Here is a 56,431-nt window from a genome sequence, read left to right as displayed (position 1 = left end):
CGGGCCGCAAGTACAAGGTGTGCCATCTCGGCAAGTCCGACAGCACCCTCGACGACCGCGCCGACTGGCTGTACGAGAAGGCCACCCTGTACGCGCAGTCGACGGTGCTGTTCGACCAGGTCTACGGGCTGGCACAGCGCCTGGCCGGCGTGTGGGACGACGACACCGCGGTCGCGGAGGCGTACGAGGAGCCGATCGTCATGGACACCGCACTGTTCGAGGGTGGCCTGTTCACGTTGTTCGTCGCCCGCCGTGGTGCCCTGCTGCCCGCCGACGAGTTCGATCTCGCCGGACGCTGGCTGCAGACACGCCGGTCGCTGCACGAGGTGACCGCCGTCGACGGCGCGGCGGTGACGCTGCGGAACCTGGGGACCGGGGAGAGCGCCGATGTCGAGCACGACGGCGACTGGTATGTCGGCGACCTGCTGTGCGCGCGTGTCGTCCCGACCGGGGAGCGGATGCGGATCCTCGGCGGCGCCCAGCCGGTGGCCCCGGACCGGCGGGACGAGGTGCTCGCGGTGCTGGCGGCGGAAGACCTCTCCCCGGAGGGCGTCATCGACGTACTGGCGTGAGACGCCGATGGACGACCTGCTGATCGCCCGTAACCCCGAACCGGGATCGACACTGCCGTACCTGGTGCGGATTCCGTTGGGCCCGAACGGGATCGTGGTGAAAGCGAAGCAGGCGTGGCCACGGGAATCGAAGGTGTACTGTCACCGGGCCGACAGCTGGCCCGACGACGCCGAGATCCTCGAACGACACGAGGTGCGGTCGTGTGCCCGGCGCGGTCCGGCGATCGACCTGGTGCTGACCCGTGGGCGGGAGAACCGGTCGCAACTGGTGTTCACGCGCGCCCGCGGCCGGGAGATGATCTTCTGGCAGTCGCCGCGCACCACCAAGCAGGCGCGGCCCGCGGTGGCGTTGCCGACGGCCCGCGCACACGGTCGGGTACTCGAGATCGTCGTCGACAGCGGCGAGAAGTACGCGTACCGGTTCGGTCGCCAGCAGGCCACGACCGTGCGACGACGCCTCCCGGCCGGGGACTACGCCGTCGAACACGACGGGTCGGTGGTGGCCGCGGTGGAACGCAAGTCGCTCGAGGATCTGGTGTCGAGTCTGCTGTCCGGGAAGCTGACGTATGCGGCGGCGGAGCTGTCGGCGCTGCCGCGGGCCGCGATCGTCGTCGAGGACCGCTACAGCCGGCTGTTCAAGCTCGAACACGCCCCCGGGGCGCGGGCCGCGGAAGCACTCGCGGAACTGCAGGCCCGGTTCCCGTCCGTGCCGGTGGTGTTCTGCGAGACCCGGCCGCTCGCGCAGGAATGGACGTACCGGTGGTTGGGGGCGTGCCTCGCGGAACTCGAGGCGGCATCGGCGACCGCGCGGGTGGAGGACACGTTCGCGGCTGGCGGGCCGGTACCGGCGGCCCCACCCACACCGGGGGCCGTCCGCGAGTGGGCGCGCGCCCGCGGCATCGAGGTCTCCGATCGGGGCCGGATCCCGGCTGCGGTGATGCGGGCGTACCTCTCGGAGAATCTCCAGAAAATTGATGGAACCGATCGGGACCCAGCCGCGTCGAAGTAAGTGTGAGGCCGAGAAGGCCCGGTAGGGGAGGACCGGAACTTCGGAATGCCACACAGGGGGGAACACACGAATCCCGGTCCGGGTGGGGAGGCTCGGGCCGGGATTCGTCGTGGCACTTCGGGCTTCCTGCTGCTCGCCCCTACGATTGCCGTATGGCAGACCTCGACGACGTTGCAATGAGTATCCTGCGCGACCGTGGACCGATGATCGACGACGAGTTGGCGCGTGCACTGCACGAGTCCGGGTACGGCCCGCTGGACGACATGCTCGATGCCGTCGAATACCTCGAGCACCCAGCCCACGGGTATCTCCAGGATATTCGACACGTCGCACTCGATGCACTGCTCGAGGGTCGGGTGCTCACCCACCGGGTCACTATGGAGGACGTGGAGGCCGGCACCTTGAACGCCGAAACCGACCTCACACCACTGCTCGACATGGAGCCGTCCGATCGGGTGCGCCCACTGTCGGACCTCCGTCTGGGTGTCGACGTCGAACTTACCGAGGGCACGCTCATCGGTGTCACCGTCCGCGGTGGCGTGCTGCATCTCGCACCGGTGGACGTGCTCGCGGAGGCACAGTTGCAGGAGATACTCGACGCGATCGTGCCCGACGGTGATGTGATCGAGTTCGATCAACTGGTCTGGCAGATGATGCACGACCACCCCGACCTGTTCACCGCGCCGACCGCACCGCTCGGGGATCTACTCGACACCGCCGGCTACGACCGATCCGTCGACATGGTCGCGCGACGGGGATTCGATTTCGCCGCCCATCGGGCCGACATGTTCACCGCATTCGTCGCCCGCACCTACGGCCTGCCCTACGACGCGGCGTGCGCCGTCGGTGCCTTCTTCGAGCTGACCACATCGGTCGGGGGCGGTCCGGATGCCGTCACCGCACGGATCGTCGCCGACCCGGACGTCTATGCGGGCTTCGAGGAACCACTCGCCGCGGCCTCGGCCGAACGGATAGCGGTGGCCGGTGCCGGTGTCGGACGGGATCTCGACGAGGCGCTCACTGCCGCGATCGCACTCAGCCGGCGCGGCCCGCGGAGGGTTCGGGCCGGAGCCTGCTGGTTGGCCGGGCGCCTGTCCGACCGCCAGGGCAGCCCAGTTGCCGCCGAGCAGTACTTCCACGATGCGCTGCTGGCCGAACCCGGGTGGGAACTGGCGTTGTACGATCTCGCGGCGTGCGCTGCGGACCGTGGTGATGCCGTCGGTGGGCTGGCGCTCCTCGACCGACTCGAGGGCGGCGACACCCACCCGCTGTACGCGGTACTGGAGGAGTTCCGGCCGCAGGATCGCCCCGATCTGGGCCGCAACGACCGCTGCTGGTGCGGATCGGGCCGCAAATACAAGTCGTGCCACCTCGGTAAAGCCGGCATCGGACTCGACGAGCGTGCCTGGGGGCTCTACCAGAAGGCAGTCAGGTTCGCGGAGTACAACGAGTTCGCCGTCGACCTCTCTCGCCTCGCCGAGATCCGCGCCGACTACCTCGACGGCGACACCGACAAGGCCCTCGACGGGGGACTCGTCGAGGACGTCGTCCTGTTCGAAGGCGGAGGCTTCGTCGACTACCTGCGTCGCCGCGGCGCGCTCCTCCCCGACGACGAACGTGCGCTCGCCGAACAGTGGCTACAGATCGAGCGATCCGTGTTCGACGTCGAACAGGTACGGCCCGGGGAGGGCCTGACCCTGCGGGATCTGCGCACCGGAGACCGGCACGAGGTGCGGGAGCGCACCGCGAGCACACAACTCCACGAAGGTGAACTGCTGTGCACGCGGGTGGTTCCCGCCGGGGAGGTCATGCGTATCTTCGGCGGAATCGAACCCGTGTCACTGCCGCAGAGAGCACCGTTGATCGACATGCTCGACGCCGGTGCCGACCCCGAGGAACTCGTCGACTTCCTCAGCCGCCGACTCGCGCCGCCGCGACTGGTCACCCGAGGCGGTGAGCCGATGATGCTGTGCATCGCCCGGTTCAGCGTCTCCGACGCCACCGCGGTCCGGCGTAAACTGTCCCGACGGTACGGCAAGGCCGTCGACGGTCAGTGGGTGCTCACCGAGGAAGGTGTCGGTTCTTCCGTGACCGGCAGCTTCCGCGTCCACGACGGGGAACTGGCTGTTGAGGCGATGGTCGAATCGCGGTTCGACGACATGCTCGCCGTCGCCCGGGAGATCGCGCCCGATGCAGTGCTCCTCGACCAGTCGCGGACGCCGGCTGCGGAGGTCCTCGACCAGCTTCGTCAGGTAGCCGCCGGATCACCGTCGGCACCCGACGGAAACCACGAGATCGCAGCGCTGCTCGACGACCACGTCCGCGAGTACGAACGGAAATGGATCGACGACACCATTCCCGCTCTCGACGGGCTCACCCCGCGGCAGGCCGCCGCCGATCCCACCCGACGCGGCGACCTGATCCGTCTGTTGAACTCGTTCCCACAGGAAGAGCGGCCCGGCACCATGAGTGTGGCCCGGCTACGGGAGATGCTGGGTCTCTGAAACCGGGAGTGTCGTGACGAACGGGCGGTTATTCGAGCAAATAGCGAGAACGGATCAGGAAAACCGCCCGTTCGGCGGGTTCCACCCGCACCTCTCGCCCGGCACACACGAACGAACCCCGGTCCGAGCAGTAGCTCGGGCCGGGGTTCGTTGCTGTTCGGGGCTGTGATCAGCCGCGGTACGGCTCTGCGCTGACGAGGGTGACCTTCATGTGGCTGCCGTTGGGCAGCACGTATTCGCGGGTCTCGCCGACCTTGGCGTCGAGGAGGGCGCCGCCGAGCGGCGAGTTCGGGGAGTACACCTCGAGCTTGTCGTTGCGGGCGCCTTCTTCGCGGGTGGCGATGAGGAACGTTTCGGTGTCGGACTCGTCGCCGTCGTAGTAGACCTTCACGACGGAGCCGGGCAGGGCGACACCGGACTGGGTGGGGGCCTCGCCGACCTTCGCGCTGTTCAGCAGTTCCTGCAGCTGGCGGATACGCGCCTCCTGCTGGCCCTGCTCCTCGCGGGCAGCGTGGTAGCCGCCGTTCTCCTTGAGGTCGCCCTCTTCGCGGCGCTCGTTGATCTCGGCGGCAATGACCGGACGATTGGCGATGAGCTGGTCGAGCTCAGCCTTGAGCCTGTCGTGAGACTCCTGAGTAAGCCAGGTCACCTGGGTCTCGGTCATTGTCGATCACTCCCTTGTTGTCGAAGTCCTTGCGGACTCCCTCGGCAGACCGCTGCGAACCGCAGCGATCAACGGGCAGGCCAGCTCGAGTCCGTGACGCATCCACTGTGTGAGCATTCACCGTGTGAGCAGACTCGTCCTGCCGTCAATGCAGCAATACACGGCTCCGACGGGAACCGTGTATCGACCAATTTTAGCACGGGGAACGGTTGTTGCCGGGTGGATCACAGACCCGCCGGTCGGGCCGTCAGCCTGCGCGCAGGTACTCCGGGACGTGGGAACTGCACCCGTACAGATCGCCCATCGCGGGCGGCTGGGAGGCGCGGACGGGGGCGGTGATCTCGACTGTCTGCGACTCCGACGGCGCCACGTACACCTCGCGCCGGCCGGTTTCGGAGCCGTCCTTCGAGCGGGTGCGGATGATGCACACGGCGGCCTGATCGGGGTTTTCCCGGGTGACCGTGAACTGGATGCTCATGGTCCGGTCGTCGACGATGTCGAACGAGATCTGCTTGCCTTCGACGTCCTTGACCGCGAACTTCGTGTAGCCGATGTAGGCGATGCCGAGACCTGCGACGATCACGACGCCCGTGAGAACCCACGCCACCCAGCGCGTCGACCGGGGTGCCCGGGGTGCGGAGCCGTAGCGGTCGGCGGGAGATGTGTTGCTCATCAACTTCGCTCTCGAGCGGGGGTACGACAGACCGTCGTATGTGTCAGGTGGAACTATAGGGGACGGGTGACGGCACACTGGTAGGGGTGCGGTCACCACTCCAGGTGACACTCCACGACGGTGACACGCGAAGCTGAGGTGAAGACACACGTGAGCGGATTCCGACTCATGGCCGTTCATGCCCATCCCGACGACGAGTCGAGCAAGGGCGCCGCGACGATGGCTCGTTACGCCGCGGAGGGCAACGAGGTGCTCGTCGTGACGCTCACCGGTGGTGAACGCGGCGACATTCTGAACCCTGCGATGGACGTGCCGGGCATCCGGGACCGGATGCAGGACGTGCGCCGCGACGAGATGGCCGAGGCCGCCCGCATCCTCGGGGTGCGGCAGACGTGGCTCGGGTTCGTCGACTCGGGCCTGCCCGAGGGTGACCCGCTGCCGCCGCTGCCGGAGGGGTGTTTCGCGCTCGAACCGCTCGAGGTGCCGACCGAGGCGCTGGTGAAGGTGGTCCGAGAGTTCCGTCCGCACGTGATGATCACGTACGACGAGAACGGCGGCTATCCGCACCCCGATCACATCAAGTGCCACGAGGTGTCGATGGCGGCGTACGAGGCGGCCGGCGATCCCGCACGGTTCCCCGACGCGGGCGCGCCGTGGGACGTGCAGAAGGTGTACTACTCGCACGGCTTCATCCGGAAGCGTCTCGTCCAGTTCAAGGACGAGTACGAGCGGCGCGGCGAGGTGTTCCCGATGGCGGACTGGCTCGCGAAGTGGAAGACCGAGCAGGGCGACATGATGGCGCGGGTGACCACCCAGATCCAGTGCGGTGACCACTTCCCGCAGCGGGACGACGCGTTGCGGGCCCATGCCACGCAGATCGACCCGAACGGCTCGTTCTTCGCGGTGCCGCTCGACATTCAGCAGAAGATCTGGCCGACCGAAGAGTTCGAGTTGGCCAAGACCCGTGTACAGACCGCGATCCCGGAGAACGACCTCTTCGCGGGCATTTCGGAGGACGAGAAGCAGTGATGACGACGGTGGCGTGGGAGTTGCTCGCGCAGGGAGTCGGCAATCCGTCCGGCCCGGAGTTCGGTAAGGCGTCCCCGCTCGGCCTGGTGTTGATCATCGGCCTGCTGGCGGGCACGGTCCTGCTGGTCCGGTCGATGAACAGGCAGCTCAAGAAGCTGCCCGACACGTTCCAGCCGGAGCACCCGGAGGCCGATCAGGCGGCCGATGAGGGCACCGACCGCGGAGCGGCCGGCAATCGCCAGGACCCGCCGGCGAAGCCCACGAACTAGGAGGATCGGTCGTGTCGCTCGAACGAAACATGCTGGGCGACGCGACCAGCCCGTATCTGCGGCAGCATGCCGACAATCCGGTGCACTGGCAGCAGTGGGGTCCGGACGCGCTCGCGTGGGCACGCGAGCGGGACGTCCCGATCCTGCTGTCGATCGGGTACGCGGCCTGCCACTGGTGTCACGTCATGGCGCACGAGTCGTTCGAGGACGACGCGACCGCCGCGGTGATGAACGAGCACTTCGTGTGCATCAAGGTCGACCGTGAGGAGCGCCCCGATCTCGACGCCGTCTACATGAATGCGACCGTCGCGATGGCCGGTCAGGGCGGCTGGCCCATGACGTGTTTCCTCACCCCGGACGGGGCCCCGTTCTACTGCGGCACCTACTACCCGACGCAGCCGCGTGGCGGGATGCCGTCGTTCACGCAGTTGCTGCACGCGATCACCGACACGTGGCGGTCCCGTCGCGGCGACGTCGACGATGCGGCCGCGTCGGTGGTGGCGGAACTGCGTCGTGCTGCAGGGGCGTTGCCCGCGGGGGGTCCGCCCGTCGAGGTGCCGCTGCTGTCGGGTGCCGCGGCGAGTGTGCTGCGCGACGAGGACCGCGACCGCGGCGGATTCGGTGGGGCACCGAAGTTCCCGCCGTCGATGCTGCTCGAGGGCCTGCTGCGGGCGTACGAGCGCAGCTGCGCCGAACCGGTGCTGCGGACCGTCGACCGGGCCGCCGACGCGATGGCCCGCGGCGGCATCCACGACCAGCTCGGCGGCGGCTTCGCCCGGTACGCGGTGGATGCGGGCTGGGTGGTGCCGCACTTCGAGAAGATGCTCTACGACAACGCGCTGCTGTTGCGGTTCTACGCGCACCTGGCCCGGCGCACCGGTTCGGATCTCGCACATCGGGTGACCGGCGGGATCGTGGAGTTCCTGCTGCGGGATCTGCGCACCGACGCGGGCGCGTTCGCGTCGGCCCTCGACGCCGACACCGACGGCGAGGAAGGCCTCACGTACGCGTGGACGCCGCAGCAACTGCGGGACGTGCTCGACGACGACGACGGCGTGTGGGCGGCCGAGACGTTCACGGTGACGGCCGACGGCACGTTCGAACACGGCAGCTCGGTGCTGCAGTTGCTCGCGGACCCGTCCGACGACACGCGGTTCTCGGACGTGCGCACCCGGCTGTTCGCCGCGCGGCAGCGGCGTCCCCAGCCGGCCCGCGACGACAAGGTGGTCACCGCATGGAACGGGCTGGCGATCACGGCGCTGGCGGAGGCCGGCGCCGGACTCGACCGACCCGACTGGGTGGCCGCGGCTGCGGATTGCGCGCGGGTGCTGCTGGCGACGCACGTCGTGGACGGGCGTCTGCGCCGCGCGTCGCTCGCCGGGGTCGTCGGTGCGCCCGTGGGGATCCTCGACGACCACGGCGCGTTGGCGACGGGACTGCTGACCCTGCATCAGGTGACGGGTGATGTTGCCTGGCTGGACGCGGCAGTGAGGTTGCTGGACACCGCGATCGAGCGTTTCGCGGACCCGGACCGGCCGGGGATCTGGTTCGACACCGCCGACGACGCCGAGACCCTGGTGACCCGGCCACGTGATCCGCTGGACGGGGCCACCCCGTCGGGGGCGTCGAGCATCACCGAGGCGCTGCTGACGGCGTCGTCGCTGGTCGATGTGGAGCGGTCCGCGAAATACGCGGCGGCGGCAGCGGAGTCGCTGGCGTGTGCGTCCGTCGTGCTGCAGCGTGCGCCTCGATCGGCCGGCCACTGGCTCGCGGTGGCCGAGGCGTCGGTGCGTGGGCCGCTGCAGATCGCGGTCTCCGAGGACGGGCCGTCCGAACTGGCGCGGCAGGCGCGCCGACTCGCACCCGGCGGCACGATCGTCGTTGCGGGACCGACCGATTCGATGCCGCTGCTCGCGGATCGTCCGCTCGTCGACGGTACGGCGACCGCCTACGTGTGCCGCGGCACCGTGTGCGACCGGCCCGTCACCGACATCGAGGGGTTGCGCGAGCAGTTGTCACGGTGAGGTCGGTCGTCAACGGAGCGCGGCGTCGATCACCGGCCAGGAGCGCGCCAACTCGTCCTTCCAGTACGGCCACGCGTGGACGCCGACCGGTTGCGCGCTGCGGGTCACGTCGGCGCCGGCGTTCCGCAGTGTCTGCGTCAGCTGATCGGTGCAGGCGTTCGCCGCGGCCTCGAGGACACCGCCGACCACCACGGTGTTCGCGAGTCCGGGGGAGTCGAGGGTCTCGTGCGGTCCGGGCAGTCCGGTCCCCGACGACAGATAGACCGTCTTGCCGGCCAGGCGGGAGGCGTTGCGCAGCAGGTCGTGTCCGGCCCACTCCGGGGTGCCCTGCGGGCCCCACATCATCTCGGAATTCGCCATCCCGTTGACGACGACCAGATCGGTGATCGCCTTCCCGACCGGACCCTCGGTGAGATAGCAGCCGCTGTAGCCGACGACGCCGTCGTACAGGTCGGGTGTGCGCTGCGCCAGCATCAGCGCGCCCTGCGCGCCGGAGGAGATACCGCCGATCACGTTGCGACCGTTGGTGCCGAAGCGGGCATCGATCAACGGCGGAAGTTCCTCGGTCAGGAACGTCTCCCACCGGACGGTGCCGAACTTCGGGTGCTCCTGCGCCCAGTCGGTGTACAGCGTGCCGGTACCGCCGACCGGCATCACGACCGTGACGTCCTTGTCGGCGAAGAAGTTCCGGGCATCACCCTTGTCGGGGTCGAGCCAGTTGGTGTTCGACACCTGACCTGAATTGCCGTCGAGCAGGTAGTACACGCCGTGCGCCCGGCCGCGGTCATGCGGAAGCAGCACGTTGACGGGGATCTCACGACCCATCGCCGGAGAGAAGACGTCGAGCATCAGCAGCCGATCGTCGACGGACTGCATACCGACGATCGTGGCGGCCGACGGCAGGTCCTGCGCGGACGCACGGGCCGGGGCCGTGGCAATCGCTGCCACGGACAGTGCCACGGCGAGGGAGTGGAAGAGCTTGTGCCGCATGCGTTGCCGATCTCCTCGTGGAACGGGGCCCGCACCGGTGCGGTGCGGGCCCCATCGAACGTCGGTGGCTACTTGCCGGCGCCCGGCTCGCCGCCGCTCAGCGTGATCAGCGCGTCGACGAGACGACCACCGAGCTGGTTGACGCCGCCGCTGATTGCTTCCACGATGCCCATGACGGAACCCATGTCACTCCTTGTGTGTCGGAACGGGATCGGATGTTCCGGTCCCGTGAAGTAGAAAAGTTGAGAACTCGGTGTGGATCAGGCCGGCGGGGGCGCGATGAGGCTGCCCTCGACCGAGCCGAGGAAAGTCTTCATCAGCCCGTCGGCTCCGGCCATCGAGCCGAGTCCACCGACGAATGCCTGCATGATTCCAGCGAGTGAGCCCACTGACGTCTCCTTGTTCGTCATTGCCGCGGCATCGGACCCGCCGGGAAGCGCAGTGCTCCGGCCGTTGCGACGGTGCCGCGCACCGAGGCGGCGCCTCGGGCGAAACGGACATTAACAACAGATTGTTAGCCGCGTCACGGAAACGGGAAAAAATTATTCGTCGGCTCGAGTGCGGGCGGCGGTGACCAGGGCGTCGAACGACTGCCGGAGCAGGATTCGGTACCGCTCGGTGTCGGGCATCATCGCCGTATCGGTGCAGAACGACAGTTCTACGGCACCGTCCCCGGAGGAGGCGACGAGATGTCGCAAGCCCATGCGGTCGACGATCCCGAGGATGCCGACGACCTTGGTACACGGTGCATCACGGAACACCAGATCGCTTCCGGCCCAAGGCACATTGCTGACCATGACGTTGGCGCCGTCCACGGTCGGCCCCGGGCGATCGGTGAAGCGACGTGCCCGGTTCGCCAGTGCCAGCAGCCAGGGCGGTGACGACGACATCCGGCTCGATGCGGCCTGTACGTCCGGATGCCGGTGTCGTTTCTTCTCGTCGTGACCGGACGTGTGCACCGCCTGTAGACGGTCGGCCGGATCGCCGACATCGGTGTGGAGGTCCACGGTCATCAACGCGAGATGATTTCCACGCGACGGTGCCGGATCGTCGGCGACCCCGGGGGTCGTGCCACGCATCGACATCGGGACCATCGCGGACAGCGACCCGGCAGGCGTCTCACCGCGCTCGTCGAGGTAGGCGGCGAGCGCTCCACCGACAGTCGTCAGGACCACGTCGTTGAACGTGACGCCGGGGAATGCCGCACGCACGACAGCGATGCCGGCCGCGGACAGGTCGACCATGTCGAAGGCGAGGTCGGGTGTGATCGTGCCGTTGAAGACCACCGACGGCCACTCTTTCGGCGGTTCGACGATCTCGCCCCGCGCCACCGCATCGGCTACCCGACGACCGGCGTCCGTGGTTGCGGTGATGCCGTCCCGGAACTCGAGCCACTGGGACGGCAGTCGCATCGCTGCGCGGGCCAGCTGCGTGAGCGGCGAGAATTCTTCGGTCGACGTCGGTGTCGGCGGGTGTGCCGCCGACCGCCCGAACAGGCGGGTGCCGAGTTCACGGACCGCCATGCCGTCGCCGGCACTGTGGTGGCATTTGACGATCGCCACCGTCATCCGGTCCGGCATGGTGCCCAGGCCCGAGGCGCCGGTCACGAAGTGCAGTTCCCACGGTGGCCGGGACAGATCGAGTGGCGATCCCGCGATGCGGGAGATCTGCCGGCGCAGTGCATCCCAGCCGGAGCCGTCGGCCCGTTCCACGAATACGTGCCGACGGAGGTCGAGGCCGCGGTCGGGGACCCAGTACGGGTAGTCCAGCTCGAACGGCACCCGACGGAGTCGCCGGGTGAACACGGCGCCGTGCCCGAGTCGTTCGCGCATCCACTCGATCACGTCGTCGAGTTCGACGGTCGCGGACTCGTTCGTCGTATCGAACATGTACATCGCCGCCGTGTTCGAGAGGTGGCGTTCGTGCTCGCTGTAGACGAAGTCGGCATCCTGCGGGGCCAGTTGTGTGATCGCGCCGAGTCGGTCGCCGGTGGTGCTCACCCAAGTCTCCTCCTGCGGCGGCAGTCGCCGCGTCGACGGCCCGCGGCGTAGTCTTTGTTCCCGTGGTGATGTCCAGGTGAAGGTGCGCGGTCTGCTGTACAGCATCTACGAACGACGACTTCTGCGCAGTCTCGACGGTTTACAGCATCCGCGCCATGTGGCGGTGATGTGCGACGGCAATCGGCGCTGGGCGCGGGAGAACGGGTTCACCGACGTCAGTCACGGGCACCGGATGGGTGCCCGCAAGATCGCGGAACTGCTGCACTGGTGTGATGCTGCCGGCATCGAGATGGCCACGATCTATCTGCTGTCGACGGAGAACCTGCGGCGCGAACCCGAGGAACTCGACACGCTCCTCGACATCATCACCGAGGTCGTCGAGGAGATCTCCGGCCCCGGGAAGAACTGGAGCGTGAAGATCGTCGGCACCCTCGACCTGCTGCCCGACGCGCAGGCCCGCCGGCTGCGGGACGCGGCCGAGAGCACACTGGGCCGCACCGGCACCCACGTCAACGTCGCCGTCGGCTACGGCGGACGCCAGGAGATCGCCGACGCCGTGCAGGCCCTGCTGCGCGACAAGCTGCGCGACGGCCTGGCCGGGGACGACCTCGTCAAGGCTGTCACCGTCGAGGGCATCGACGGCCACCTGTACACGTCCGGGCAGCCGGACCCCGACCTCGTCATCCGGACGTCGGGGGAGCAGCGGCTGTCCGGATTCCTGTTGTGGCAGAGCGCCTACTCGGAGATCTGGTTCACCGAGGCGTACTGGCCGGAGTTCCGCCGCATCGACTTCCTGCGGGCACTGCGCGACTATGCGGCCCGGCACCGCCGGTTCGGGGCCTGAGGCGTCACACCGCTTCCGCGGTCTCGTCGTCGAGTGCGGCGAACACCGCGTCGAGGTAGGCGGTCGCGTTGGGGGCGCCGACGAGTTGCGCGTCCATCTTGTTCATGACGTACGCGACGGTGACGCCCCGGTCCAGGTCGTTCACCACGACGGACCCGCCGAAACCCGTCCACCAGCAGACCCGTCCGTCCGGGATCGACGGCACGGCCGGACTCGGGAGGGTGTAGCCGAGCCCGAACCGCAGGTGTGCGCCGAGGACCCGGTCCCGGCCGTCGGCCTGGACGTCGAAGATCTTCTCGATCACGGCGGGGGACAGGTAGCGTCGCCCGTCGAGCACGCCCCCGTTCGAGACGATCGACTGCAGCCGGGCCACCGACCGGGCGTTGCCCTGACCGTTCGCGGCACCGAGTTCCGCGGACAGATAGCCCGGATCGGTGGTGACGGCCGGGGAGATCCGCGGATTGGTCATGGTGCGCACGAACACGCTGTCCGCGGGCAGGGCCGAATAGTCGATGCCCGACGGCGGCGGCGGAACCAGTGCCGCCACTCGATGATGCTCGGATTCCGGTGTGCCGATGAAGAAGTCGGCGCCGGACGGGGCCGCGAACTCGTGGTCGAAGAACGCGCCGAGACGCTCGCCGGTGATGCGGTGGACGAGTTCGCCGACGATATGACCGTGACTCATCGCCTGGTAGCCGGAGCCGTCGCCGGGTGTCCACCACGGTGGCTGGGCCGCCAGCAGCGCGGCCGCGGCACGGGTGTCGTACAGGTCCTCGAGTGTCACCGGACGCTCCCACCCGGACACCCCGGACGTGTGCCCCAGGACGTGCCGGACGAGCACCGATCCCTTACCGGCCGAGGCGAACTCGGGCCAGTAGTCGGCCACCGGGGCGTCCGGATCGAGCAGGCCGTGGTCGATCAGGGCCAGCGCCGCGAGCGCCGTCATCGTCTTCGTCAGCGAGAACGTGTTGACGATGGTGTCCCGGGTCCACGGCCGCCCGGACTCCACGTCCGCGACACCACCCCACAGGTCGACGGTGACCTCGCCGTCCTCGACCACGCACAGCGACGCACCGGCCTCGTCGCCGTCGGCGAGCCTGCGCACCAGCAGATCCCGGACACCGGTGAACCGCGGGTCGCACGTGCCGTGGACAGCGGTCACCGGGCGGCCGCCGCGGGTGCGATGCGGCGCGGGGCCGGAGACTGCTCGCCGGCCCGCTTCTCGCCGGCCGCGATCTCCTTGTTCAGATCCCGCACGTACCGGCCGAAGTCGACCTGGATGGTGTGTCGGGGCGCGGTGTAGTACTGGCCCAAGTGCATTCGCTCGTCCGCGGCGATGACGTCGCCCATCTCCGCGGTCGTCGGCAGCACGTACGCGCCGGTGAGGTGGCGGGCCACCAGTTTGCTCTGCTGCTCGGCGAGGTTGACGATCGTCGGCGACGCCTGCGCGAGACCCATGTAGTACAGGTTGTCGATGCCCGGCTTCATCATCCGCTTGAACAGCGGCAGTTGATGATCCGCATTCGGTTGCAGTGCGGGATCGTCGAAGAACGGGAACTTCATCTCGTAGCCGGTGGCGTACACGATGACGTCCGCCTCGATGCGCTGACCGTCCGTGCACACGATCGCATCCCCGTCGAGGCGGGCGATCCCCGGCACACACGTGAGATCGCCGGACGCCGACTTCGCGAGGAAGTCGATGCTCACCGACGGGTGCGCGGACAGTGGTTCGTGGTCCGGCTTGGGCAGGCCGTAGTCCTCCATGTTGCCGATCGACTTCTTGATCGCCTTGCGGGACAAGCTCAACCCGAGTTTCTTCGGCATCCACGGGGGACGCATCATCTTGTCGGCGGGCTTGCCGTTGCGGTACTTGCTCAGCACCCACACGCCGCGCCGCGCCGACACCCACACGTGTTCGGCGATCGACCGGTGCGACAACTCGGATGCGATGTCGAGAGCCGAGTTGCCCATGCCGACGACGACGATCTTCTTGCCGCGCATGTCGACCGGCTCGAACGGGCTCAGATACTCGTGACTGTGCAGCGTGATGCCGTCGAAATGCCCGGGATATTCGGGCAGACGCGGGCTCCAGTGGTGCCCGTTGGCGACGACGAGCGCGTCGTAGTCCCGGGTCTCCCCGGTGTCCAGGGTGACCTGCCAGCGTCCGGTGGCATCGCGTTCGGCATGCTCGACCGAGGTGCCGAACGTGATGGCGTCCCGCAACCCGAAACGCTCGACGTAGTCCCGGAAGTACTGGTGGATCAACGTGTGGTGCGGGAAGTGCGGCCAGTCGTCGCCGGCCGGGAAATCCTCGAACTGCAGACGCGTCGTCGACGTGTCGATGTGCAGCGACTCGTAGCACGACGAATGACCGTTCGGATTCCGGAAGTACCAGTTACCGCCGACATCATCCGACGACTCGAAGCAGTCGAAACGAATCCCGTAGTCCTGCAAGCGTTTCGCAGTGGTGAATCCGGAGCAGCCGGCGCCGATGATGCAGACCGTGGGGCGTGTGTTCACGAGCGACTCCCAACCTCGACTGTGATCAGGACCACAGGTTAGCATTCGCTGACGCAGTGTCCAGTGAGTTTGGGGGAATCGGCATGATCACGCAACGGGATCGGCAGAAGCAGCAGACCCGCCGCAATCTGCTCGGGTCGGCGCGGAAACTGTTCGTGGACCGGGGGTATGCGGCGGTGACGATCGACGACATCGTCGCGGATGTCGGTTGCAGCCGTGCCACGTTCTATCTGCATTTCGGCGGCAAGACGGAGGTGCTCGAGAAGATCAGCGCGGAGACGATGCGGCAGCGTCCGAGGGTGATCTACGGGGAACTCGACGAGGTTCTCGCGTCCGGGTCGCGGGCGGAGTTCACGGACTGGGTGCGGCGGGCGCTCGCATGGTTCGAGGAGAACCAGGAGATCCTGCCGGCGTGGGACGAGGCGGTGGCGCTGGAGCCGGAGTTCAAGCAGGTGGCGCGGCGGGCGATCGACGATCTGGCCGATGCGATGCCCCGCTACCTCGACCGGTGGGGCACCGGTCGGCGCGACGAGGCCCGGTTGCGGATCGAACTACTGGTCAGCCAGCTCGAACGGTTCTTCACACGTTGGGCGGTGCAGGGCACGATCGACCTGCCCGCCGACACGGCCGCCGCGGTCCTGGCCGACATCTGGTTCCCCGCGCTGACGCCGTGACGTGGGCGCCCGGCACGCCGGGCGCCCACCCGGTCACAGTTTGCGCAGCCGTAGCCGGTTGATGGTGTGGTCGGAGTCCTTGCGCAGCACCAGCGTGGCGCGGGGACGCGTGGGCAGGATGTTCTCCACCAGGTTCGGCCGGTTGATGGAGTTCCAGATGTCCTCGGCCGCGAGGGCGGCGTGCTCGTCGGACAGTGCCGCGTAGTGGTGGAAGTGTGCGTCGGGGTCGGTGAACGATGTCTTGCGCAGCGCCAGGAAACGTTTGATGTACCAGCGTTCGATGTCCTCGATGCGGGCGTCGACGTAGATCGAGAAGTCGAACAGGTCCGACACCATCAGCCGCGGCCCGGTCTGCAGCACGTTGAGGCCCTCGATGATGAGGATGTCGGGCTGCCGGATCAGGTGATGCTGGCCGGGGATCACGTCGTACGAGACATGCGAATACACCGGGGCGGCAACCTCTTCGGCGCCGGATTTGACCTCGGTGACGAACCGCAGCAGCTTGCGTCGGTCGTAACTCTCCGGAAAACCCTTGCGGTGCATGATGCCGCGCCGGGTCAGTTCGGTGGTGGAGTAGAGGAACCCGTCGGTGGTGACGAGATCGACCCGAGGATGATGCTCCCACCGCGCCAGCAACGCCTGCAGGACACGCGCGGTGGTGGACTTGCCGACCGCGACGCTGCCGGCCACGCCGATGACGAACGGCACCTGCCGGTCGGGGTGCTTGTCCCCGAGGAACGTCGCGGTCGCCGCGAACAGTCGCTGGCGGGCGGCGACCTGCAGATGGATCAGTCGCGAGAGCGGCAGATAGACCTCGGCGACCTCGTCCAGGTCGATCTGTTCACCGAGACCGCGGAGACCGACGAGTTCCTGCTCGGTGAGCACCTGCGGCGTCGACTTGCGCAGTTTGCGCCACTGCTTGCGATCGAACTCGACGTACGGGCTGGATTCGCTCACCCGCGCCATTGCCGCACCTCTCGGGTGCGCGGCGTCGCGGGTGATCGGTGCATGCGCGTGCGGGTGCGTGGCAGGTGCATGCAGCAAATTGTGCTGGTTCCCACGGCCGCTCGCTGCGCCGGGTCCGCCTCCCGGCCGAAACCACAGGTGAGCGGCTAGGGTCGCCGACATGGAATCGGACTTGCTGGTGCGTGACTACCTGCTGCTGGGCCTGCGCTTCGACCGCCTCGAGGAAGGCTTCGTCGACGCCTACACCGGTGATCCCGCGCTGCGCCGCCAGGTCGAGAACGAACCCCGTCCGGACCCGCGGACGCTCGCGGCGGATGCGCGGGCACTGCGCGCCGACCTGCCGTCGGCGGGGCTGTCCGGCGAGCGGACCCGCTTCCTCGACGCCCACCTGGCCGCCCTCGAATGCTCCGCCCGCACGTTCGCCGGGGAACCCGTCGGATTCGTCGACGAGGTCGCCGCCTACTTCGACGTCCGCATCGAGGCCGGCGACGAGGACGTGTACCGGGACGCGCACCGCCGCATGGACGCCGTCCTGCCCGGACCCGGCACCCTCGTCGAACGGATGGCCGCGCACCGGGCCGCCGACCGCATCCCCCCGGCGAAACTGCGGGAGTGCGTCGACGCGTTCGACAGCGCACTGCGTGATCGCGTCCGCGCCGAGTACCCGCTGCCCGAGCACGAACGCGTCGACTACGAGGTGGTCGGCGACAAGCCGTGGTCCGGGTTCAACTACTACCTCGGCGGCTACCGCTCCACCGTCGCGATCAACTCCGACCTCGATCAGCACATGGCACATCTGCCGCGGCTGATCGCCCACGAGTCGTATCCCGGCCACCACACCGAACACTGCCGCAAGGAGGCCGGACTCGTCGGTGCCGGACAACTCGAGCAGACGCTGTTCGTCGTCAACACCCCGCAGTGCCTCATGGCGGAGGGCCTCGCCGACCTCGCCCTCGAATCCGTCGTCGGCGCCGGGTGGGGACGCTGGGCGCAGGAGATCTACGCGGACCTGGGGCTGCGGTTCGACGGAGACCGGGCCGAGGAACTGTCCGCGGCGTCGGCCGGGCTGCTGTCGGTGCGTCAGGACGCCGCCCTGCTGCTCCACGACCGGGGTGCCGACGCCGACACCGTGACCGCGTTCCTGCAGCGCTGGACGCTGTCGAGTCCCGAGCGGGCCGCGCAGAGCCTGCGGTTCCTGTCGTCGCCGCTGTGGCGCGCCTACATCAGTACCTACGTCGAGGGCTACCGCCTGCTCGGGTCCTGGCTCGCTCAGGCCCCCGTCGGCCCGCAGCGTTCCGCACGATTCCGTCGCCTGCTCGACGAACCGCTCACCCCAGGCGTGTTGCGCGACGACCTCGTTCCCTAGACTGGGAGGGATACTTCCGCAATCCAGCCTGGAGATTTCGCGATGACTGCTGCCCCTTCCGCCGACGTGAACACCGCGTCGCTCGCCGAACTGGACCCCGAGGTCGCCACCGCGATGGCGGGCGAGCTGTCCCGTCAGCGCGACACCCTCGAGATGATCGCGTCGGAGAACTTCGTTCCCCGCGCGGTCCTGGAGGCCCAGGGCAGCGTCCTGACCAACAAGTACGCCGAGGGCTACCCGGGTCGCCGCTACTACGGCGGCTGCGAATACGTCGACGTCGTCGAGGATCTGGCCCGCAACCGCGCCAAGGAGGTCTTCGGCGCCGAGTTCGCGAACGTCCAGCCGCACGCCGGTGCGCAGGCCAACGCCGCCGTGCTGATGACGCTGATGAACCCGGGCGAGAAGCTGCTCGGCATGGACCTCGCCCACGGCGGTCACCTCACGCACGGCATGAAGCTGAACTTCTCCGGCAAGCTGTACCAGGTCGCCTCCTACGGTGTCCGCGAGGACACCCACGTCGTCGACATGGACCAGGTCCGTGAGATCGCGCTGCGCGAGCGCCCGCAGGTCCTCATCGGCGGCTGGTCGGCGTACCCGCGTCAGCTCGACTTCGCGGCGTTCCGGTCCATCGCCGACGAGGTCGGCGCCAAGCTGTGGGTCGACATGGCGCACTTCGCCGGTCTCGTCGCCGCGGGCCTGCACCCGTCGCCGGTCCCGCACGCCGACGTCGTCTCCACCACCGTCCACAAGACCCTCGGCGGCCCCCGCTCCGGCATGATCCTGGCGAAGAAGGAGTGGGCCAAGAAGCTCAACTCGTCGGTGTTCCCCGGCCAGCAGGGCGGCCCGCTCATGCACGCGATCGCCGCGAAGGCCGTCGCCATGAAGATCGCCGGCACCCCCGAGTTCAAGGCCCGCCAGGAACGCACCCTCGCCGGCGCGAAGATCCTCGCCGAGCGTCTCGGTGGCGCCGACGTCGCCGGCAACGGCATCTCCGTCCTCACCGGCGGCACCGACGTCCACCTGGTTCTCGTCGACCTGCGTCACTCGCAGCTCGACGGCCAGCAGGGCGAGGATCTGCTCCACGAGATCGGCATCACCGTCAACCGCAACGCCGTGCCGTTCGACCCGCGCCCGCCGATGAACCCGTCCGGCCTGCGCATCGGCACCCCCGCGCTGGCCACCCGCGGCTTCGGTGACGCCGAGTTCACCGAGGTCGCCGACATCATCGCCACCGCCCTCGCCAACGGCACCGACGCCGACGTCCCGGCCCTGCGCGCCCGCGTCTCCACGCTGGCCCAGGACTTCCCGCTGTACGACGGCCTCGAAGGCTGGGGACTGCTCTCCAAGTAAGGGCATCCCGCACGTTTCGTGACGGCCTGCACCCGATCGGGTGCAGGCCGTCACGCTATCTGCCCCCGATGTCCTCCGACCACACCTCGGGTCGCGCGTCCGTCATCGTGCGCATCAGGTCGATGGCCCGCGGATCGGACAGCACGACCACCTCGACGCCGCGGTCCCGCAGCAGATCGAGGTCTCCGGGGAACGTCGTGTCCTCGCCGACGACGACGCGCGGCACCCGGAACAGCAGCGTCGCGCCCGCGCACATCGAGCACGGCGCCAACGTGGTGAACAGGGTCATGTCGGTGTAGTCGGTGCGGCGTCCCGCATTCCGGAAACAACTCATCTCGCCGTGCAGGATCGGATCCCCGTCCTGGATCCGGCGGTTACGTCCCTGCGCGATCAGTTCGTCACCGCGGAACAGGGCGGCCCCGATCGGGATGCCCCCTTCCCGGAATCCGGCCTCCGCTTCCGCGAGGGCCACGGCGTACCGGTGCTCGATCTGCGACATCTACGACTCCCTCCGATATGGGTACCGTCAGTACACCGCACCGCGCCGCCGAGCGCTGTTCACGAGGCGTTCATCGTGTCGAATGTGGGATCTTCCCGACCCCGGTCGTAGCGTCGGGGCAGGGGCGACATGCAGTCGCCGCCCTGACACGAGGAGCCTCACGTGACCGCATCCAGCTCCGTCCGCACCTACGTTCTCGACACCTCGGTCCTGTTGTCCGATCCGTGGGCCGTCACCCGGTTCGCCGAACACGAGGTGGTGCTGCCGCTCGTCGTGATCGGGGAACTCGAGGACAAACGCCACCACCACGAGCTGGGCTGGTTCGCTCGGGAAGCGTTGCGGATGCTCGACGAGCTCCGGCTCGCGCACGGTCGCCTCGACCGGCCGGTACCGATCGGTGACGACACCGGCACCCTCCACGTGGAACTCAACCACACCGATCCCGCCGTACTGCCGGTCGGATTCCGCACGGACAGCAACGATTCCAGGATCCTTGCGTGCGCCCTCAATCTGGCTGCCGAGGGCCGCGACGTGGTCCTCGTCAGCAAGGACATTCCGCTGCGGGTCAAGGCCGGCGCGGTGGGACTGCCCGCCGACGAGTTCCGTGCCCACGACGTGATCCCGTCCGGGTGGACCGGCATGACCGAACTCGACGTCGCCCCCGGCGTCGTCGACCGGTTGTTCTCGGACGGTGTCGTCGACATCGACGAGGCGCGGGAGTTGCCGTGCCACACCGGTATTCGGCTGCTCGGTGGTGCATCGAGCGCGCTCGGTCGGGTGACGCCGGACAAGCGTGTCCAGGTGGTGCGCGGGGATCGGGAGGCGTTCGGGTTGCACGGCCGCTCCGCCGAACAGCGTGTGGCCCTCGACCTGCTGCTCGACGAGAGTGTCGGCATCGTGTCCCTCGGCGGCAAGGCGGGCACCGGAAAATCGGCGCTGGCCCTGACCGCCGGACTCGAGGCGGTCCTCGAACGGCGCAGCCACCGCAAGGTCGTCGTGTTCCGCCCGCTGTACGCCGTCGGCGGTCAGGAACTCGGCTACCTACCGGGCAGCGAGAGCGAGAAGATGGAACCGTGGGCGCAGGCCGTCTTCGACACCCTCGACGGGCTGGCCGGCTCCGACGTCATGGAAGAGGTCCTACGGCGCGGCATGCTGGAGGTGTTGCCGCTCACGCACATTCGTGGGCGCTCCCTGCACGACTCGTTCGTGATCGTCGACGAGGCGCAGTCCCTCGAGCGTGGCGTCCTGCTCACCGTGCTGTCCCGAATCGGGACCGGATCCCGCGTCGTCCTCACCCACGACGTCGCCCAGCGCGACAACCTGCGGGTCGGACGGCACGACGGCGTCGCCGCGGTGATCGAGAAGCTCGCGGGACATCCGCTGTTCGCGCACATCACCCTCACCCGCAGCGAACGCTCGCCGATCGCGGCGCTCGTGACGGAGATGCTCGAGGAATTCGGTCCCGCCAGGTGAACGAGGGGCCGTCCGGGTGGTGGGTTCAACCTGCGTGACCGAATCCACCACCCGACGGCAGGGCGCTCGCCCCCGTCGGGGTGCGGGCGAGCGTCCGCGCTGCTTCGACAGAGGATGAAGCAGTGTGTCCGACGCTAACCCCGCGGCGGGGTATCCACAATCCGAAGCGGGATGTAATGGGACATTTCACACGCACTTTCACCCTCGGGTCGAACGTGCTACTCGCCCCGGTCGACCCGGGTCATCGCGAGCACGTCGAGGCGTCGGTCCAACTCGTCCTCGCTCAACCCGTCACCGATCAGCCCGCGATCGATCACCGTCTGCCGGATCGTCTTCTTCTCCCGCAACGCCTGCTTCGCGACGGCCGCGGCCTCCTCGTAGCCGATCGCCGAGTTCAGCGGCGTCACGATCGACGGCGACGACTCGGCGAGCGTCCGCAGATGCTCCTCGTTCGCCGCGAGGCCCGCGATGCAGCGGTCCGCGAACAGCCGGGACACGTTGGCCAGCAGCCGGATCGACTCGAGCACGTTGCGGGCCATCACCGGGATGTACACGTTCAACTCGAACGCGCCGGCCGCACCGCCCCAGGCGACCGTCGCATCGTTGCCCACGACCTGCGCGGCGACCTGCGTGACCGCCTCCGGCAGTACCGGATTGACCTTGCCCGGCATGATCGAACTACCCGGCTGCAGGTCCGGTAGCCGGATCTCCCCGAGACCGGTCAGCGGCCCCGACCCCATCCACCGGACGTCGTTCGCGATCTTCGTGAGCGACACCGCGATCGTGCGCAGCGCCCCCGACAACTCGACCAGCCCGTCCCGGGCGGCCTGCGCCTCGAACGCGTTGCGGGCCGGAGTCAGCGCGTCGACGCCCGTCGCCCGCACCAACTCCGCCACCACCCGGGGACCGAACCCGTCCGGGGCGTTGAGACCCGTACCCACCGCGGTACCCCCGATCGGCAACTCGCCGAGCCGGGGGAGTGTCCCGAGGATCCGCTCCATCCCGGCCTCGACCTGGCGGGCGTACCCCCCAAACTCCTGACCGAGCGTCACCGGCACCGCATCCATCAGATGCGTGCGCCCCGACTTGACCACCGTCCGCCACGCGACGGACTTGTCCAGCAGTGCCAACCGCAGACGATCCAGCGCCGGCACCAGATCCGTGACAGCCGCCTCCGTCGCCGCCACATGCGTCGCCGTGGGAAACGTGTCGTTCGACGACTGCGACATGTTCACGTCGTCGTTCGGGTGCACCGCCACCCCGGCCCGCGCCGCGAGGCCCGCGATCACCTCGTTGGCATTCATGTTCGAACTCGTCCCCGACCCGGTCTGGAACACGTCGATCGGGAACTGGTCGTCGTGCCGGCCGTCGGCGATCTCGTTCGCGGCCGCGACGATCGCATCGGCCTTCTCCGGCGCCAGGAGACCGAGATCCTTGTTGACCTGCGCGCAGGCGGCTTTCAGGAGCCCCATGGCGCGGATCTGCGCCCGCTCGAGACCACGCCCGGAGATCGGGAAGTTCTCCACGGCCCGCTGCGTCTGCGCCCGCCACAGGGCGTCGACCGGAACCCGGACCTCACCCATCGTGTCGTGTTCGATACGGAACTGCGACTCGCTGCTGTCAGTCATGGCCCTCAGCTTGCCACCGTGAAACAGCTGAAGGGACCCTTCGTGCGCTGGGAGCGTACGAAGGGTCCCTTCAGCTGTTCGGGCTAGGAGCCCACGATCACGGCAGCGGCGGCTGGGCGCCGTCGACGCCGTCGAAGTTGATCGACGAGAACTCGTGCAGCTTCTCGAGGCGGTGGTAGGCCTCGATCATGCGGACGGTGCCGGACTTGCTGCGCATGACGATGGACTGCGTGGTGGCGCCGCCGCCGTAGTAGCGGACGCCCTTGAGCAGGTCGCCGTCGGTGACGCCGGTGGCGCAGAAGAAGATGTTCTCGCCGGTGACGAGTTCTTCGGTGCGCAGGACGCGGTCGAGGTCGTGGCCGGCGTCGAGGGCCTTCTGGCGTTCGGCGTCGTCCGTGGGGGCGAGCTTGCCCTGCAGGGCGCCACCCATGCAGCGGAGGGCGGCCGCGGCGATGATGCCTTCGGGGGTGCCGCCGGTGCCGAGGAGCATGTCGACCCCGGACTCGGGGCGGGCCGTCGCGATGGCGCCGGCGACGTCGCCGTCGGAGATGAGGCGGATGCGGGCGCCGGTGTCCCGGATCTCGCGGATGATCCCGGCGTGGCGTGGACGGTCCAGGATCGTCACGGTCGTGTCGGAGACGGCGCGGTTCTTGGCCTTCGCGACGCGGCGGATGTTCTCGGCGACGCCCGCGGACAGGTCGATGACGTCGGCGGCCTCGGGGCCGACGGCGATCTTCTCCATGTAGAACACGGCAGACGGGTCGAACATGGCGCCGCGCTCGGACACCGCGAGGACCGCGATGGAGCCCGGTGCGCCCTTGCTCATCAGGGTGGTGCCGTCGATCGGGTCGACCGCGACGTCGCACAGTGGGCCGTCGCCGTTGCCGACTTCCTCACCGTTGTAGAGCATCGGGGCTTCGTCCTTCTCGCCCTCGCCGATGACGACGACGCCCTGCATGGAGACGGAGCTCACCATGTGGCGCATGGCGTCGACGGCGGCGCCGTCGCCGCCCTCCTTGTCGCCCCGTCCGACCCAGCGGCCGGCGGCCATCGCCGCAGCTTCGGTCACGCGGACCAACTCGAGCGCGAGGTTGCGGTCCGGGGCCTCGCGGCGACTCGATGGGGTGCTGGCCGTCATGGGCGGTGCCTCCTGCGTTGGTAGACGATTCTCGCCGATGATTCTCGCAGAACGTCCACGAAGAGTGGGCTGCTGGGCCACAATCTCGGCGGAACAGGAATACTGGACCTCGTGCCCGACAAGAAGCCCCGCATCCTGCAGAACGGCCAAGACATGGCCTGGTCGCTCATCCCGCTGGTGATCGCGTGCCTGTTGATTGCGGCGGTCGCCCAGTCCTGCTCGTTCAGCCCGGGTGGTCCCCAGCAGGGGCCCGTCCCCAGTTTCGATGCCGACGCGGCATTCAAGTACGACTCCCGTGAGCTCGGGTTCCCGATCCGCAAGCCGGAGGTTCCTGCAGGTTGGACCCCCAATTCGGGGAGCCGCAGCATCGTCGCCGGTGACGGTGGCGGCGACTCGAGCAACATCGGTTTCATCACCGACGGCGGACGCTACCTCCAGCTCACCCAGAGCAACGCGACCGCGGGCACGCTGGTGCCGTTCATCGCCGGTGAACCCCGCTACGCGACCGGCACCGAGCAGATCGGCGACCGCACGTGGGACGTGTTCGGTGGCGACGGTGTCGAGGCGATCTGGGTCAGCGACTTCGGTGACACCCGCATCCTGCTGACAGGGCCGGCGCCCGCTGAGGCGTTCACCACACTGGCGACCGCGGTCGGTGCGGTGGAGCCGTTGCAGCGTTAGTCGGACTCGTCGGACGCGTCGGACAGGGCCTGTTCGACGCGTCGACGCGCCCCCGCCAGATGCTCCTCGCAGCGCTTGGCGAGGGCCTCGCCGCGCTCCCACATCGCGAGGGACGCGTCCAGGTCGAGGCCGCCCTGCTCGAGGGTCTTCACGACGTCGACCAGTTCGTCCCGGGCCGCCTCGTAGCCGAGGTCGGCGACATCTGCGTTAGTCATTGCTGCTCATTTTTCTCTTCCCATCACGGCGGCGCGCACCGCGCCGTCGGCCAATCGGACCCGGATCTGGGTGCCGGGCGGTGCGTCGTCGATCGACCGCAGCACCTCCGGCTCGTCCGCACCGAGCACCTTCTGCACGACGGCGTAGCCGCGCGCGAGGGTCGCGGCCGGACCGAGTGTCGTCAGCCGCGCCCGCAGATGGTCGACGCCGGTCGACTCGGACCCGATCGCCCGCTGCACGTCGCGGCGGGCGGCGTCGCGCAGCCGCTCCACCTCGTCGGCGCGGCGGTCGATCACCTGCAGCGGATCCGCGAGGACCGGTCGGCTGCGCAACTGCTCGACGCGATGTTCCTCGCGCTGCACCCAGTTCCGCAGGGCCGCGGCGCTACGGCCCCGCAGTTCGGTGACCAGGGCCTGCTCGGCGACGGCGTCCGGCACCACCCGTTTGGCGGCGTCGGTGGGGGTCGCGGCCCGCACATCGGCGACGTGGTCGCTGAGTGGGCTGTCCGGTTCGTGGCCGATCGCGCTCACGACCGGGGTGGTGCACGCGACGATCGCACGGCACAGGGCCTCGTCGGAGAACGGCAGCAGATCCTCGACGCTGCCGCCGCCGCGGGCCAGGACGATCACGTCGACGGTCGGGTCCCGGTCGAGTTCCTCGAGGGCCGCGATGATCTGCGGGACCGCGGTCGGACCCTGCACGGTCGCGTGCCGCACCTCGAACCGGACCGCCGGCCACCGTCTCTGTGCGACGCTGAGCACGTCCCGTTCGGCGGCACTCGCGCGCGCGGTCACCAGCCCGACGGTGCCGGGCAGGAACGGCAGCGGACGCTTGAGCCGCGGATCGAACAGGCCCTCGGCGGCCAGCAGTGCGCGCAACCGCTCGATGCGGGCCAGGAGTTCCCCGATGCCGACCGCACGGATCTCGGTGACCCGCAGCGATACCGAGCCGCGGCCGGTGTAGAACGACAGCTTCCCGAACATGACGACCCGGCTGCCCTCGGTGAGCGGGACGGGCGCATCGCGCAGCAGCTGCGGCGAACACGTCACCGACAGCGACATGTCCACCGACGGATCCCGCAGCACGAGAAACGCGGTCCGGGTGCCGGGGCGCGCATTGATCTGGGTGATCTGCCCCTCGACCCACACGCTGCCGAGCCGGTCGATCCACTGCGACACCTTGGTCGAGACCGTCCGCACCGGCCACGGCTGCTCCGCGGAACTGGGGGCCGTCACTTGGCGGTGGCGGCGGTGATGCGGTTGGCGAGCATCGTCTGGAACGGGGCGCGGGCCGTGGTGCGCTCCTCGTACGCGAGCAGCGCCGCCAGGTCGTCGACCGACAGTGCCCGCAGTCGCGACCGCAACTGGGCGAGGGTGAGCGCCGCGTAGTCGAGTTCCTCGGCGATGTCCGGGACCGGGACGTCCCGGGGCGTCGGGGTGTCGGTCTGCTCGCCGTCGTCGGACGGGGACTCGGTGGGGGACATCGAGTACAGCGCGAAGCGTCCCGGTGTGGCCGGACGATCGCCGGTCTCCCGGTCGGTGCCGGCCACCGGCGACTCCGCGACTGCCTCGCCGTCGGTGCGGTCCTCGTCGAACACCGCCCACTGCGGGGTCTCCTCGGCCCGGTCGAACAGGCAGAATGCCTGATCGCCCTTGATGGCGAGCGCCGTCATCGACTGCTGCACCCGCATCGTGGTCTGCAGCACCTGACTGATCGCGGTCATCGGGAACGTCACCGCGGTCGACGGCAGCTTGAGCGCCTCTTCATAGGCAGTGATGGCCATGCCGGCCGCGACACGCGCCATGAACGGGGGACGGATCATGCTCAGCAGGGTACGCGACGGACGTGCACCGTAGGCTGGAGTCATGTCTTCGGCAGTTCCCCTCAATCTGGGTATCGCGCGTTCGGCCGGTACCGACACCGTCGGCGAGGGCCGGCGCGTCCTACTCGCCGAGCCCCGCGGCTACTGCGCCGGCGTGGACCGTGCGGTCGAAACCGTCGAGAAGGCTCTCGAGAAGCACGGCGCACCCATCTACGTGCGCAAGGAGATCGTCCACAACCGGCATGTCGTGGACACGCTCGCCGAGCGGGGCGTCGTCTTCGTCGACGAGACCGACGAGGTCCCCGAGAGTTCGGTGCTGGTGTTCTCCGCGCACGGCGTGTCCCCGGCCGTCCACGCGGCCGCCGAGGAACGCAACCTGCACACCATCGACGCCACCTGCCCGCTGGTGACGAAGGTGCACCAGGAGGCCAAACGATTCGCGCGCGACGACTACGACATCCTGCTCATCGGCCACGAGGGCCACGAGGAGGTCGAGGGCACCGCCGGTGAGGCGCCCGACCACGTGCAGCTCGTCGACGGACCCGACGCCGTCGAGAAGATCAGCGTGCGGGACGGTGCCCGGGTGGTGTGGCTGTCGCAGACGACGCTGTCGGTCGACGAGACGATGGAGACCGTGCAGCGGTTGCGTCAGAAGTTCCCGCAGCTCGAGGATCCGCCGAGCGACGACATCTGTTACGCCACCCAGAACCGTCAGGTCGCGGTCAAGGCGATGGCGCCCGAATGCGATCTCGTCATCGTCGTCGGCTCCCGGAACTCGTCGAACTCGGTCCGCCTCGTCGAGGTCGCGCTCGGTGCCGGTGCCCGGGCCTCGTACCTCGTCGACTTCGCACGCGAGGTCGACCTCGCGTGGCTCGACGGGGTCCGGACGGTCGGCATCACCTCCGGCGCCTCGGTGCCCGAGATCCTGGTGCGCGGCGTGATCGACCTGCTCGCCGAACAGGGATTCGCGGACGTCCAGTCGGTGACCACCGCCAACGAGACCCTCGTCTTCGCGTTGCCGCGGGAGTTGCGCGACGCCCGCGCCTGACGGGTCCGGAACACGACACCATTCCGATACGACTCCGCCCCGGGACGCATTCGTCCCGGGGCGGAGTCGTCGGTTGTGGTCAGTGGTTGCGCGGCGGTTCCCGGCGGTCGCGGTAACGCACCCGCGGCATCGGCTGCGCGGACGCCTCGACGGTCGGGGCAGCGGTGCGCACCCGCACGGGATCGCGGTCGTGGGCGACGGGTTCCCGATGGCCGGGCTCCCGGTACTCGGTGTCCCGGTAGCCGCGATCGGACCGGACGGCCTCGCGGCGCACCGGTTCCCGGTAGGTGGACGGCTCCCGGTAGGCCGCAGGCTCCCTGCGCAGCGGCTCCCGATTCTCCCGGTCCCGGTAGGTGCCACCGGGCGGCGGCGTGCGCCGGGGACCGGACCGGACGTCCGCCGGGGCGTCGGAGCGGGGACTGCGGGCGTCGGAGCGGGGGCTGCGGGCCGACGCACGGCGGGCCTGCGACCGGGCCGGGGCACCCTTGCCCTGCGAGGCGAGGAACACGCGGGCGCCGGCGATCAACGCCACCACGACGGTGGCCGCCAGCATCAGGGGGAAACGGTTGACGAGCGGGTACGCGACGGTGAGCGCGAGATCCTTGAGGCTGGTCCCGGCGCCGTCGGAGATCAACTGCTGGCCGAGTGGGACCGCGACGAACAGCAGCAGCGGCGGCTGCACGACCGCGGTGAACAGTCCCCGGTAGCGGACCGCGAGGACCGCCAGCACACAGCCGAGGAAGTACAGCATCGAGAACGTCGCCGTCAGTTCGCTTCCCGAGACGGCGTCGAGCGCGAAGCCGACGAACGTCAACCCAGCGGCGACGGCGACGGCGCTCCACGCGGGTATGCCGGGGACGGTGGGGACGGCCGATCGCAGGTCGAGCGGCACCCCGGAACGAGCACGTTGGGTTGCGGACACATCTCGAGGGTAGTCGCTGACCGTCCCATTGCCGGGTTCGACGGACCGGTGCGCCCTCCGAAACTGTCGGACGGGTGCTCTACCGTCGTTCGTCATGCGGATCCTGCACACCTCCGACTGGCACATCGGGCGCACGTTCCACGGCGTCGACCTCCTCGCCGACCAGGCGCGGGTCCTCGGCGCTGTCGCCGACCTGGTCGCCGCGCATTCCGTGGACGTGGTGGTGGTGCCGGGCGACGTGTACGACCGGTCCGTCCCGAGTGCCGACGCGGTCGCGGTGTGCAACAGGGGGTTCGAGGCGATCCGGGCCGCGGGTGCCGTGATCGTCGCCACGTCCGGCAACCACGACTCGCCGGTGCGACTCGGGGCGGGTGCCGCGTTCACGGCGGCCGGCGGGCTGCACCTGCTCACCCGGGTCGACGCGCTCGCGGCGCCCGTCGTCCTCGACGACACGCACGGCCCGGTCGCGTTCTACGGCATCCCGTACCTCGAACCGGAGATCACCCGGGGTCCGTTGGGGGCGCCGGACGCCCGATCGCACGCCGACATCCTCGATGTCGCGATGACCCGGATCCGGGCGGATCTCGCGCAGCGGCGCGTGACGGTGCCGGGCCTGCGGGCGGTGCTGCTCGCGCACGCGTTCGTCGTCGGTGGCGAGGCCACCGACTCGGAGCGGTCCATCTCGGTCGGCGGTGTCGAGACCGTGCCCGCGGCGGCGTTCGACGGCGTCGACTACGTCGCACTCGGGCACCTGCATTCGCCACAGACCGTCGCCGAGCACGTGCGGTACAGCGGATCGCCGCTGCCGTACTCGTTCGGGGAACGCACCCACACCAAGGCGGTGTGGCTCGTCGACGTCGACGCGTCGGGGCTCGCGGGTGTCGACCGCGTCGACCTGCCGGTGGTGCGGGGCCTGAGTCGGCTCACCGGCACCCTCGACGAACTGCTGACGGACGCGTCGTACACGGATGCGGAAGATCACTACGTGTCGGCGGTACTCACCGACGCGTTGCGTCCCGTCGACGCGATGCGGGCACTGCAGGCCCGGTTCCCGCACGCGGTCCACATGGAATGGCAGCGGCCCGACGGCAACCCGGAACTGAAGTACCGGGAGCGGGTGCGGGGACGGTCCGATCTCGAGGTGGCCCACGGATTCCTGTCCGACGTCCGCAGCGACGCGAGCACGGGGGAGACCCGACTGCTCGAGGACGCCCTGCGCAGCGCCACGGCCCCCGCGGAGGTGTCGGCATGAGACTGCACCATCTGGAGGTGTCCGCGTTCGGCCCGTTCGGCGACGCCGTCTCCGTCGACTTCGACGAACTCGGCGCGGACGGGCTGTTCCTGCTGCACGGCCGCACCGGTGCCGGTAAGACGACGATCCTCGACGCCGTCGCGTTCGCGCTCTACGGCACCGTGCCGGGTGCCCGCCGCGACGGCAAACGGCTGCTGTCCGATCATGCGCCCGCCGGGGCCGTCCCCACCGTGGCCCTCGAGGCGACCGTCGGTGGCCGCCGACTGCGGCTCACCCGCAGTCCCGAATACGAGCGGCCCAAGAAGCGGGGGGCGGGCACCCTCACCGAGAACGCGAAGGCGACCCTCGACTGGCTCGACGGGTCGGGCGAGCCCCTGTCCCGGATCCCCGACATCGCCCGCGAGGTCGAACGGATGCTCGGCATGACCGCCGACCAGTTCTTCCAGGTGGTGCTGCTGCCTCAGGGCGAGTTCGCCCGCTTCCTGCGGGCCGACAACGAGGACCGCGGCAAGCTCCTCGAGAAACTGTTCGACACCACCCGGTTCAAGTCCGTCGAGGAATGGTTCGTCGATCGCCGCAAGGCGAGTGCGGACGCCGTCGCCGAACAGCGCATGAAGGTCGACGTGCTGGTGGCGCAGGTGTCGACCGCCGCCGGAACCGAAGCCGGCGTCGACGACGACCCGCTCGACTGGTCGACACGACTGCTCGACGAGGCGACGGGGATCGCCGAATCGACGACCGCGGAACTCGCTGCGGCGCGGACCGTCGACCGGCAGGCGCGCGCCGCAGTCGAGGAGGCGCGCCGGGTCCGCGGCCTGCAGCAGCGACGGATGCAGGCGTGCGGCGAACTGGCGGAACTCGAGGCGGGGGCACCCGAACGGGAAGCCCTCGCGACCGAAGCCGACCGCGCCGCCCGGGCCGCCGCCGTCGCGGCCGCGGTCGCCGAGGCGGATGCCGCCACCCGGGACGCCGAGACAGCGCAGGTACGGGCCCGCACCGCCGCGGACCGGCTCGCCGCGTCCGGGGACGGCGCCGACCTGGTCGCGACCCTGTCGTGGCCGCCGAGCGACACCGACCGCGACACCGTCCGGGCCCGGGGCCGGGAGTGGACCGAGGAGGTGGCACGGCTCGACACGCTGCTCGGTGAGGCCCGCGTGATGACGCAACTCGACCGTGACGCCGACGAGATGCGCCGTCGCAGTACGGAACTGGCGCGTCGGGTGGACGAGATCGCCGCGGCGCAGTCCCGTCTGCCCGAGGACCTCGCTGCCGCCGAACAGGACGTCCGGGCGGCCGAGCAGGCGCAGGCGTCGCTGCCGGCGCTCGAGGACGGTGCCGTGCGGGCCGCCGACGCGGCCGCGGCATCCGACGAACTGGTCGCGGCGACAACCACTCTGGAGACGCGGCGGCAGGACACGGCGACGGCCCGGGACGCCCACCAGAATGCGCGTCAGCACCTGCTGGACGTGCGGGAGCAGCGGATCGCGGGAATGGCCGCGGAACTCGCCGTGCAGCTCGTCGCCGGAGAACCGTGCACGGTGTGCGGCGGCGTCGACCATCCCGCACCGGCCCGGCCGGGCGCGGAAACCGTCACCAAGGACGACGAGGACACGGCGCGCACCGCGGAGCAGCACGCCGACGCCGCCCTCGCGCAGGCGGTCGCCCGCCTGGCCGACACGGAACGGGCCGTCGAACTGCTGACCCAGCGGGCCGGTGGCGGCGACCGCGACGACCTGCGGGCGGCGCACACCGCGGCCGCGGCCGCCGTCGAACGGGCCCGCACCGCCGGCGGACGGCACCCCGGCGCGGTCGTGGCCCTCGACGACCTGCGGTCGCGGGGTGCACGCCTCGAGGAACAGGCCCGCGACGTCGCCGCCGAGAAGACCGCACTCGACACCCGTGTCGCGGGCTGCGAGGAACAGGCGGCCGCATGGCGGACCCGGCTGTCCGAGGCGGCCGGCACCGACGCCGACGTGGCCGCGCGACGCACCCGACTCGACGCGCTGGCGACCCTCGCCACCGCACTGTTCGACGCCCGCGACCGGGCCGCGGCGCTCGCCGCCACCGCCCGGGACCGGGGGGCGCGGGTGCAGACGGCGGTGGGCGACGCCGACTTCGCGTCGCTCGACGACGCACTCGCCGCGGTCCGCCCGGCCGACCGGATCGACCGGATCCGAGGTGTGCTCGACCTGGCCCGGGACCGGCTCGCGAGCACCCGTTCGGTGCTGGCCGAACCGGACGTCGTCGCGGTCGCGGACCTCGAACCGGTGGACCCGTCGGGTCCCGAGACCGCCGCCCGCACGGCCACCGCGGTGGTCGAGGCCGCCGTCGCCGCCGCATCCGAGGCCGAGACCCGGCGCGGCCGGCTCGAAGGACTCGTGGCGCGACTCGGGGCGACCGTCGGCACGCTCGGGCCGATCCTGGCCGAGCACGCCGAACTGGCCGACCTCGCCGACGTCGTCGCCGGCCGCGGACAGAACACCCGCAAGATGTCGCTGCGGTCCTACGTGCTCGCGGCCCGGCTCGAGGAGGTCGCGGTGTCCGCGTCGGTGCGGTTGCGCCGCATGTCCGCCGGCCGCTACGAGTTCGTGCATTCCGACGAGGCCGGGGTCCGCGGTCGGCGCGGCGGTCTGGGCCTGGACATCCGCGACGACTACACCGGGGTCGTCCGGTCCGCGAAGACGCTGTCCGGCGGTGAGTCGTTCCTGGCGTCGCTGGCGCTGGCGCTGGGTCTCGCGGACGTCGTGGCCGCCGAATCCGGGGGCGTCGTCCTCGACACCATGTTCATCGACGAGGGCTTCGGCACCCTCGACGCGGACACCCTCGACCTGGTGATGGGTGTGCTCGACGACCTGCGGGCCGGGGGGCGCGTCGTCGGGATCGTCAGCCACGTCGACGAGATGCGGCAGCGGATCCCGTCCCGGCTGCACGTGCTGCACGGCCGGACCGGGTCGACGCTGGAGATGGTCGCCGGTTAGCTGCGGGCGGCAGGTTCGTCGGCGGGGGCCTCCTCGGCCTCGGTCCCGTCGGTCGTATCGGCCGGTGTCGCCGACTCCTCGGCGATCGCGTCGGCGGCGTCGAGGAGGGCGTCCTGCTCGAGCCGGTGGTCGATCTGCTCGCCGAGGTAACGGATGACGACCGCACCGACCGCGGCGACCGGCACCGACAGGAACGCGCCGACGATCCCGAACAGCGAGCTGCCCGCGGTGACGGCGAGCAACACCACGACGGCGTGGAGTTTCATGCTCTTGCTCTGCAGGATCGGCTGCAGGATATTGCCCTCGATCTGCTGGACCGCGAGGATGATCGCGAGCACGATCAGCGCGGTCGTCGGACCGTTGGCGACCAGTGCGACGAGGACAGCGAGCGCGCCGGCGACGAATGCGCCGACGATCGGGACGAACCCGCCGATGAAGGTGAGGATCGCCAGCACCGGGGCCAGCGGGACACCGAGGATCAGCAGGCCGGCACCGATGAAGACGGCGTCGATGAGGCTCACCACCGCCTGGGTGCGGATGAAGCTGCCGAGGGTGTCCCACATCCGGCCGAGGACTTCCTCGAGGTGCCGGCCGGCACGGCCGCCGCCGATGCCGTGCAGCCACGGGATGAACCGGGGGCCGTCCTTGACGAAGAAGAACGCCAGGATCAGGACGAGGCCGAGGGTGACGACCATCGATCCGGCGGTGGTGACACCGCTGAAGACACCGGACGCGATGGCGGTGCCGCTCTGCTGGACCTTGTTCGTCAGGGCGTGCACCGCGGTGTCGATCTGCTCGTCCTGCAGGTTGATCGGTGGTCCCTTCACCCAGTTCTGCACCTGCTGGATGCCCTGGGTGGCCTTGTTCGCCAGTTCGGGGGCCTGGTCCACGACCGACGGCACGATCAGCGCGACCACCCCGCCGAGCAGGGTGAAGAACACCAGCAGGGTGACGGCGGCGGCGCCGGCGGGGGGCATGCCCCGTTTGGTGAGCGCGCGGGTCGGCGGCCACAGCACGGTGGAGACCACGATGGCCAGCAGCACCGGCAGCGTGATCACCCACAGTTTCTCGAGGACCCAGCCGAGTACGACGGCGCCGACCGCGATCGCGGCGAGGCACAGCGACCATTTCGCGAGCCACATGCCGCCGACGCCGATCACCTCGCCGCGGTCACGCAGGCGGATGCGGCGGGGGGATGAAGTGGTTCTCTGGACGCTCACAGCGCGCGGGTCCTTCCGGCGGTGGATGACGGTCGGCGTCGAATCTACTGAAGCTTCGTGCCGGTAGCGGGGATCGACGCGTGTGATGCGATCCGGTCACGGACCGATCGAATCCGACATTCGTCCCGCGTTTGACCGTAGTATCCCGGCCATGGGGAGACATCCGGGGAAGAAGGTAGCAACGATCGTCGCGGCATCTGCGCTGGTGTTCGGCCTCGCGGCGTGCAGCACGGACGGCGGCACGTCGGAGGAGACGAAGGCGAAGATCACGTCCGCGGTCACCTCGACCACCGAGCCGAGTCCGGCCGAGGCGCTGCGGTCGAGTATCGAGGCGACGGCGTCGACGGCGCTGTCGAGCATCGGGGCGGCGTGGGACGACGCGAAGCTGTCGGTGTTCGTCGCCGCGTTCCGGGAGGCCTACCCGGACCTGTCGAGCAATCGTGACGACGACGCGATCCGGGCGATCGTGAAGGACACGTGCACGGCCCGCGATGCGGGAGCCGACGAGGCGACGCTGCTGGCGACGGTGGAGAAGACGGCCGCCGACGGGGCCACCGCCCCGACCCGCGAGCAGGCCGAGCGGATCCTGCAGATGGTCAGGCTGGCGTGCCCGTAGCCGACGGCCGGAACGAGTCGGCGCGGGCGGCCTGCCAGTCGCGCCGCCAGTCGGGCCGGGGATGGTTCAACAGTTCACCGGGGTCGAGCCACTCGTAGATCTCCGCGTAACTGCGGGTGGTGACGCCGTCGATGCGCCGGTTCAGCATGGACGGCTCGAGTTCGTCGAAGCTGTCGAGACCCATCGACGCGACCATCTGCTGGGCGCTGGCGACGGTGGCCTGCTGGAAGCGGTGGACGCGGGCCGTCTTGTCGGGCACGTCGAGGGCCCGCATCCGTGCCGGATCCTGTGTGGTGACCCCGACCGGGCAGCGGTTGGTGTGACATTTCTGGGCCTGGATGCAGCCGACCGCGAACATCATGGCGCGGGCGGCGAGGGTGAAGTCGGCACCCTGGATGATGCGTTTGACGATGTCGGTGCCGCTGGCGACCTTGCCGGACGCGCCGATCTTGATGCGGTCGCGGAGGCCGGCGCCGACGAGTGCGTTGTGGACCGTCATCAGCCCCTCGGTGAGCGGCATGCCCATGTGGTCCTCGAATTCGACCGGCCCGGCGCCGGTGCCGCCCTCGGAGCCGTCGACGATGACGAAGTCGGGGGTGACGTCGCGTTCGAGCATCGCCTTGCAGATCGCCAGGAATTCGACGCGGCTGCCGACGCACAGTTTGAAGCCGACGGGTTTGCCGCCGGACAGGGTGCGCAGGGTGACGATGAAATCGATCAGCCCGAGGGGGGTGTCGAACGTGCGGTGCGCGGGTGGTGAGGTCACCGTCTGCCCGATCGGGACGCCGCGTGCCTCGGCGATCTCCGCGCTCACCTTGCTGCCGGGCAGTACACCGCCGAACCCGGGTTTGGCGCCCTGCGACAGTTTGATCGAGATGGCCTTCACTTGGTCGTCGGTGGCTTTCGCGGTGAACAGGTCGGGGTCGAAGCCGCCGTCGGGGGTGCGGCAACCGAAGTAGCCGGACGCGATCTCCCAGATCAGGTCGCCGCCGTGCACGCGGTGGTAGCGGCTGATGCCGCCCTCACCGGTGTCGTGGGCGAATCCGCCGAGCGCGGCGCCGGCGTTGAGGGCCTCGATCGCGGTCCCGGACAGCGCCCCGAAGCTCATCGCGGACACGTTGAGCAGGGCGATGTCGTAGGGGCGGGTGCAGTCGGGTCCGCCGAGCCGCACCCGGGGGACGGTCGTCGGCGCGAACCGGGCGCGCAGCGAGTGGGTGACGAACTCGTAGCCGACGGCGTGGACGTCGCGTTCGGTGCCGAACGGTTCCTCGGCGAGGGTGCCTTTCGCCCTCTCGTACACGAGGTCCCGGGTTTCGCGGTCGAACGGGCGTCCGTCCGTGGAGGATTCGATGAAGTACTGCTGGATCTCGGGGCGGATGTGCTCGAGGAGGTAGCGGGCGTGGCCGAGGATCGGATAGTTGCGCAGCACGTTGTGCCGGTGCTGCGTCAGATCCCACGTGCCGATCAGGGCGAGCGCGAGCAGGGGGACGGCGGCGACGAGCCACCACCACGACGCGGTGAACACGGCGGCGGTGGCGGCGAGGGACAGTACCCAGACGGCGACGACGATCGACCAGCGAGCCATGCGGCGATCGTATGCCCGGATCGTGGGCCGTACCCTGACGGCGTTGTGCGTCGGTGTGTCCGCCGGCGTCGGACGAGGCGAAGGGATGTCCGCGAACATGGGTTCGGATCCGATCACGGAGCTGGAATCGGAGCTGGTCGACATGTGGCGTCGTGGACGCATCCAGACCAGGGAACGGGCTCGGGCGATCAATCCGAAACTCGATCCCGCGTGCTATCCGCTGCTGACGATCCTCGCGCGCGGCGATGCGGTTCCGATGTCGGAGTTGGTGACGGATCTGGCGGTCGAGAAGTCGACGCTGACCCGGCAGATCGACGCCGTCGTCCGGTTGGGGTTGGTGGAGCGGCGCCCGGATCCGCACGATGCGCGGGCACGTCTGGTGGCGTTGACGGAGCCGGGACGCACCCAGTTGACGGCGTTGCGGGAGTCGACGATCGCGGGCTGGCGGGAGCGGCTCTCGCGCTGGGATCCGGCGGACGTGCGGCAGTTGACGGAGCTGCTGCGGCGGCTCGCGGCGTCGACGAATCGGGACGACGCCACCGACAGATAGTTGCGCGATGCAACCATTGGTCATATAGTTGTGCAACTCAACTATTTGCGGAGGGGGTTGCATGAGCGCATCCGAAACCCGGCGCGACGGCGTCGTCGATCGAGCGGCCGGTCGGGCGGTCGATCACATGCAGGATGCGCCGATGACGCACCCGCAGCGCATCCAGGCGCTGATCGGTCTGCTCCTGGGCATGTTCGTCGCATTCCTGTCGTCGACCATCGTCTCCAACGCGCTGCCGACGATCATCACCGATCTGCACGGCACGCAGGACCAGTACACGTGGGTCGTCACCGCGACCCTGCTGGCGTCGACCGCCACGACCCCGATCTGGGGCAAGTTCGCCGACCTGGTCAGCAAGAAGGCACTGGTGCAGCTGGCGTTGGTGATCTTCACGATCGGCTCGATGCTGTCCGGGCTGTCGCAGTCCGTCGGCACCCTCATCGGGTTCCGGGCGATCCAGGGCATCGGCCTCGGCGGCCTGCAGGCGCTCGTCGTCATCGTCGTCGCCACCATGTTCAGCCCGCGCGAACGCGGACGCTATCAGGGGCCGATGGCCGCGGTCATGTCGATCGCGACCGTCGCCGGCCCGCTCATCGGCGGCGTCATCGTCGACACCAGCTGGCTCGGCTGGCGCTGGACGTTCTACGTCGGCGTCCCGCTCGCGGTGATCGCGCTCGTCGTCATCCAGCGCACCCTCAACCTGCCGGTCGTCCGCAAGAACGTCAGCATCGACTACCTCGGGGCCGGGCTCATCGCGTCCGGCGTGAGCACGCTGCTGATCTGGGTGACGCTGGCCGGCAAGAACTTCGACTGGGCGTCGGGCATGTCCTTCGGACTCGTCGCGCTCGGTGTGGCACTGCTCGTCGGGGCCGTCTTCGTCGAGACCCGGGCACAGGACCCGATCATCCCGCTGCGCCTGTTCCGCGACCGGACCACGACACTGGCGACGCTCGCGAGCATCGCGGTCGGTGTCGCCCTGTTCGGTGGTGCGGTGTTCCTGGGCCAGTACTTCCAGATCGCGCGCGGCTACTCGCCGACCGTGGCCGGCCTGCTCACACTGCCGATGGTCGTCGGTTCGATGCTGTCGTCGGCGATCTCCGGGTCGCTCATCACCAAGTTCGGCCGCTGGAAGGGCTTCCTCGTCGGCGGCGCGATCATGATGACCGTCGGCTTCTTCCTGCTCGGGACGATCGACCACGCCACCGACATGGCCCTGCTCGGCGTGTACCTGTTCATCCTCGGTATCGGCATGGGTATGACCATGCAGAACCTGGTGCTCGCGGTGCAGAACACGGTGAGTCCCGCCGACCTCGGCTCGGCCAGCTCCGTGGTGTCGTTCTTCCGGTCCCTCGGCGGCGCCGCCGGCGTCTCCGTGCTCGGCGCGGTGCTCTCCAGCCACGTCACCGACCTGACCGTCAAGGGTCTGGCCGCCGTCGGCGTCGACATGAGCCAGGCCGGCGGATCCGGTGCGGGCCTGTCGAACCTCAACGAACTGCCCGGACCGATCGCCGACATCGTCCGCGGCGCCTACGGTGACGCGACCGCCCGGATCTTCCTGATCTCCGGGGTCATGGCGCTGCTGAGCATCGTCGCGATCCTCGCCATCAAGGAGGTCGCGCTGCGCACCTTCAGCGCCGACGAGCACCGCCGCGCCGAGGCGGACGGCAAGGACATCGAGGCCGAACTCTCCGAGATCGTCCAGGGCGATCCGATCCTGGTCGACCCGGACCCGATCGAGAACCGAGAGCGACGCTGACGAGTCGGCGGGTGTCGGCCCTATCGTGAACGGTATGGCCGACACCCGCTGGCAGCGTGAACGATCCGCGTCCGACTCCCGCGACTACATCGCGCGGTTCGCGCAGCTCGACGCGGACGGCGTCGACCTGCACGGGGAGGCGCGGGCCGTCGACGCGATGCTCCCGCAGGGCGCCCGCGTCCTCGACGCCGGCTGCGGCACCGGGCGACTCGGCGCCGAACTGGTGCGTCGCGGCCACCGGGTGACGGGCGTCGACCTCGATCCCGTCCTCGTCGCCGCCGCCCGCGAGCACCCGGAGTTGACGGTGCACGAGGCCGACCTCGCGACCCTCGACCTGCCGGGGGAGCGGTTCGACGCGGTCGTCGCCGCCGGCAACGTCATGATCTTCGTCGCGCGCGGCACCGAACGGCAGGTCCTCGGACGCCTCGCCGCCCACCTCGTGCCCGACGGCATTCTCGTCACCGGTTTCGCGACCGACTACGACTACACCGTCGACGACCTCGACACCGACCTGGCCGCCGTCGGCTTGGTCCGTGAGCACCGCTTCGCGACCTGGGACCTGCGGCCGTGGCACGACGGGGCCGGGTGGGCCGTCACCGTGGCCCGCAAACCTGGCATGTAACCGACGTATCGGTCTGGGCTACGGTCTCTGCCGACAGCACGTTCGTCAGAATCCAGGGGGATCCCATGTCCGAACCGAACTACACCACAGGCCCGTCCGAACCGTTCGGTGCGCCGACCGGATACCCGCAGCAGCCGTACCCGCCGCAGCCGCAGTACCAGCCGGGTCCGGCACCCGCCCAATACGGGGCAGCGCCCACGCCGCCGCCGTCGAATGCCGGCTGGGCCGTCGCCACCCTCATCTGCTTCTGGCCGCTCGCGTTCGTCGCATTCAACCACCTGCACTCGATCTTCCCGAAGTGGGCGGCGGGCGACTACATGGGCGCACAGTACGCGTCCGAGCGGGTCAAGACACTCGGCAAGATCGCGGTGGGCGTCTTCGCCGGCCTGGTCGCCCTGTACGTGATCTTCGTGATCATCGTGATCGCGGTGGCTGCGAACAGCGCCGACACCAGCACCACCTACTACCGGTGACCGGCGGCGGTGGCCGGTCCCGATCGCGGCCGGCCACCGCTCCCGTAGACTCCCAGGGTTGTGAGCCTTACCCTCGGAATCGTCGGCCTCCCCAACGTCGGCAAGTCGACCCTTTTCAACGCGCTGACCAAGAACGACGTGCTCGCCGCGAACTACCCGTTCGCCACGATCGAGCCCAACGTCGGCCTGGTGGAACTGCCGGACGAGCGGCTGGTGAAGCTCGCCGAAATCTTCGGTTCCGAACGCATCCTGCCCGCGACCGTGTCGTTCGTCGACATCGCCGGCATCGTCAAGGGCGCCTCCGAGGGCGCCGGCCTGGGCAACAAGTTCCTCGCCAACATCCGTGAGGCCGACGCCATCTGCCAGGTCGTGCGCGTGTTCGCCGACGACGACGTCGTGCACGTCGACGGCCGCGTCGATCCGGCATCCGACATCGAGGTCATCGAGACCGAACTCGTGATCGCCGACATGCAGACCTTGGAGAAGGCGCTCCCGCGTCTGGACAAGGAAGCGCGCAAGAACAAGGACCTCAAGGCGCAGCACGACGAGGCGCTCAAGGCGCAGGAAATCCTCAACGAGGGCAAGACCCTGTTCAGCGTCAAGGACAAGCTCGACTTCACGCTGCTGCGTGAGCTGAGCCTGCTCACCACCAAGCCGTTCCTGTACGTCTTCAACGCCGACGAATCGGTCCTCACAGACGACGCGAAGGTCGCCGAACTGCGCGCCTCCGTCGCCCCCGCCGACGCTGTCTTCCTCGACGCCAAGGTCGAACACGAACTCCTCGAACTCGACGAGGAAGACCGCCAGGAAATGCTCGACTCCATCGGCCAGACCGAACCCGGCCTCCACGCCCTCGCCCGCACCGGCTTCCACACCCTCGGCCTGCAGACCTACCTCACCGCCGGCCCCAAGGAATCCCGCGCCTGGACCATCCACAAGGGCGACACCGCCCCCCAGGCCGCCGGCGTCATCCACACCGACTTCGAACGCGGCTTCATCAAAGCCGAAATCGTCTCCTTCGACGACCTCGCCGACGCCGGCAGCATGAACGCCGCCAAAGCCGCCGGCAAGGTCCGCATGGAAGGCAAGGAGTACATCATGCAGGACGGGGACGTCGTCGAGTTCAGGTTCAACGTTTAGCGGGGCTACATCACCCCAGCTCGGGCGCTCACCAGTACGGAAAACGTACTGGTGAGCGCCTGTTTTCGCTGAGCTACCGCGCGCCGGGTGCCGCGGCCCGAGACTTCCACCACGACCAGGCGGCGGTCACGATGATCGCGCCGGCGAGCGAGCCGATGATGCCGCTCGGTCGGAGAGCGAGACCGTCGCCCGCAAACAGGCTGATGAGCAGGCCGCCGACGAGCGAACCGACGAGACCTGCGGCACACGCCAGGCCCCAGTCGATTCCGCCCTTGGACTTGCCCACGATGAGCTGGGCGGCGGCACCGACGAGCAACCCGAACAGGATTATCCCGATGATCAGCATGGTCGGAGTATAGGCAGCAAAACCCGTCGGCCGCGCAGCTTCGGCGTCTCGGGGTCCGTGCCGTGTCGGCCTGCTCCTCCCGGCTGCCGTGGCATGCCATGCGGTCGTACGCCTGATCCGTCGCTGCGTCGTGTTCCGATGCAGTAACCGGTTGAAGGCCAAGAGGATTCACGCGTGCTGTTGGGCGTGCAGGTGGTGGAGGTCGTCGGCGTGCAGGTCGAAGGTGTCGTCGGCCGTGGACGGATAGGAACCGAGGGCGCTCATGGCGGGTGGAACATCGAGAGCGCCCGGTCCATTCCGGTGCCGTCCGCTTTCGCGCCGCCGCGGGAGGTTGCTGCGGCAACGGTCGAGTGCCGTCCGCAGTAACCACCCGCGGTAGCGGTCAGTTGACCGGAGCCTCGCTCAACGTCCGCCGGGTGACGAACCGCCGCGCCGCCCCGGACAGGGGATCGATGAATTCCAGTTCCCGCGCGAGCAATTGGAGCGGAAGAGCGTGGTCGTCGGGCGTCTCGGGCAGGAGGTCGGGGTACCAGGTGTCGCCGAGGATGCCGATACCGAGCGCCGACAGGTGCACCCGTAGCTGATGCATCCGTCCGGTGTGTGGGCGCAGAATCGTGTGCAGCACAGCACGTCCCGAGGTGCTCACCCCGATTCCGCGCACCTCGATGAGCGTCTCCGAGTTGGGTTCACGGGTGTCGTCGACGACCACTCGCAGTTCGCCGCGCCGCGCCTCGATGTGGTTGCGGTACAGCACCGGAACCGGATGTCCGGCGAGCGCCGGGGACTGCGCATCCCAGCCGGTCGGCAGCGCCGACACCGCCTCGTACACCTTCGTGACCTGCCGCTTCTCGAACAGCGACTGGTAGGCGCCGCGGGTCGCGGGCCGGGCCGAGAACATCACCAGGCCGGCCGTCGCGCGGTCGAGACGGTGGATCGGCGTCAGATCCGGATTGTCGAGGCGGACCCGTAACCGGACCAGCGCCGACTCTTGCAGATACCGTCCGCCCGGCGTGGTCGGCAGGAAGTGCGGCTTGTCGATCACCACGAGGTCGTCGTCGACGTGCAGGATCTCCTCGGTGAACGGCACCGGCACCTCTACCGGCAGATCCCGGTAGTACCAGACGAACACGTGCGCCCCCAACGCCGTGCCGCGTCCGATCGGGGAGCCGTCGGCGCCCACGATCTCGCCGGCATCGAACCGCCGCAACAGATCACCGGAGTCCAGATGGTCGAACCGCGCCACCACGTACTCCGCGATCGTCGCCCACGGCCCCGACGTCGGAACCCGCAGCCGCGTCGGCCCGACCCCGTTCCGGACGGGCAGCGGTGAAGGCATCGGCACGCGGACCATCATTCCACCGGTCTGGTTTCGGCTCGCCGCGGGCTGTTGCTGCGGCAAACGTCGAGTGACTTTCGCAGTAACAGCCCGCGGCGGCGGGGAGATGGAGAAGATGTCCCGACGACCTCCCCACGTCTCCTCGAGGAACACCATGCGTCTCTCCCGCCCCGTGCGTTTCGCCCTGCCCGTGCTCGGCGCCGTCGTCGTGCTCACCGCCTGCTCGGGTGGCGGTGAGCCGACCGCATCGACGACGACCACGACCACCGTTGCCGCCACGACCACGACGGCCAGCGCACGCCCGACGACCACGAGCGTCACGACCGCGGTGGCCGTGGCCGCGCAACCCGGCCAGGACAGCACCGTCGTGTTCGCTGCGCTCGAGGCGCTGCCGGTGAAGGGCCGGGCCCCGAAGACCGGCTACGACCGGGATCTGTTCGGGTCGGCCTGGACCGACGATGTGAGCGTCGCCGGCGGCCACAACGGCTGCGACACCCGCAACGACATCCTCCGCCGGGACCTCACGAACATCACGATCAAGCCCGGCTCGAACAACTGCACCGTCCTCACCGGAACACTGGCCGACGCCTACACAGGCACGACCATCGACTTCACCCGCGGTGAGGGCACGTCGAACGCGGTGCAGATCGACCACATCGTCGCCCTGTCCGACGCGTGGCAGAAGGGTGCGCAGCAACTCGACGAGCAGACCCGCCGCAACTTCGCCAATGACCCGCGCAACCTGCAGGCCGTCGACGGCCCCGCCAACCAGCAGAAGAGCGACGGCGACGCCGCGACCTGGCTGCCGTCGAACAAGGTGTACCGGTGCACGTACGTGTCCCGTCAGGTCGAGGTGAAGGCCGCCTACGGGCTGTGGGTGACGCAGGCCGAAAAGGATGCCATCGCACGGGTATTGGCCGACTGCAGTGGCGGCGCCCCGGAGACGGCCCGCACCGTCGCGCCCGTCGTGAGTCGGTCCACGACCGTCGCACCGCCGGCCGCTCCGGCACCGATCCGGCAGGAACCGGCACCCGCTCCCGCCCCGCTCGTCGCACCGGCACCGGCACCGGCACCGGCACCGGCTCCCGCTCCCGAACCTGCTCCGGTCGGGGGCGGCAACGTCTACTACAAGAACTGTGCTGCCGCCCGCGCCGCCGGTGCGGCGCCGATCTACGCCGGACAGCCCGGATACAGCAGCAAACTCGACCGCGACGGGGACGGTGTCGCCTGCGAGTAGGGGCGCATCAGTACGCGATGGTGTGAACAGCACCAGCGAGTCCTCTGTAGCCGACCTCGGTCGGCCGGATGCGCGTGACCAATGCTGACAGTGTGATCGACTTCTGTTCCCCTGCAATCGAGTCGATCGTTCGGCTGTTCGCCACATAGAACGTCCACTGACCGGTGTCGAGTGGATTCACCGTCGACTTGTCCCGATGGTTTAGGAGGCAGAAGACATAGACGTCGGCTTGACGTCGGCGTTCGGATGAGTACGAGTTGGTCCGAGCGTCCCAGCCGACTGTCGGTGCGATTCCGAAGCTGATCTTCGACGGCGCATCCTGATGCCAGCTCTGCAGGTACGCCGCGGACTTCACCTCGACCTTCGTTCCCTCCGGCGACACGAGATCGTAGGCATCCCATTCAGTTCGGACCGTGTCGTCGGTGCATCCGAGGGCACCGCCGACCAGATACTCCGCGAGAAGTCCACGAGCGGCATTGCCGAGTACGTCGGACGCCGACCACCGCCAGAAGTCGAGCAGCGTTCGCGTCGTCGGTATCCCTTCGACGACAACAGGTTCGGAACCGTCTTTTCGGGTGGCAGGACGATAGGTCAGATCCGATTCACTCATACGACGACGATCGCACGGGGCACCGACGTGGAGATCCAGGGTAGCGCCGACCGGTAATTCGCTGTCGCTTTCACCGGAGGTGGACGTACCGTCGAGGACGACACCATCCCCGACCGGAGAAGAGCAGTGACACCGACCGCGCACGGCAGCCGCCTGTTCAGCTGGGCCAGTCGTCTCGAGGACGAGACGTTGGCGCAGGCCCTCGAGGCGGCGTCGATGCCGTTCGTGTTCCCGCACGTCGCCTTGATGCCGGACGCCCACGCCGGTAAGGGGTCGGCGGTCGGCACTGTCATCCCCACTCGCGGCGCGGTGATCCCGGCCGCGGTCGGTGTCGACATCGGGTGCGGAATGATCGCGGCCCGAACGCAGTTCGATGCCGGCGACGTCGATCGGGTGCGGGGGAGCGGTCGGACGCTCGCGGAGCTGCGGGAGGCGATCGAGGCGGCGATCCCGCTGTCGCCGGGCAACTACAACCTGACGACGTCGCTCGACACGTGGTTCGCCCGCAGCAAGATCGCCGAGTTGGAGGAGCGGGCGGCCGCGGACGGGGTCGACCTGTCGCACTCACCGCGCTGGCGTGAGCAACTCGGCTCGCTGGGCGGCGGCAACCACTTCATCGAACTGTGCCTCGACGAGCAGGACCGGGTGTGGCTGTTCCTGCATTCGGGGAGCCGTGGCGTCGGAAACAAGATCGTGCAGAAGCACATTCGGATCGCGCAGGACCTGTGCCGGGCACGGGGCGTCGCACTGCCGAACCGGGATCTCGCCTACCTCACCGAGGGTGCTCCGGAGTTCGACGACTACATCCGGGAACTGCGGTGGGCGCAGCGCTTCGCGTACCTGAACCGCGCCGAGATGATGGACCGGTTCGCGCTGGTGTTCGGTGACTGGATCGGGGAGTCGGTGGACGAGCAGGAGCGGATCAACTGCCACCACAACTACACCGAACGCGAGGAGCACTACGGGGAGACGGTGTGGCTCACCCGCAAGGGGGCCGTCGACGCCCACGAGGGGGTGGCCGCGGTGATCCCCGGGTCGATGGGGACCCGCTCGTACATCGTCGACGGCCGGGGCAGCGAGTCGGGACTGTGCTCGGCCCCGCACGGCGCCGGCCGCCGGTTCTCCCGCACCCAGGCGCGGAAGCGGTTCACGGCCGAGGATCTCGCCGACCGGATGCGCGGCATCGAGTACCGGCACGGTGTGGAATGGGTCGACGAGATCCCCGACGCCTACAAGGACATCGACGTGGTGATGGACGACGCCCGCGACCTCGTGACGATCCGCCACGCACTGCGGCAGATCGTCAACGTCAAGGGCACGTAGGACGGCTCGTGCTCAGCTGAAGCGGAACGTGCTGCCGAAGTTCAGGAGATTGCCGATCGTCCCGATCAGCGACGGGAACAGGGAGACGAGGTTGAGGTTCATCGGGGACCTTTCCGGAGGTGGGACCGCGTGCGCGGGACGGTGCGCGACCGAAATATAGCCCGACGCGGCGGACGAACAGGGCGTTTCACCGAAAGAAATTTGGACGAGCGTCCAAGTGCTGGAAGTGGTGCGGCCGGCCGGACGCCGTCGTACGCTCGCGGCGACGACCGGAAGGACGATCACGATGCAGACGATCACCCCGTCGGACCGACCGCCGGGACGGCTGAGATGACCGACGGGCAACCGCTACCGCTGTTCGCATCGAATCCTGTTGCGGCGGTGATCCTCGTGGTCGCCGTCGTCGCATTCCTGGTCTCGGAGTTCCGGATCGGACGCACCCACCCCGACGGTGCACATCCGAACGATGCGTGGACCGGTCCGGTGCTCGGTGTCGGACTTGCCGCCGTGTACGTCGGAGGGCCCGCTGTGAGCGTGCTGGTTCCGGCGACGGTGCTCACGACCGGAGCCTGGTGGTACTTCGTCGGCGGACTCGCGATCGCCGTTGCCGGACAGGCGATGCGGCTGCGGGCCGTGCACGAGTTGGGGGCGTCGTTCACGTTCCGGGTGCAGACCGTCCCCGGGCAGGCGGTGGTCGACACCGGGCTCTACCGGTACGTGCGGCACCCGTCGTACAGCGGGGCGCTGGTGTGCGCCCTGGGATTCACCCTCGCCTGCACCAATTGGCTTGCGCCGCTGACCGTGTCGATCCTGGCAGTGGCATATCTGGTCCGGATCCCGCACGAGGAACGCGTCCTGCTCGCCGGTCTCGGCGAACCCTACCGGCAGTACATGCGCCGGACGCGGCGGATCGTCCCGTTCGTGCTCTGACGGTTACGGCACCGCGACGACCGTCAGACCGGGCGTCGTCGACCCCGGCAGCGGAATCAGAGTGACGACGACGTGCCCCGGCCCGGTGCCGAGGACCGCCTCGGGAGGATACCCGTTCAGCCCGTTCGACATGCGCGCGAACCCGGTCGCCCCGGTCGACACGTTCAGCCACCGCACCTCGGCATCGATCATGCACCCCCACCGGCCCGGCAGACTGCCGGCGACCGTCACCGTGTGGGCGGCGTCGTCGACCAGCGTGGCGCACCGACTCGGTGGCACGTCGAGACTGCCGTTCGGGTTCCCGAACGGGGCCGGGGCGATCTGGAACGGGGCGGGCGTCGACGCCGCCGAAATTCCGGCGGACAGTGTCCAGGCGGCGGCTGCGGCCACACACACGGCGGCGGGGCGGATCGGTCTCGTCGGCATCGGCGCCTCCTCATCGATCGTGCAACGGGCGGTCGCTGTCACACTCTGCCACTTCGCCCCGTCAGAAGAGAGGTACGGACACACCGAGACAGGAGACGACGATGAAGGCACGTATGAACCAGCCCGCGCTGGTGCTACCCGGCACGATGGACGCACTGCTCGCGCTGGGCAAGACGCTCGAGGGAACCGGGCTGCCGGCCCGCACCGTGCACCTGGTGCATCTGCGGGCCAGCCAGATCAACGGCTGCAGCTTCTGCGTGGAGATGCACTCCCGTGAGGCACTCGACGAGGGCGACACCATCGAACGGGTCGTCGCGGTGGCGGCGTGGCGGGAGTCCCGCCGGTTCACCGACGCCGAACGCGCCGCCCTCGCGCTCACCGAGGCGGTCACCCGGATCGCCGACCGGCCGGACCCGGTGTCGGACGAGGTGTGGGACGCCGCCGCCGACATCTACGACGAGAAGCAGCTCGCGGCCCTGACCACGCAGATCGCGATGATCAACGTGTGGAACCGGCTCAACGCGGCCACCCGCCAGCCCGCGGGCGTCGCACCGCGGGACTGACCCGCAGACGCGCGACGGCCCGGCGGTACGCACCGCCGGGCCGTCGTAGCGTCAGGAGTTACAGGCCCGGACGCTTGCCGATCGTGAGGGTGACCTCGCCGGTGTGGGCGAAGAAGTCGTTGCCCTTGTCGTCGACGACGATGAACGCCGGGAAGTCTTCGACCTCGATCTTCCAGACCGCTTCCATGCCGAGTTCCTCGTACTCGACGACCTCGACCTTCTTGATGCAGTCGAGGGCCAGACGGGCGGCGGGGCCGCCGATCGAGCCGAGGTAGAAGCCGCCGTGCGCGTCGCACGCGTCGGTGACCTGCTTGGAACGGTTGCCCTTGGCGAGCATGACCATCGACCCGCCCGCGGCCTGGAACTGCTCGACGTACGAGTCCATGCGGCCCGCTGTGGTGGGGCCGAACGAGCCCGACGCCATGCCGTCCGGGGTCTTGGCCGGTCCGGCGTAGTACACCGGGTGGTCCTTGAGGTACTGCGGCATCTCCTCGCCGGCGTCGAGGCGTTCCTTGATCTTCGCGTGCGCGATGTCGCGGGCGACGACGAGCGGACCGGTCAGCGACAGCCGCGTCTTGACCGGGTGCTTGGACAGCTCCGCGAGGATCTCCGGCATCGGCTTGGTCAGATCGATCTTGACGGCGGCACCCTTGCCGGTGCCCGAGACGCCGTCGGTGTCGGCGTCGAGCGCGGTGTCGGTGACCTCCGGCAGGAACTGGCCGGGATTGAACTCGAGCTGCTCGAGGAACACACCCTCCGGGGTGATCTTCGCCTTCGCCTGGCGGTCCGCGGAGCAGGAGACGGCGATCGCGACGGGCAGCGACGCGCCGTGGCGGGGCAGGCGGACGACGCGGACGTCGTGGCAGAAGTACTTGCCGCCGAACTGCGCGCCGATGCCGATCTTCTGGGTGAGTTCGAAGACCTTCTTCTCGAGCTCGTGGTCGCGGAAGCCGCGGCCGGTGATCGCACCCTCGGTGGGCAGCTCGTCCAGGTAGTGAGCCGACGCGTACTTCGCGGTCTTGAGCGCGAACTCGGCGGACGTGCCGCCGACGACGATCGCCAGGTGGTACGGCGGGCAGGCCGCGGTGCCGAGCGACCGGATCTTGGCCTCGAGGAACTGCATCATCGAGTCCGGGTTCAGGATGGCCTTCGTCTCCTGGTACAGGTACGACTTGTTGGCCGATCCGCCGCCCTTGGCCATGAACAGGAACTTGTAGGAGTTCTCGTGGCCCTTGTGGGTGTCCGCGTACAGCTCGATCTGCGCCGGCAGGTTGTTGCCGGTGTTCTTCTCGTCCCACATGGTGATGGGGGCGTTCTGCGAGTACCGCAGGTTCAGCTTGGTGTAGGCGTCGTACACGCCGCGCGCGATCGACTCCTCGTCGTCGCCCTCGGTGAGTACGTGCTGGCCGCGCTTGCCCATGACGATCGCGGTGCCGGTGTCCTGGCACATCGGCAGCACACCGGCCGCGGCGATGTTCGCGTTCTTCAGCAGATCGAGCGCCACGAACTTGTCGTTGTTCGACGCCTCGGGGTCGTCGAGGATGCTCGCGACCTGCTTCAGGTGGTCGGTGCGTAGGTAGTGGGAGATGTCGTGCAGCGCCGTTTCGGTGAGCAGGCGCATGGCCTCGGGCTCGACCTTCAGGAAGGTGCGGCCGTCCGGTCCTTCGACGGTGGACACCCCCTCGCTGGTCAGCAGCCGGTACTCGGTGGGGTCCTCACCGATCGGCAGCAGGTCCTCGTAGAGGAATTCCGGCATCGCATATCTCCTGAACACGGGGCTGTGAAGTTCGTATTCAGGCTAACGGCGAGCATTCGTGCGCTCGAATCGGGGCAGGACGGAGGCCGTTGCGTGAGCTGGATCATGGGCGCGGGGAGCATGGAAGCGTACCCTCGATAGGGGTAACGAACGCATAACATCGGGTCGCTCGCGTGCAGGTGATCCATTGGAGACGGGACCGCACTGCGTATGACTCTCGCCCTTCCGGCCGCCGCAACATCCACCGGTATCCACCGGATCCGTACCGCGCACGCCTGGCTGGACGTGGCCGTCGTCGTGGCCGTCCTCGTTGCGACGAACCTCATCGCCCACTTCACCACCGTGTGGGCCAGCATCGCGACCGTCCCGATCTCCGCGGTGATCCTCGTCGGCCTCACCCGCCGCCGCGGACTGCGGTGGTCCGAACTGGGACTGTCGCCGCGGCACTGGAAATCCGGGTCGCTGTACGCACTCGGCTGCGTCGGTCTCGTCCTCGCCGTCGTCGGCATCGGCATCGCGCTGCCGTTCACCCGCCAGTTCTTCCTGTCCGAGCGCTACGCCACCGTCTCCGGCGCCCTCGTCGCCTCGATGATCGTCATCCCGCTGCAGACCGTGATCCCCGAGGAACTCGCCTTCCGGGGCGTCCTGCAGGGCACCCTCGGGCGCGTCTCCGGGGCCCGCGGTGTGTTCGCGGCCGGTTCGCTGCTGTTCGGGCTGTGGCACATCGCGTCGTCGCTCGGCCTCACCTCCGGCAACAAGGGCCTGACGGGCATCCTCGGTGGCGGACTGATGGGGCAGATCCTCGGCATCGCCGGGGCCGTCGCCGCCACCGCAGCCGCCGGGTTCGTGTTCACCTGGCTCCGCAAGCGCAGCGGCAGCCTCCTCGCCCCCATCGCCCTGCACTGGTCGCTCAACGGCATCGGGGCGCTCGCCGCGGCCCTCGTCTGGCACGTGTCCTTGAGCTGAGCCGACGATCTCCCCGCCGACGGTCTTCGGAGTGGCGGGCCCGAAGAAGCGCAGGTAGCCGCGGATCGGGTCGAATCGTGGATCCGAGGGGTGCGCGGGGTACGGGGCGAACGTCCAGCCGGGGATGCGTTCGAGGACCGGCGGGGGCGCCGCGCACGTGCAGCGCCCACTCCGCCCCGCCCGGACCCGGGTTCTGGACACCTAGATCCAGGACGTCGCAGTCGGTGGCACCGGACGCCGACCCGGGGCGTCGATCGAGTTGCTGGACGTGCCAACGGAACGCGAGAACCGGTGCACGAGTCACGGCGACGGTCATACGCGAAGTGTAGGAGTGGTCACCGGCACACTGGCGTCATGTGGCGTGCGTCATGCATGAATGTCGAGGTCGACCAGCACCCCGGACTCGCGTACCCACGGTCGATCGGTGGGCGGTTCCATCGTCACCCACCCGGATCCGTCCGGGTTCCGATGCACGACCCGTGTCGGCACGAGTCCCGAGTCGAAGCCCCTGAGTTCTTCGGGGACATCGGACAGCATCGTCCGGTCGGGCGACGGCGGATACCCCGGCACGAGCGGATCCGTCGTGACCGTGACGATCCGGCGGCCGACGACGGTGCCGGTGACGTCGACGCCGTCCGGGGCGCCGATGAAATCGGCCTCGAACAGGCCATGCCCGTCGGGCACGGCCGGCAGGCTCTTCGCCACGTAGGTGGCGCGGTCACCGATCTCCGGGAACGGATACTGCCCGTCCTCGATCAACCAACTCTCGACTATCACCTGCACTATCGGCATGTGCCGAGTGTGCGCGTCGTCGACTCGGTTCGCGAGTGCGTCGTCGCACGTCGAGCAGATGGACCACGCCGACGAGCAGTCCGACGACCGCACCCCACAGCGCGGACACGAGCAGCCCGAGGAGGACGGTGAGGGTGTAGCTGCCGAGGCCCTGGTGGGTGACGAAGCTGGTGAACACGATCCGCACGAGGTTGCCGGCGCACACGGCGAGGACCGTCGCACCCCATGCGGCGAGGAACGGGCGGCGCGTCCGGTGGCGGAGACGGGTCCACAGGATCGCGGCCATGACGAGCACGGCGGCGACGTCGACGAGCCAGAACGACCACGTGGTGCCGCCGAGGGGGACGGCCCGCAGCGACGGGATCCCGAACGGCACCCCGATCGCACTGGGAATCAGCAGTTCGGGGGTGAACGTGAGCGCGCGCCCGGTGATCGACCACGTGCCGGACAGGATCGCGACGACCAGCAGGGCTGCGGTCGCCGGCCACGGGCCCGCCACGATGCGCTGCACCAGCGGTGTTGCCGAAAACGCCCCGGATCGGACAGCCATGGCGCCACACTAGCCAGGAAGTAGGACGGTTGTTCAGGTTTTGCGGGATGTAGGGGGAGCTGGTGCGACGGGTGACGGCGGTGTCGATGTCGGCGGTCGCGGCGTTGGTTCTGGCAGGTGGTGTCGGTGCCGCGCTGCGGGCCGACCCGGCCCCGGCGAACGCGTTCCTCACCGACGATGCGGGACGTGCGTTGGTGCTGCACGGCTTCAACACCGCGAACACCGCGAAGAACGCCCCGGACGGGATGCCGACGTTCACCGAGTCCGACCTCGATCGCGAACACACCGACATGGGCACCAACTTCGTGCGCTTCCTCATCTCGTGGCGGGCGGTGGAACCCGAACCGGGCGTCTACGACGAGGCCTACCTCGATCGGGTGGCCGAACGTCTCGACTGGTACGACGCCCGCGGCTACCACGTGATGCTCGACATGCATCAGGACCTGTACTCGAGCGCTATCACCCCGAGCGACGAGGGTGGCAACGGTGCTCCCGCGTGGGCGACGTACATGGACGGTCTTCCGGTGGGCGACAACGACATGTGGGAGCTGTACTACCTCGAACCCGGCGTGATCCGGGCGTTCGACAACTTCTGGAACACCACCGGGAATCATCCCGAACTCACCGACCACTACGCGGACGCGTGGCGGGTGGTGGCAGACAGGTTCGCCGACCATCCCGCGGTGATCGCCTACGACCTCATGAACGAACCGTACGGCGGCACCGTGCAGGGGCCCGTGTTCGAGGCCGGACCGTTGACGGCGCTGTACCAGAAGACGTCCGACGCGATCCGCACCGTCGACCAGGACACGTGGGTGTGCGTCGCCCCGCAGGCGATGGGCACCAACTGGGGCACCGCCAGCGGACTGCGGCCCGTCGACGACGCCCGCGACGGCGACCCGCGGATCGCGTACTGCCCGCACATCTATCCGCTGCCGATGGACCTCGGCGGCGGCTACACCGGCAGCAGTCGCACCCAGGTGGACGCGACGATCGACGCGTGGCGCGGCAACGTCCTGCGCACCGCCGAGGCCCTCGGCAACGTGCCGATCATCCTGGGCGAGTTCGGTCTCGACACCACCCTGCCCGGCGCCCTCGACTACGTCGAACGGGTCTACGACACCGCCGGGGAGATGGGGGCGGGCGTCTCCTACTGGTCCCGGGATCCCGGGAGTTGGGGTCCGTACGAGGAAGACGGTTCGCAGCGCAACCTCGTTGCGGCCCTGGACCGTCCGTACCCGCGGGCGATCGCCGGCGAACCCCGCGGTTGGGCGGTGGACGCGGACCGGCTCGAGTTCACCTACCTGCCGGACCTGTCGATCACCGCCCCCACCGAGGTGTACCTGCCGGCCCGTACGTTCCCGGACGGCGGCGACGTCGAGGGTGCGGAGGTCGCGGGCTGGGACGCCGGGACCCGCATCCTGACGTTGCGGGCCCCGACCGTCCGGCAGTCGGTGACGGTGACGATCAGCCCCGCGCGGCGCTGATCCCTGCGCGGCGACCGAAGAAGCTGCCGTCGCCGAGCGAGGTGCCGGACGCGTACCCCCACGCGCACACGCCGGACGTGCAGCGGCCAGCGGCGAACAGGCCGGGGATCGGCTCCCCGGACACGTGCAGCACCTCGGATGCGGTGTTGGTGCGCAGCCCGCCGAGAGTGAACCCGGCCGTGTAGTTGCGCAGATCCAGGGCGGCGACGGGGGTGCCGATCGGCTTGACCCATTCCGGCTTCTTCCCCAGCACCGGGTCCTCACCGTTCGCGGCGTGCCGGTTGTAGACGTCGACGGTGGACTGCAGGGTGCCCTCCGGCAGCCCCATCTCGGACTCCAACTCTTCGACGGTCTCGGCGACCCACTTGGGCTGGAACCGGAAGAACGGCGTCGACGTCGGCGTGGTCTTCGCCTCCTCGTACGCGGCCTCGTCGATGATCAGATACGCCTGATTGTCGTTGTGCAGCAACGTGAGCTGACCGATCCGTCCCGGGTAGGTGTCCTCGTTGACGTACCGCTGGCCGCGGCCGTTGACGAGGATGCCGCGCACCATCATCTGCGGATCACCGAAGAACGCGACCTCGGTGGCGTCCATGTGCGCCAGATCCGCACCGAGCGCCTGCGCCATCCGGATGGCGCGGCCGTCGTGCTCCTCGATCGCGGCGCCGGGACGTCCGATCAGTCGCGGCGCGAACGACGCCACCATGTCCTTGTTGTAGGCGAAACTGCCGGTCGCCAGGACGACCCCCTTGCGGGCGCGGATCGTGACGTCCTTGCCGTACTGCTTCGCGGAGACGCCGACGACGCGGCCGGTGCCGTCGGTGATCAGTGTCTGCACGCGCATGTCGTACTCGGCGCGCACCCCGAGTCGCTCGGCTTCCTCGGCGAGCGGCTTCATCAGCATGTAGCCGCCGCCGCGTTCACCGATCTTCTTGTCCGCCATCTGCGGGACGTGTCCGCGCGGGGCGGGGGTGGCGATCGTGTTGAACGGGGCTGCGTTCTCGCCACCGGAGTACATGAGGCCGTCGTCGGACGGGGTCTCCCAGCCGGGCTGGCTGTAGAAGCTCTCCTTGAACGGCACCCCGTTGTCGACGAGCCAGTTGTAGTGGTCGACGCTGCCTTCGCAGTATTCGGTGATCTTCGCTTCGTCGGCGCCCGGCCCGAGCGCGGCCATCATGAACGTCTTCATGTTCTCGGGGGTGTCGTCGAAGCCGAGCGTCTTCTGCAGCGGGGTGCCGCCGCCGAGGTAGATGAAGCCGCCGGACAGCGACGCCGCTCCGCCCCACCCGCCGGTCCGTTCGAGTACCAGCACGTCGGCGCCGGCCCGGGCCGCCTCGATCGCCGCGCACACACCGGCGATGCCGTAGCCGGCGATCACGACATCGGACTCGTAGTCCCAGGTGGTGACGCTTTCGGCGGGCAGGGGGCGGACGGGATCGGTACCGGAAGTCGGCTCGGCCATGGGGGGAGTCCTTTCGATGCACGGCAGCTAGAACGTGTTCTATAAATCAGTATCGGTGATCCGGCCGGGCCGTGCGCCCGAATCGTCGGACTACTCGGCCTGCTGTGCCGCTTTCTCGGCCTTCGCCGCCTTCCGGCGTTCGCTCTTGACCGAGATCAGGGCGTTGTTCAGTCCGGTCCCCAGCGGCCAGCCCACGTAGTGGCACAGGAAGATCGCCGCCTCCTCGACCTGCTGCTCGGTGAGTTCCTCGTTCTTCAGGGCCGCGGTGATCTGGATCTTCGCAATGTCCGACTGGCCCTGCGCGGCGATCGCCCCGAGCAGTAGCAACCGGCGGTCGCGCAGGCTCAGGCCCGGCCGGGTCCAGATGTCGGCGAACAGGTGGTCGGCGGTGATCGCGAAGAAATCACCGGGCACGTCCGACGGCATATCCCAGCCGTACACCTGATTCATCATTGCCACCCCGCGTTCACGCTCCGGCGTGATCGGGGACCCGTTGTCGCTCATGCGTTCTCCTTGCTGCAGGTCGGATTGCCGACGGTGGACGACGCCTCTCCGGGGCCGACGCCGAGTCCGTTCCCGAGGTCCGCGAGGGCGCGGAGCGCGAGCGGGAGATCGACGTCTAGACGCGCACCCAGATCGAGCGCGAGCGCCAGATCCTTCTCTCCGAGGGTGCGGACATGGCTCAGGATCGGAAACCACGGATCGCCGTCGACGATCACGGCGGTGGTGTCCCGCAACATGATCGCCCCCGCGCCGCCGGTGATCGCATCGGTGTGCCGCACCACCTTGCCGAGCGCGCGGATATCGAGACCTGAGGCCTCGGCGAGCCGCTGCGCCTCCGCCGCCGCCGTGAACGACACGAAGTGCAACAGGTTTCGCGCCAGCTTCATCCGGGTGCCCGCACCGACCGGGCCGGCGTGCACGACGAGGTCCGCGAAATACCCGAACGGTTCCCACACGACGGTGAATGCGTCGTCGCTGCCGCCGACCATGACCGCGAGCCGACCCTGCTGCGCGCCCGGCGCGCCACCGCTGACCGGGGCGTCCACCAGTTCGACGCCGGCGTCCGCGCAGATCCGGGCCAGGTCGACGGCGGTGGTGTCGGAGATCGTGGAATGCACCGCGATCACGGTGCCCGGCCGGGCCGTCGACAGCAGCCCGTCCGGGCCGGTGACGACGTCGCGCACCTGGGCGTCGTCGAGGACGGTCACCGAGATCACCGATGCGCGGGCGGCGACGTCGCCCGGTGTCGGGACGCTGATCGCGCCCGCATCGACGAACGGGGCGACAGCCTCGGGGCGGGCATCGCACACGACCAGCGGTCCGGGCCGATCGAGCAGCTGGGTCGCCATCGGGGCGCCCATGGCGCCGAGTCCGATGCAGCCGACGATCGTGGTGGATCCGTCGGATCGTCCCATATCATGTCTCCCTTGTGGTTTCGGTGAGCGCGTCTAGGGCGTGTCTGTTAATTGCGGACACGGTGGTGGATGAGTAGCGCCGCAAGGAGTACGCCACCGAGGTAGGTGGTGGCGTACTTGTCGTAGCGTGTCGCGATGCCGCGCCACTGTTTGAGG

At 69.1% G+C, this 56,431-nt stretch carries 54 protein-coding genes (1 of these 54 cut by a window edge); 27 read left to right on the top strand and 27 right to left on the bottom strand.

The annotated features are described in order from the left end of the window. The 3 genes from E0497_RS12010 to E0497_RS12000 all read left to right on the top strand — a co-directional run. On the top strand, positions 1–572 hold the 3' end of the coding sequence (locus E0497_RS12010) for an SEC-C domain-containing protein (RefSeq protein ID WP_137725027.1). Its footprint begins 1,300 nt before the window's first position; 572 of the gene's 1,872 nt are visible here — the last part of the coding sequence; its start codon lies beyond the left edge, outside the window; its stop codon occupies positions 570–572. 7 nt (positions 573–579) lie between these two features. Further along, entirely contained in the window at positions 580–1,581 is a 1,002-nt protein-coding gene (locus E0497_RS12005; RefSeq protein WP_137725026.1) for an ERCC4 domain-containing protein, read from the top strand. A gap of 152 nt (positions 1,582–1,733) precedes the next feature. Beyond that, positions 1,734–4,085, top strand: coding sequence for an SEC-C domain-containing protein (locus E0497_RS12000; RefSeq protein ID WP_137725025.1), 2,352 nt, complete (start codon positions 1,734–1,736; stop codon positions 4,083–4,085). Positions 4,086–4,254: 169 nt separating this feature from the next. Here the strand turns inward: E0497_RS12000 and greA are convergent, their stop codons facing one another. Further along, positions 4,255–4,749 carry a transcription elongation factor GreA gene (gene greA / locus E0497_RS11995; RefSeq protein ID WP_137725024.1) on the bottom strand — a complete coding sequence of 165 codons (495 nt, stop codon included), beginning with the start codon at positions 4,747–4,749 and terminating at the stop codon, positions 4,255–4,257. A 247-nt stretch (positions 4,750–4,996) separates the two neighbouring features. Beyond that, positions 4,997–5,422 (bottom strand): DUF4307 domain-containing protein, encoded by a 426-nt coding sequence (locus tag E0497_RS11990; RefSeq protein ID WP_137725023.1) that lies wholly within the window; start codon positions 5,420–5,422, stop codon positions 4,997–4,999. 150 nt (positions 5,423–5,572) lie between these two features. On the opposite strand from E0497_RS11990, the gene mca reads away from it, so the two are divergent. From mca to E0497_RS11975, 3 genes are read left to right on the top strand one after another with little or no spacing between them, the layout of a single operon-like run. Further along, positions 5,573–6,451 carry a mycothiol conjugate amidase Mca gene (gene mca / locus E0497_RS11985; protein ID WP_137725022.1) on the top strand — a complete coding sequence of 293 codons (879 nt, stop codon included), beginning with the start codon at positions 5,573–5,575 and terminating at the stop codon, positions 6,449–6,451. After that, positions 6,451–6,720 (top strand): hypothetical protein, encoded by a 270-nt coding sequence (locus E0497_RS11980; protein WP_137725021.1) that lies wholly within the window; start codon positions 6,451–6,453, stop codon positions 6,718–6,720. The genes mca and E0497_RS11980 overlap by 1 nt, the downstream gene beginning before the upstream one ends. A 29-nt stretch (positions 6,721–6,749) precedes the next feature. Further along, positions 6,750–8,744 (top strand): thioredoxin domain-containing protein, encoded by a 1,995-nt coding sequence (locus E0497_RS11975; RefSeq protein WP_137725076.1) that lies wholly within the window; start codon positions 6,750–6,752, stop codon positions 8,742–8,744. A 9-nt stretch (positions 8,745–8,753) separates the two neighbouring features. Here E0497_RS11975 and E0497_RS11970 read toward each other — a convergent pair whose 3' ends face one another. The 3 genes from E0497_RS11970 to E0497_RS11965 all read right to left on the bottom strand — a co-directional run bounded on the left by E0497_RS11970 (position 8,754) and on the right by E0497_RS11965 (position 11,734). After that, positions 8,754–9,734, bottom strand: a complete 981-nt coding sequence (locus tag E0497_RS11970) for an alpha/beta hydrolase (RefSeq protein ID WP_137725020.1) — start codon at positions 9,732–9,734, stop codon at positions 8,754–8,756. A gap of 260 nt (positions 9,735–9,994) precedes the next feature. Beyond that, a complete protein-coding gene (locus E0497_RS20985) occupies positions 9,995–10,123 on the bottom strand; it encodes a hypothetical protein (RefSeq protein WP_277751683.1) in 129 nt (42 codons plus the stop codon). Between the two features lie 153 nt (positions 10,124–10,276). Continuing rightward, on the bottom strand, positions 10,277–11,734 hold the full coding sequence (locus tag E0497_RS11965; RefSeq protein ID WP_161987412.1) for a wax ester/triacylglycerol synthase domain-containing protein: 1,458 nt from the start codon (positions 11,732–11,734) through the stop codon (positions 10,277–10,279). Positions 11,735–11,810: 76 nt separating this feature from the next. Here E0497_RS11965 and E0497_RS11960 point away from each other — a divergent pair, with 76 nt between their 5' ends. Beyond that, a complete protein-coding gene (locus E0497_RS11960) occupies positions 11,811–12,578 on the top strand; it encodes an isoprenyl transferase (protein ID WP_137725018.1) in 768 nt (255 codons plus the stop codon). Positions 12,579–12,582: 4 nt separating this feature from the next. On the opposite strand, the gene E0497_RS11955 is transcribed toward E0497_RS11960, so the two are convergent. Next, a complete protein-coding gene (locus E0497_RS11955; protein WP_137725017.1) occupies positions 12,583–13,740 on the bottom strand; it encodes a serine hydrolase domain-containing protein in 1,158 nt (385 codons plus the stop codon). Next, the gene (locus E0497_RS11950; protein ID WP_137725016.1) at positions 13,737–15,143 is read right to left on the bottom strand and encodes a flavin-containing monooxygenase; all 1,407 of its coding nucleotides are present in this window, start codon (positions 15,141–15,143) and stop codon (positions 13,737–13,739) included. Before E0497_RS11950 ends, E0497_RS11955 begins: the two co-directional genes overlap by 4 nt. 38 nt (positions 15,144–15,181) lie before the next feature. Here E0497_RS11950 and E0497_RS11945 point away from each other — a divergent pair, with 38 nt between their 5' ends. Continuing rightward, positions 15,182–15,772: a TetR/AcrR family transcriptional regulator gene (locus E0497_RS11945; protein ID WP_137725015.1), complete on the top strand. Its 591-nt coding sequence runs from the start codon at positions 15,182–15,184 to the stop codon at positions 15,770–15,772. Positions 15,773–15,805: 33 nt separating this feature from the next. Here the strand turns inward: E0497_RS11945 and coaA are convergent, their stop codons facing one another. Then, positions 15,806–16,738, bottom strand: coding sequence for a type I pantothenate kinase (gene coaA, locus E0497_RS11940; protein ID WP_137725014.1), 933 nt, complete (start codon positions 16,736–16,738; stop codon positions 15,806–15,808). A gap of 160 nt (positions 16,739–16,898) precedes the next feature. On the opposite strand from coaA, the gene E0497_RS11935 reads away from it, so the two are divergent. Beyond that, positions 16,899–18,104, top strand: coding sequence for a DUF885 domain-containing protein (locus E0497_RS11935; protein WP_137725013.1), 1,206 nt, complete (start codon positions 16,899–16,901; stop codon positions 18,102–18,104). 42 nt (positions 18,105–18,146) lie between these two features. Next, positions 18,147–19,454 (top strand): serine hydroxymethyltransferase, encoded by a 1,308-nt coding sequence (glyA, locus tag E0497_RS11930; protein ID WP_137725012.1) that lies wholly within the window; start codon positions 18,147–18,149, stop codon positions 19,452–19,454. Between the two features lie 55 nt (positions 19,455–19,509). Here glyA and E0497_RS11925 read toward each other — a convergent pair whose 3' ends face one another. Further along, the gene (locus tag E0497_RS11925) at positions 19,510–19,953 is read right to left on the bottom strand and encodes a nucleoside deaminase (RefSeq protein ID WP_137725011.1); all 444 of its coding nucleotides are present in this window, start codon (positions 19,951–19,953) and stop codon (positions 19,510–19,512) included. A gap of 162 nt (positions 19,954–20,115) precedes the next feature. Here E0497_RS11925 and E0497_RS11920 point away from each other — a divergent pair, with 162 nt between their 5' ends. After that, positions 20,116–21,426 (top strand): PhoH family protein, encoded by a 1,311-nt coding sequence (locus E0497_RS11920; RefSeq protein ID WP_137725010.1) that lies wholly within the window; start codon positions 20,116–20,118, stop codon positions 21,424–21,426. Between the two features lie 218 nt (positions 21,427–21,644). Here E0497_RS11920 and E0497_RS11915 read toward each other — a convergent pair whose 3' ends face one another. Together E0497_RS11915 and glpX are read right to left on the bottom strand one after the other, a co-directional pair. Continuing rightward, complete coding sequence (locus E0497_RS11915; RefSeq protein ID WP_137725009.1) at positions 21,645–23,054, bottom strand: class II fumarate hydratase; 1,410 nt, start codon at positions 23,052–23,054, stop codon at positions 21,645–21,647. A 97-nt stretch (positions 23,055–23,151) separates the two neighbouring features. Further along, positions 23,152–24,192: a class II fructose-bisphosphatase gene (glpX, locus tag E0497_RS11910; RefSeq protein WP_137725008.1), complete on the bottom strand. Its 1,041-nt coding sequence runs from the start codon at positions 24,190–24,192 to the stop codon at positions 23,152–23,154. 111 nt (positions 24,193–24,303) lie between these two features. Here glpX and E0497_RS11905 point away from each other — a divergent pair, with 111 nt between their 5' ends. Continuing rightward, positions 24,304–24,873, top strand: a complete 570-nt coding sequence (locus tag E0497_RS11905; protein WP_137725007.1) for a DUF4245 domain-containing protein — start codon at positions 24,304–24,306, stop codon at positions 24,871–24,873. Here E0497_RS11905 and E0497_RS11900 read toward each other — a convergent pair. From E0497_RS11900 to E0497_RS11890, 3 genes are read right to left on the bottom strand one after another with little or no spacing between them, the layout of a single operon-like run. Beyond that, a complete protein-coding gene (locus E0497_RS11900; RefSeq protein ID WP_137725006.1) occupies positions 24,870–25,088 on the bottom strand; it encodes an exodeoxyribonuclease VII small subunit in 219 nt (72 codons plus the stop codon). The two genes, E0497_RS11905 and E0497_RS11900, sit on opposite strands and share 4 nt — an antisense overlap. A gap of 6 nt (positions 25,089–25,094) precedes the next feature. Then, positions 25,095–26,324, bottom strand: coding sequence for an exodeoxyribonuclease VII large subunit (gene xseA / locus E0497_RS11895; RefSeq protein WP_137725005.1), 1,230 nt, complete (start codon positions 26,322–26,324; stop codon positions 25,095–25,097). After that, positions 26,321–26,911: a lipid droplet-associated protein gene (locus E0497_RS11890; protein ID WP_137725004.1), complete on the bottom strand. Its 591-nt coding sequence runs from the start codon at positions 26,909–26,911 to the stop codon at positions 26,321–26,323. The genes xseA and E0497_RS11890 overlap by 4 nt, the downstream gene beginning before the upstream one ends. Positions 26,912–26,954: 43 nt before the next feature. On the opposite strand from E0497_RS11890, the gene E0497_RS11885 reads away from it, so the two are divergent. After that, positions 26,955–27,959 carry a 4-hydroxy-3-methylbut-2-enyl diphosphate reductase gene (locus E0497_RS11885; RefSeq protein ID WP_137725003.1) on the top strand — a complete coding sequence of 335 codons (1,005 nt, stop codon included), beginning with the start codon at positions 26,955–26,957 and terminating at the stop codon, positions 27,957–27,959. A 79-nt stretch (positions 27,960–28,038) separates the two neighbouring features. Here the strand turns inward: E0497_RS11885 and E0497_RS11880 are convergent, their stop codons facing one another. Beyond that, entirely contained in the window at positions 28,039–28,881 is an 843-nt protein-coding gene (locus E0497_RS11880; RefSeq protein WP_137725002.1) for a DUF6542 domain-containing protein, read from the bottom strand. A gap of 94 nt (positions 28,882–28,975) precedes the next feature. Between E0497_RS11880 and E0497_RS11875 the strand changes: the two genes are divergently transcribed. Then, positions 28,976–30,133: an exonuclease SbcCD subunit D gene (locus E0497_RS11875; RefSeq protein ID WP_137725001.1), complete on the top strand. Its 1,158-nt coding sequence runs from the start codon at positions 28,976–28,978 to the stop codon at positions 30,131–30,133. Then, positions 30,130–33,111 carry an AAA family ATPase gene (locus E0497_RS11870; RefSeq protein WP_137725000.1) on the top strand — a complete coding sequence of 994 codons (2,982 nt, stop codon included), beginning with the start codon at positions 30,130–30,132 and terminating at the stop codon, positions 33,109–33,111. Before E0497_RS11875 ends, E0497_RS11870 begins: the two co-directional genes overlap by 4 nt. Here the strand turns inward: E0497_RS11870 and E0497_RS11865 are convergent. Beyond that, entirely contained in the window at positions 33,108–34,331 is a 1,224-nt protein-coding gene (locus E0497_RS11865; protein ID WP_241665846.1) for an AI-2E family transporter, read from the bottom strand. The two genes, E0497_RS11870 and E0497_RS11865, sit on opposite strands and share 4 nt — an antisense overlap. 151 nt (positions 34,332–34,482) lie before the next feature. Between E0497_RS11865 and E0497_RS11860 the strand changes: the two genes are divergently transcribed. Next, complete coding sequence (locus E0497_RS11860; RefSeq protein WP_137724999.1) at positions 34,483–34,947, top strand: hypothetical protein; 465 nt, start codon at positions 34,483–34,485, stop codon at positions 34,945–34,947. On the opposite strand, the gene E0497_RS11855 is transcribed toward E0497_RS11860, so the two are convergent. Further along, the gene (locus E0497_RS11855; protein WP_137724998.1) at positions 34,928–36,532 is read right to left on the bottom strand and encodes an FMN-binding glutamate synthase family protein; all 1,605 of its coding nucleotides are present in this window, start codon (positions 36,530–36,532) and stop codon (positions 34,928–34,930) included. The two genes, E0497_RS11860 and E0497_RS11855, sit on opposite strands and share 20 nt — an antisense overlap. 97 nt (positions 36,533–36,629) lie before the next feature. Here E0497_RS11855 and E0497_RS11850 point away from each other — a divergent pair, with 97 nt between their 5' ends. From E0497_RS11850 to ychF, 5 genes are all read left to right on the top strand, one after another. Continuing rightward, positions 36,630–37,082, top strand: a complete 453-nt coding sequence (locus E0497_RS11850) for a MarR family winged helix-turn-helix transcriptional regulator (protein ID WP_137724997.1) — start codon at positions 36,630–36,632, stop codon at positions 37,080–37,082. A 142-nt stretch (positions 37,083–37,224) separates the two neighbouring features. After that, positions 37,225–38,838 carry an MDR family MFS transporter gene (locus tag E0497_RS11845; protein ID WP_137725074.1) on the top strand — a complete coding sequence of 538 codons (1,614 nt, stop codon included), beginning with the start codon at positions 37,225–37,227 and terminating at the stop codon, positions 38,836–38,838. Positions 38,839–38,872: 34 nt separating this feature from the next. After that, on the top strand, positions 38,873–39,460 hold the full coding sequence (locus E0497_RS11840) for a class I SAM-dependent methyltransferase (RefSeq protein ID WP_137724996.1): 588 nt from the start codon (positions 38,873–38,875) through the stop codon (positions 39,458–39,460). Between the two features lie 65 nt (positions 39,461–39,525). Further along, on the top strand, positions 39,526–39,933 hold the full coding sequence (locus E0497_RS11835; RefSeq protein ID WP_137724995.1) for a CD225/dispanin family protein: 408 nt from the start codon (positions 39,526–39,528) through the stop codon (positions 39,931–39,933). Between the two features lie 60 nt (positions 39,934–39,993). Then, on the top strand, positions 39,994–41,073 hold the full coding sequence (ychF, locus tag E0497_RS11830; RefSeq protein ID WP_137724994.1) for a redox-regulated ATPase YchF: 1,080 nt from the start codon (positions 39,994–39,996) through the stop codon (positions 41,071–41,073). Positions 41,074–41,146: 73 nt separating this feature from the next. Here ychF and E0497_RS11825 read toward each other — a convergent pair whose 3' ends face one another. Both E0497_RS11825 and E0497_RS11820 read right to left on the bottom strand, forming a co-directional pair. Then, complete coding sequence (locus tag E0497_RS11825; RefSeq protein ID WP_137724993.1) at positions 41,147–41,419, bottom strand: GlsB/YeaQ/YmgE family stress response membrane protein; 273 nt, start codon at positions 41,417–41,419, stop codon at positions 41,147–41,149. Between the two features lie 382 nt (positions 41,420–41,801). Beyond that, positions 41,802–42,770, bottom strand: coding sequence for a pseudouridine synthase (locus tag E0497_RS11820; protein ID WP_241665849.1), 969 nt, complete (start codon positions 42,768–42,770; stop codon positions 41,802–41,804). A 139-nt stretch (positions 42,771–42,909) separates the two neighbouring features. Between E0497_RS11820 and E0497_RS11815 the strand changes: the two genes are divergently transcribed. Beyond that, a complete protein-coding gene (locus E0497_RS11815) occupies positions 42,910–43,992 on the top strand; it encodes a GmrSD restriction endonuclease domain-containing protein (protein WP_137724992.1) in 1,083 nt (360 codons plus the stop codon). 7 nt (positions 43,993–43,999) lie between these two features. Here the strand turns inward: E0497_RS11815 and E0497_RS11810 are convergent, their stop codons facing one another. Beyond that, the gene (locus E0497_RS11810; protein ID WP_137724991.1) at positions 44,000–44,602 is read right to left on the bottom strand and encodes a hypothetical protein; all 603 of its coding nucleotides are present in this window, start codon (positions 44,600–44,602) and stop codon (positions 44,000–44,002) included. Positions 44,603–44,728: 126 nt separating this feature from the next. Here E0497_RS11810 and E0497_RS11805 point away from each other — a divergent pair, with 126 nt between their 5' ends. Together E0497_RS11805 and E0497_RS11800 are read left to right on the top strand one after the other, a co-directional pair. Beyond that, the gene (locus tag E0497_RS11805) at positions 44,729–45,925 is read left to right on the top strand and encodes an RtcB family protein (RefSeq protein WP_170312954.1); all 1,197 of its coding nucleotides are present in this window, start codon (positions 44,729–44,731) and stop codon (positions 45,923–45,925) included. A 330-nt stretch (positions 45,926–46,255) separates the two neighbouring features. Continuing rightward, positions 46,256–46,855 carry a methyltransferase family protein gene (locus E0497_RS11800; RefSeq protein WP_137724989.1) on the top strand — a complete coding sequence of 200 codons (600 nt, stop codon included), beginning with the start codon at positions 46,256–46,258 and terminating at the stop codon, positions 46,853–46,855. A 3-nt stretch (positions 46,856–46,858) separates the two neighbouring features. Here E0497_RS11800 and E0497_RS11795 read toward each other — a convergent pair whose 3' ends face one another. Beyond that, positions 46,859–47,281: a hypothetical protein gene (locus tag E0497_RS11795; RefSeq protein ID WP_170312953.1), complete on the bottom strand. Its 423-nt coding sequence runs from the start codon at positions 47,279–47,281 to the stop codon at positions 46,859–46,861. Positions 47,282–47,382: 101 nt separating this feature from the next. On the opposite strand from E0497_RS11795, the gene E0497_RS11790 reads away from it, so the two are divergent. Beyond that, complete coding sequence (locus E0497_RS11790) at positions 47,383–47,844, top strand: carboxymuconolactone decarboxylase family protein (protein ID WP_137724988.1); 462 nt, start codon at positions 47,383–47,385, stop codon at positions 47,842–47,844. Between the two features lie 58 nt (positions 47,845–47,902). Here E0497_RS11790 and E0497_RS11785 read toward each other — a convergent pair whose 3' ends face one another. Further along, positions 47,903–49,600, bottom strand: coding sequence for a fumarate hydratase (locus E0497_RS11785; RefSeq protein ID WP_137724987.1), 1,698 nt, complete (start codon positions 49,598–49,600; stop codon positions 47,903–47,905). Positions 49,601–49,810: 210 nt separating this feature from the next. Between E0497_RS11785 and E0497_RS11780 the strand changes: the two genes are divergently transcribed. Further along, positions 49,811–50,566 (top strand): CPBP family intramembrane glutamic endopeptidase, encoded by a 756-nt coding sequence (locus E0497_RS11780; protein WP_137724986.1) that lies wholly within the window; start codon positions 49,811–49,813, stop codon positions 50,564–50,566. A gap of 366 nt (positions 50,567–50,932) precedes the next feature. Here E0497_RS11780 and E0497_RS11770 read toward each other — a convergent pair whose 3' ends face one another. Continuing rightward, positions 50,933–51,358 carry a hypothetical protein gene (locus tag E0497_RS11770; protein WP_137724985.1) on the bottom strand — a complete coding sequence of 142 codons (426 nt, stop codon included), beginning with the start codon at positions 51,356–51,358 and terminating at the stop codon, positions 50,933–50,935. Continuing rightward, positions 51,285–51,908 carry a hypothetical protein gene (locus tag E0497_RS11765; protein WP_241665845.1) on the bottom strand — a complete coding sequence of 208 codons (624 nt, stop codon included), beginning with the start codon at positions 51,906–51,908 and terminating at the stop codon, positions 51,285–51,287. The genes E0497_RS11770 and E0497_RS11765 overlap by 74 nt, the downstream gene beginning before the upstream one ends. Before the next feature lie 62 nt (positions 51,909–51,970). Between E0497_RS11765 and E0497_RS11760 the strand changes: the two genes are divergently transcribed. Then, positions 51,971–53,395 carry a cellulase family glycosylhydrolase gene (locus E0497_RS11760; RefSeq protein WP_241665844.1) on the top strand — a complete coding sequence of 475 codons (1,425 nt, stop codon included), beginning with the start codon at positions 51,971–51,973 and terminating at the stop codon, positions 53,393–53,395. Here E0497_RS11760 and E0497_RS11755 read toward each other — a convergent pair. The 3 genes from E0497_RS11755 to E0497_RS11745 all read right to left on the bottom strand — a co-directional run bounded on the left by E0497_RS11755 (position 53,376) and on the right by E0497_RS11745 (position 56,275). Continuing rightward, positions 53,376–54,857 carry an FAD-dependent oxidoreductase gene (locus E0497_RS11755; RefSeq protein ID WP_137724984.1) on the bottom strand — a complete coding sequence of 494 codons (1,482 nt, stop codon included), beginning with the start codon at positions 54,855–54,857 and terminating at the stop codon, positions 53,376–53,378. The genes E0497_RS11760 and E0497_RS11755 overlap by 20 nt on opposite strands. A gap of 90 nt (positions 54,858–54,947) precedes the next feature. Then, the gene (locus E0497_RS11750; protein WP_137724983.1) at positions 54,948–55,361 is read right to left on the bottom strand and encodes a carboxymuconolactone decarboxylase family protein; all 414 of its coding nucleotides are present in this window, start codon (positions 55,359–55,361) and stop codon (positions 54,948–54,950) included. Next, entirely contained in the window at positions 55,358–56,275 is a 918-nt protein-coding gene (locus E0497_RS11745) for an NAD(P)-dependent oxidoreductase (protein WP_137724982.1), read from the bottom strand. Before E0497_RS11745 ends, E0497_RS11750 begins: the two co-directional genes overlap by 4 nt. Between the last annotated feature and the right edge of the window lie 156 nt (positions 56,276–56,431).

It is taken from the genome of Prescottella subtropica (genome assembly GCF_005434945.1).
In the GTDB taxonomy this organism is placed as follows: Bacteria; Actinomycetota; Actinomycetes; order Mycobacteriales; family Mycobacteriaceae; genus Prescottella; species Prescottella subtropica.
This window is presented reverse-complemented; position numbering and strand designations above follow the sequence as displayed.

What these genes read in the sequence shown, in the direction of transcription:
- E0497_RS11970 (WP_137725020.1), bottom strand. Translation starts at nt 9,734, where the DNA reads ATGCGGCACAAGCTCTTCCACTCCCTCGCCGTGGCACTGTCCGTGGCA.
- E0497_RS11845 (WP_137725074.1), top strand. Translation starts at nt 37,225, where the DNA reads ATGACGCACCCGCAGCGCATCCAGGCGCTGATCGGTCTGCTCCTGGGC.
- E0497_RS11765 (WP_241665845.1), bottom strand. Translation starts at nt 51,908, where the DNA reads ATGGCTGTCCGATCCGGGGCGTTTTCGGCAACACCGCTGGTGCAGCGC.
- E0497_RS12000 (WP_137725025.1), top strand. Translation starts at nt 1,734, where the DNA reads ATGGCAGACCTCGACGACGTTGCAATGAGTATCCTGCGCGACCGTGGA.
- E0497_RS11980 (WP_137725021.1), top strand. Translation starts at nt 6,451, where the DNA reads ATGACGACGGTGGCGTGGGAGTTGCTCGCGCAGGGAGTCGGCAATCCG.
- coaA (WP_137725014.1), bottom strand. Translation starts at nt 16,738, where the DNA reads ATGGCGCGGGTGAGCGAATCCAGCCCGTACGTCGAGTTCGATCGCAAG.
- E0497_RS11825 (WP_137724993.1), bottom strand. Translation starts at nt 41,419, where the DNA reads ATGCTGATCATCGGGATAATCCTGTTCGGGTTGCTCGTCGGTGCCGCC.
- E0497_RS11800 (WP_137724989.1), top strand. Translation starts at nt 46,256, where the DNA reads ATGACCGACGGGCAACCGCTACCGCTGTTCGCATCGAATCCTGTTGCG.
- E0497_RS11990 (WP_137725023.1), bottom strand. Translation starts at nt 5,422, where the DNA reads ATGAGCAACACATCTCCCGCCGACCGCTACGGCTCCGCACCCCGGGCA.
- E0497_RS11950 (WP_137725016.1), bottom strand. Translation starts at nt 15,143, where the DNA reads ATGCTAACCTGTGGTCCTGATCACAGTCGAGGTTGGGAGTCGCTCGTG.
- E0497_RS11900 (WP_137725006.1), bottom strand. Translation starts at nt 25,088, where the DNA reads ATGACTAACGCAGATGTCGCCGACCTCGGCTACGAGGCGGCCCGGGAC.
- E0497_RS11855 (WP_137724998.1), bottom strand. Translation starts at nt 36,532, where the DNA reads ATGGCTCGCTGGTCGATCGTCGTCGCCGTCTGGGTACTGTCCCTCGCC.
- greA (WP_137725024.1), bottom strand. Translation starts at nt 4,749, where the DNA reads ATGACCGAGACCCAGGTGACCTGGCTTACTCAGGAGTCTCACGACAGG.
- E0497_RS11755 (WP_137724984.1), bottom strand. Translation starts at nt 54,857, where the DNA reads ATGGCCGAGCCGACTTCCGGTACCGATCCCGTCCGCCCCCTGCCCGCC.
- E0497_RS11915 (WP_137725009.1), bottom strand. Translation starts at nt 23,054, where the DNA reads ATGACTGACAGCAGCGAGTCGCAGTTCCGTATCGAACACGACACGATG.
- E0497_RS11810 (WP_137724991.1), bottom strand. Translation starts at nt 44,602, where the DNA reads ATGAGTGAATCGGATCTGACCTATCGTCCTGCCACCCGAAAAGACGGT.
- E0497_RS11875 (WP_137725001.1), top strand. Translation starts at nt 28,976, where the DNA reads ATGCGGATCCTGCACACCTCCGACTGGCACATCGGGCGCACGTTCCAC.
- E0497_RS11820 (WP_241665849.1), bottom strand. Translation starts at nt 42,770, where the DNA reads ATGGTCCGCGTGCCGATGCCTTCACCGCTGCCCGTCCGGAACGGGGTC.
- E0497_RS12005 (WP_137725026.1), top strand. Translation starts at nt 580, where the DNA reads ATGGACGACCTGCTGATCGCCCGTAACCCCGAACCGGGATCGACACTG.
- E0497_RS11750 (WP_137724983.1), bottom strand. Translation starts at nt 55,361, where the DNA reads ATGAGCGACAACGGGTCCCCGATCACGCCGGAGCGTGAACGCGGGGTG.
- E0497_RS11770 (WP_137724985.1), bottom strand. Translation starts at nt 51,358, where the DNA reads ATGCCGATAGTGCAGGTGATAGTCGAGAGTTGGTTGATCGAGGACGGG.
- E0497_RS11975 (WP_137725076.1), top strand. Translation starts at nt 6,750, where the DNA reads ATGCTGGGCGACGCGACCAGCCCGTATCTGCGGCAGCATGCCGACAAT.
- E0497_RS11780 (WP_137724986.1), top strand. Translation starts at nt 49,811, where the DNA reads ATGACTCTCGCCCTTCCGGCCGCCGCAACATCCACCGGTATCCACCGG.
- E0497_RS11835 (WP_137724995.1), top strand. Translation starts at nt 39,526, where the DNA reads ATGTCCGAACCGAACTACACCACAGGCCCGTCCGAACCGTTCGGTGCG.
- E0497_RS11945 (WP_137725015.1), top strand. Translation starts at nt 15,182, where the DNA reads ATGATCACGCAACGGGATCGGCAGAAGCAGCAGACCCGCCGCAATCTG.
- E0497_RS11815 (WP_137724992.1), top strand. Translation starts at nt 42,910, where the DNA reads ATGCGTCTCTCCCGCCCCGTGCGTTTCGCCCTGCCCGTGCTCGGCGCC.
- E0497_RS11745 (WP_137724982.1), bottom strand. Translation starts at nt 56,275, where the DNA reads ATGGGACGATCCGACGGATCCACCACGATCGTCGGCTGCATCGGACTC.
- glpX (WP_137725008.1), bottom strand. Translation starts at nt 24,192, where the DNA reads ATGACGGCCAGCACCCCATCGAGTCGCCGCGAGGCCCCGGACCGCAAC.
- E0497_RS11840 (WP_137724996.1), top strand. Translation starts at nt 38,873, where the DNA reads ATGGCCGACACCCGCTGGCAGCGTGAACGATCCGCGTCCGACTCCCGC.
- E0497_RS11790 (WP_137724988.1), top strand. Translation starts at nt 47,383, where the DNA reads ATGAAGGCACGTATGAACCAGCCCGCGCTGGTGCTACCCGGCACGATG.
- E0497_RS11795 (WP_170312953.1), bottom strand. Translation starts at nt 47,281, where the DNA reads ATGCCGACGAGACCGATCCGCCCCGCCGCCGTGTGTGTGGCCGCAGCC.
- E0497_RS11925 (WP_137725011.1), bottom strand. Translation starts at nt 19,953, where the DNA reads ATGTCGCAGATCGAGCACCGGTACGCCGTGGCCCTCGCGGAAGCGGAG.
- E0497_RS11850 (WP_137724997.1), top strand. Translation starts at nt 36,630, where the DNA reads ATGGGTTCGGATCCGATCACGGAGCTGGAATCGGAGCTGGTCGACATG.
- E0497_RS11935 (WP_137725013.1), top strand. Translation starts at nt 16,899, where the DNA reads ATGGAATCGGACTTGCTGGTGCGTGACTACCTGCTGCTGGGCCTGCGC.
- E0497_RS11890 (WP_137725004.1), bottom strand. Translation starts at nt 26,911, where the DNA reads ATGATCCGTCCCCCGTTCATGGCGCGTGTCGCGGCCGGCATGGCCATC.
- E0497_RS11870 (WP_137725000.1), top strand. Translation starts at nt 30,130, where the DNA reads ATGAGACTGCACCATCTGGAGGTGTCCGCGTTCGGCCCGTTCGGCGAC.
- E0497_RS11885 (WP_137725003.1), top strand. Translation starts at nt 26,955, where the DNA reads ATGTCTTCGGCAGTTCCCCTCAATCTGGGTATCGCGCGTTCGGCCGGT.
- E0497_RS11860 (WP_137724999.1), top strand. Translation starts at nt 34,483, where the DNA reads ATGGGGAGACATCCGGGGAAGAAGGTAGCAACGATCGTCGCGGCATCT.
- glyA (WP_137725012.1), top strand. Translation starts at nt 18,147, where the DNA reads ATGACTGCTGCCCCTTCCGCCGACGTGAACACCGCGTCGCTCGCCGAA.
- E0497_RS11785 (WP_137724987.1), bottom strand. Translation starts at nt 49,600, where the DNA reads ATGCCGGAATTCCTCTACGAGGACCTGCTGCCGATCGGTGAGGACCCC.